Genomic DNA, 56,467 nt, shown 5'->3' with positions numbered 1-56,467 from the left:
TCAGAGGATTTCGGCCTCAAGTCCGGCGACGCCGCGCCCCAGCCGCCTCGCTACTGAGGCGCCGCTCGCTCGATCGAGACACGCCGACGCCGCCCGCAGCCAAGCAGGCCACGGGCGGCGTCGGCGTATACGCCCCCGAATCCGTCAGGCGGGGTTGTCGATATCCACGAAGCGATGCTCGACCCCGAATTCATCGGCCAGCCGTGCGCCCAGCGCCTGAACCCCGTAGCGCTCGGTGGCATGGTGACCCGCCGCCAGGTAATGGATCCCCAGCTCGCGGGCCAGATGCGTGGTGCGCTCCGAGATCTCCCCCGAGATGAAGGCGTCGGCGCCGGCCGCCGCGGCCTGGGCGATCATGTCCTGGGCGCCACCGGTGCACCAGGCCAGGCGGCGAATCTCGCCACCCTCCGGCGCCTCGACCAGCAACGGCGCCCGCCCCAGGCGCTCGCCGACATGCTCGGCCAGCGCCGCGGCCGGCATCGGGGCGGGTGGCGCACCGAGCCAGATCAACCCCTCGCCGAGCGCGCCGTCGGCGCAGCCGTCGGGGCTGAACCCCAGTCGCGCGCCGAGAGTGGCGTTGTTGCCCAGCTCGGCGTGGGCGTCCAGCGGCAGGTGATAGGCCAGCAGGCCGATATCGTGGCCCAGCAGGGTCGCCAGCCGGCGGCGCTTCATGCCGGTGATGGCGACCGGCTCGTTCTTCCAGAAGTAGCCATGATGCACCAGCAGCAGATCGGCGCCCCAGGCCACCGCCTCGTCGAGCAGCGCCTGACAGGCGGTGACGCCGCTCATCACCCGCGTCACGCGCTCGCGGCCGGCGACCTGCAGGCCATTGAGGGTGTAGTCCTTGAAACGCTCGGGTGACAGCAGCCGATCACAGGCCGCCACCAGTTCCGCGGATGTCGTCATGAAGCCTCCGGACGGTTGACGCATGCAATGTTACAATCTGGCCCGCCCAGGGCATCGACTGGCGCGGGATCACGGCCGCGCTGCCATGGGCGGACCGCCATTCTACTCCGGCGCCCCGTCACCCCGCGACCACGCACCAGAAGGAAGCCCGCCGCATGCGACGCGCCCTCCCCTACCTCTGGCCCATCCTGATCGGCCTGCTGCTGGCCATCGCGCTGCTCAATGCCTTCCCGCAGCTGCTGGGGCGCCAGGCCGCCCCGCCCGTCGCCCCCACGCCGGCGCCGCAGGCCACCCCGACGGCCCAGAGCGTCGAGCGCCCGGCCCCGAGCCTGCGCGAGGCGCCGCCCCTGGAGCGCGGCCAGGGCAAGGTCAGCTATGCCCAGGCCGTGGAGCAGGCCGCCCCGGCGGTGGTCAACGTCTATTCCTCGCGGGTGGTGGAACGCGACAGCCATCCGCTGATGTCCGACCCCTTCTTCCGCCAGTTCTTCGGCGACGACGCGCCCAGCCGTCAGCGCATGCTGTCCAGCCTGGGCTCCGGGGTGATCGTCAGCGAGGATGGCTACGTGCTGACCAATCAGCACGTGATCCGCGGCGCCGACCAGATCCAGGTGGCCCTACGCGATGGTCGTGAGACCCTGGCCGAGGTGATCGGCACCGATCCGGAGAGCGACCTGGCGGTGTTGCGCATCGACCTCGACGAGCTACCGGTGATCGAGCTCTCCGACTCCGACCAGGCGGCGATCGGCGACGTCTCGCTGGCCATCGGCAACCCCTTCGGGGTCGGCCAGACCGTGACCATGGGCATCATCAGCGCCACCGGCCGCAGCCACCTGGGGCTCAACGCCTACGAGGACTTCATCCAGACCGATGCCGCCATCAACCCGGGCAATTCCGGCGGCGCCCTGGTCAATCCCCAGGGCGCGCTGGTGGGCATCAACACGGCCATCTTCTCGCGCTCCGGCGGCTCCCAGGGCATCGGCTTCGCCATTCCGGCCAACCTGGCCCGCAACATCCTCGAGGAGATCGTCACCCAGGGCAGGGTGGTGCGCGGCTGGCTGGGCGTCGAGGCCCAGGAGCTCAACCCCGAGCTGGCCGCCTCCTTCGGCCTCGAAGCCCCCACCGGGGTCATCATCGCCGGCGTGGTGCCGGGCGGCCCGGCGGATACCGCCGGCCTGCAGCCCGGCGACGTGCTGCTGGAGGTCGACGGCCGCCCGATCCTCGACCCCCGCCAGACCATGAGCGACATCGCCGAGGTGAGTCCGGGCACCGACCTGCCGGTGACGGTGGTGCGCGGCGGCGAGACCACTCAGTTCACGCTGAGGGTCGCCGAGCGCCCCACCCCGTCGCGCCCCCTGTCCACCGAGCGCGCCGAGGGCAATGAGACGCCATCGCCGTAGCGCGCCTGCGCGTCAAGGCACCAACGACAACGGCCCCGTCGAAACGGGGCCGTTGTCGTGACGAGGGGCGAGAGACGCTCAGTCGCGGATGCGGTACTCCGCGCTGCGGGCATGGGCGGTCAACGACTCGCCGCGGGCCAGCACCGAGGCCGTGCGGCCCAGTGCCGAGGCGCCCTCGGCGGAGCAGCCGATCAGCGACGAGCGCTTCTGGAAGTCGTAGACGCCCAGCGGTGACGAGAAGCGCGCCGTGCCCGAGGTCGGCAGCACGTGATTGGGGCCGGCGCAGTAGTCGCCCAGCGCCTCGGCGGTGTGACGCCCCATGAAGATGGCGCCGGCGTGGCGCACCTCGGGCAGCCAGGCGTCGGGATCGGCCACCGACAGCTCCAGGTGCTCAGGCGCGATGCGATTGATCAGCGCCACCGCCTCGTCGCGGTCACGGCAATGGATCAGCGCGCCGCGCTCGGAAAGCGAGGTGCGAATGATCGCCTCGCGCTCCATGGTCGGCAGCAGGCGCGTCATCGACTCGGCGACCGCCTCCAGGTGGTCGCCGTCCCAGCTGACCAGGATCGACTGGGCGTCCTCGTCGTGCTCGGCCTGGGAGAACAGGTCCATGGCCAGCCAGTCCGCATCGGTGCCACCGTCGGAGATCGCCAGGATCTCCGAGGGGCCGGCGATCATGTCGATGCCGACCTGACCGAACACCGCCCGCTTGGCGGTGGCCACATAGATATTGCCGGGACCGACGATCTTGTCCACCCGCGGTACCGTCTCGGTGCCGTAGGCCAGCGCGGCCACGGCCTGGGCCCCGCCGATGGTGAAGACGTGATCGACGCCGGCCAGGTGGGCGGCGGCCAGCACCAGCTCGTTGAGCACCCCGTCCGGGGTCGGCACCACCATGACGATCTCGCCGACGCCGGCCACGTGGGCCGGCAGCGCGTTCATCAGCACCGAGGAGGGATAGGCGGCCTTGCCGCCGGGCACGTAGATGCCGGCACGGTCCAGCGGCATGACCTGCTGGCCGAGCACGGTGCCATCGGCCTCGGTGTAGGACCAGGACTCGGGCTTCTGGTGCTCGTGATAGCGGCGCACCCGCTCGGCGGCGGTGGCCAGCGCCTCGCGCTGGGCCTCGGGCAGCCCCTCGAAGGCCTGGCGCAGCCGATCGGGGCCCAGGGTCAGCTCGGCCATGCTCGATGCCGAGAGACGGTCGAAGCGGTTGCTGGTCTCGACCAGGGCGGCATCGCCGCGGGTCTTCACGGCCTCGAGGATGTCGGCGACGCGGCGCTGGACCTCGTCGTCGGACACGCCCTCCCAGGCCAGCAGGGCGTCGAGGCGCGCCTCGAAGTCCGCGTCCGCGGTGGACAGACGCGCGATCTCGAGACGGCCGGCGGAAGCTTCACTCATCACAGGTTTCCTCTCGGGGTCACGTCGCTCAGGCCGTCGCTTCGCCGGCGCGCCGCGCCACCGCCTCGCGCAGGCGGGCGATCAACGGCTTGAGGCGCTCGTGCTTCATGGTCATGGCCGCCTTGTTGACCACCAGTCGGGTGGTGATCGGGGCGATCAGCTCGCGGGGCTCCATGCCGTTGGCGCGCAGGGTGTTGCCGGTATCGACGATGTCGACGATCTCGTCGGCCAGGTTCATCAGCGGGGCCAGTTCCATGGCGCCGTAGAGCTTGATCACCTCGGCCTGGATGCCCTGTTCGGCATAGTAGCGCTTGGCCACGTTGACGAACTTGGTGGCCACGCGCCGCCGAGCATGGGCCGGCTCGGCACCGCTGACCCCCGCCGTCATCAGCTTGCAGCCGGCGATCTCCAGGTCCAGCGGCTCGTAGAGCCCCTCGGCGCCGTGCTCGAGCAGCACGTCCTTGCCCGCCACGCCCACGTCGGCGGCGCCGAGCTGCACGTAGGTGGGCACATCGGTGGCGCGGATCACCACCAGCTTGACGTCCGGCAGGTTGGTGTCGAACAACAGCTTGCGGCTGGCCCCCAGGTCTTCGGCGGGGGTAATGCCGGCCTCGGCCAGCAGCGGCAAGGTCTCGTCGAGAATGCGGCCCTTGGAGAGGGCCAGAATCAGTTGCTTGCTCATGGTCTCGCCTGTCGTCGGCTCAGCCCGGAATGCGCCGTATCTTGGCCCCCAGCAGCTGCAGTTTTTCCTCGATGCACTCGTAGCCACGGTCGATATGGTAGATACGGTCGACCAGGGTCTCGCCCTCGGCCATCATCGCCGCGATCACCAGCGACGCCGAGGCGCGCAGGTCGGTGGCCATGACCGGCGCCCCGGACAGGCTCTCGACCCCGGTGATCACCGCGGTGTTGCCCTCCAGCGCGATGCGCGCGCCCATGCGATTGAGCTCCTGGACGTGCATGAAGCGATTCTCGAAGATCGTCTCGACCACCCGGGCGGTGCCCTCGGCCACCGCGTTCAGGGCCACGAACTGGGCCTGCATGTCGGTCGGGAAGGCCGGATAGGGCGCGGTGCGCACGTTGACCGCCTGCGGACGCTGGCCGTGCATGTCCAGCGCGATCCAGCCCTCGCCGGTGGTGACCGTGGCCCCGGCCTCCTCGAGCTTGGCCAGCACCGCCTCGAGGATGTCGGCGCGGGTGTTGCGCACCTTCACCTTGCCCCGTGACAACGCGGCGGCCACCAGGAAGGTGCCGGTCTCGATGCGATCGGGCATCACGTCGTGCTCGGCACCATGCAGGCGCTCGACGCCCTCGATGACGATGGTGTCGCTGCCGTGGCCGCGAATGTTGGCGCCCATCTTGATCAGGCACTCGGCCAGGTCGACCACCTCCGGCTCGCGGGCGGCGTTCTCCAGCACGGTGGTGCCATCGGCCAGCGCCGCGGCCATCAGCAGGTTCTCGGTACCGGTCACGGTGACGGTATCGAAGAAGATGGTCGCGCCCTTGAGGCGGCCGTCGACGCGGGCACGGATGTAGCCGCCCTCGACGCGGATGTCGGCGCCCATGGCCTCGAGGCCGCGAATGTGCAGGTCGACCGGCCGCGAGCCGATGGCGCAGCCGCCGGGCAGCGACACGTCAGCGCGGCCGAAGTGCGCCAGCAGGGGGCCGAGCACCAGGATCGAGGCCCGCATTTTCTTGACCAGCTCGTAGGGGGCATGACAGTCGGTCACCTGGGCGCCGTTGAGCTGGATGCTCATGCGCTCGCCCATCACCGGCTGCACGCCCATGTGGCCGAGCAGCTCCAGGGTAGTGGTGATGTCCTGCAGGTGCGGCAGGTTCCCGATGGTCACCGGCTCGTCGGCCAACAGGGTGGCGCAGAGGATCGGCAGGGCGGCGTTCTTGGCGCCGCTGGCCCAGACCTCGCCATCGACGGGGCCGTTGCCGGTAATGATCAGCTTGTCCATGTCGCCTCGGGCCTCAGGCCCCCTGGTTCTCGGGAGCGGTCTGCCACTGCTCGGGGGTATAGGTCTTGATGGTCACGGCATGCAGGGCGCCGGAGGCGATTTCATCGGACAGCGCGCCGTAGATCAACTGCTGACGCTTGACCCGGGACAGTTCCCCGAAGACCTCGCCGACGGCGACCACCTGGAAGTCGCAGCCCTCACCCTGGATATGGAATTCGCAGCCATCGAGACGGCTCTCGAGCAGCGCCTTGACCTCAGTGGGAAGCATCGAACCCTCGCTTGAAGTTGGTTGATCCGTAAAAGCGCCGGCGCGCTGCGCCGGCGGGACGAACAGGCCGACCATGGTAATGAAAAGCGACGCCGTTGGCGACGTGCGCGTTGGCGACGTGCGCGGAGGTCAGGGCAAGGAGAAAAGGTGCGAGGGACGAGGAACCCCGTCTCGCACCTTGACACTACGCCTCGGCAGACTCTACCGGCGCCTCCACCGGCAGCAGGGTATCGAGCCCGGCCACCCGGGTCAGCCGGGCCAGCGGGGGGGAGAGGCGCACCGTCTCGAGCTCGAGGCGGCTGGCCCGGCTCTGGCGCGTCCACTCCAGCAGCACGCTGATCGCCGCGCTGCTGACGCGCCCCACGCCGGCGAGGTCGAAGCTCACGCGGCTGCCCGCCGGGCACTCGGCCAGCCAGCGCCGGCCGGCGGCGGCCATGTCCGCCGCGCCATCGAAATCGACCTCGCCGGAGACCGACAGCACGGCCCCTTCGGCCTGCAGGCGATTGACGCCGTTCTCGAGCAGCACGCTCATCCCTCGCCGCCCTGCTCCAGCTCCTCGACCGCCAGCTCCGGGGCCCAGCCGTCGATGACGGCGTCGTAGTCGCGATTCTGGTTGCGCATGGCCTGGTCGAACTGGTTGCGGAAGGTCAGCCCCAGGTTGATGCCGTTGACGATGACATTGACCACTCGCCACTGACCGTCGTCCAGGCGCAGGGTATAGCTCACCGGGTAGACGGTGCCGTCGTTGGCCACTACCTCCATGGCCACGCTGGCCTGGTCCTCGTAGCGCGAGGCCTCCTGGTTGTCGAGGACCCGCACCTCCCGATAATCGAAGGTCACCAGCCCCTTGGCGTAGGTGTCGATCAGCGTCTGGCGGAAGGTGTCGACGAATCGCGAACGCTGCGAGGGCGAGGCATTGCGGAAGTAACGGCCCATGACGCTGGCGCCGATGTAACGGAAGTCGGCCACCTGCTCGAGGCTGTCGTCGACGATCGCCTCGAGCTCGTCGGGGTGCTCGCTGAAATAGCCTTCGCGCCCCTCGATGCGCCCCATCAGCTGGTTGACGCTGCCGCGGATCAGCTGCTCGGGGGACTCGCTCTGGGCCAGCGCCGGAACGGACGTCAGCGCCATCGTCCACAGGGCCAGGACCGTCAGGACCCCGGCCAGTCGGGTAGATAGTGTCATCGGCCTCATCGTCTTCACTCCTTGACCATGTTGGACACGAATTGCTGGATCAGCTCCTCCAGCACCAGGGCGGACTGGGTATCGCGAATGCGATCGCCGTCGGCCAGCGTGTCGGGCGCGCCGCCCACCGACAGCCCCACGTACTGTTCGCCGAGCAGCCCGGAGGTCAGGATCGACGCGGTGCTGTCCTCGGGCAAGGCGCCCTCCAGCCCCTCGTCGAGGGTCAGGACCACCCGGGCATCGTACCATTCCGGGTCCAGCGCAATGCTCTCGACCCGCCCCACGGTGACCCCGGCCATGGTGACCCGGGCCCGGGGCTTGAGCCCGCCCACGTTGGCGAAGTTGGCCTCCAGGCGGAAGTCGTCGCCGGGCGGCTCGAGGCTCAGGCCGCTGACCCTCAGGGCGAGGAACAGCAGCCCCAGGATGCCGACCAGCATGAACAGGCCGACGCCCAGCTCCATCGTCTTGCTGCGCTTCATTCCATGTCTCCACAAGTCCGCGGCGGCGCGGGGCCGCCGTCATTGCCGTCTGCCCCGTTCAGGAGAGTCCGCCGAACATCAGGGCGGTCAGCACGAAATCCAGGCCCAGCACCGCCAGCGACGCGTACACCACGGTGCGCGTGGTGGCCCGGGCGATGCCCTCCGAGGTCGGTACCAGGGCATAGCCCTGATAGACCGCGATCCAGGTCACCACCAGGGCGAACACCAGGCTCTTGATCAGGCCGTTGAGCACGTCGTCGACGAAGGCGACGCTGGCCTGCATGTTGCCCCAGTAGGAGCCCTCGAAGACGCCCAGCCACTTCACGCCGACCAGTTCGCCGCCCCAGATGCCGATCACGCCGAAGCCGATGGTCAGCAGCGGCAGGGCGACGAAGCCCGCCCACAGTCGTGGCGCGACCACCCGGCGCAGCGGATCGACGCCGATCATCTCCATGCTGGTGAGCTGCTCGGTGGCCTTCATCAGGCCGATCTCGGCGGTCAGCGCCGAGCCGGCCCGGCCGGCGAACAGCAGGGCCGCCACCACCGGCGCCAGCTCGCGCAGCAGCGACAGCGCCACCATCTGGCCCAGCGCATCCTCGGCGCCGAAATCGACCAGGATGGTGTAGCCCTGCAGGCCCAGCACCATGCCGATGAACAGCCCCGAGACCAGCACGATGGCCAGCGACATCACGCCGACGAAATGCATCTGACGCAGCCACAGCCTGAACCCCTCGGCGGAGGGCACGCCGACCGCCGACTGGACGAGCAGGATGGCCGCCTGGCCGAGGCCCTCGGTGACGTCGCATCCCTGGCGCCCCAGGCGCTGGAGCAGAGCGATCATCGCGGCCCTCCCGTGCCCAGCAGGTCGTCGTGGAAGTCCATGGCAGGATAGTGGAAGGGCACCGGACCATCCGGTTCGCCGTGGATGAACTGGCTGACTCTCGGGTCGCGGTCCACGTCGAGGCCCTGCGGGGTGCCCTGGGCCATCACACGGCCGTCGGCGATCACATAGACATAGTCGGCGATGGACAGGGTCTCCTTGATGTCGTGGGACACCACCACGGCGGTCAGCCCCAGCGCCTCGTTGAGGCGACGAATCAGCTGCACCAGCACGCCCATGGAAATGGGGTCCTGGCCGACGAAGGGCTCGTCGTAGAGAATCAGCTCGGGGTCCAGGGCGATGGCCCGGGCCAGGGCCACGCGCCGGGCCATGCCCCCGGAGAGCTCCGAGGGCATCAAGGTTCGGGCGCCGCGCAGGCCCACCGCCTGGAGCTTCATCAACACCAGGTCGCGGATCATCGACTCGGGCAGGTCGGTATGCACGCGCAGCGGAAACGCCACGTTCTCGAAGACGTCGAGGTCCGAAAACAGCGCCCCGCTCTGGAACAGCATGCCCATGCGCCGACGCAGCCGGAACAGCGCCTTGCGCGACAGCGCATGCACTTCCTGCCCGGCGATCCACACCCGCCCCGCATCGGGGGTGAGCTGACCGCCGATCAGCTTGAGCAGCGTCGTCTTGCCGGTACCGCTGGGGCCCATGATGGCGGTGATCTTGCCCCGCGGCACCACCATGTCGAGGCCGCGGAAGATCTCCGTCTCACCGCGGGCGAAGCGCAGGCCCGACACTTCGACGAGGGGGGAGTCACTCATCCGTTGGCATCCTTCGAGATTATCGAACATCGTATCCTAACCGGGTCCCGCGGCGCCAGCGCCGCGCCGCCACGGCTTGCGTCGGGGGCACGCAAGGGGTTCAATGGGCGCCTTTCTCGCCGGACGCGCCTCGCGACACCCGCCGGCGGCACCCGGGAGCCACGCCCAGGCCTCCCGCCCCTTGAGCCCAACCCCGCGACAGGCAACAATCATCGCCATGACTGACGAATCCTCCTCCTCCCGCGACCTGCTGGCCAGCGCCGAGCGCACCCTGCGGCTGGAGCAACAAGCCATCGGCGCGCTGATCGAACGCCTGGACGGCGACTTCGAGCGCGCCTGCGCGCTGATCCTGGCCTGTCGCGGCCGGGTGGTGGTCACCGGCATGGGCAAGTCCGGCCATGTCGGCGGCAAGATCGCCGCCACCCTGGCCAGCACCGGCACCCCGGCCTTCTTCGTGCACCCCGGGGAGGCCAGCCACGGCGACCTGGGCATGATCACCCCGGGCGACGTGGTCCTGGCGCTGTCCAACTCCGGCGAGACCGCCGAGGTGACCGCCTTGCTGCCGCTGCTCAAACGCCTGGGCACGCCGCTGATCAGCATGACCGGCCGCCCCGGCTCGACCCTGGCCCGCCATGCCGACGCCCACCTGGATGCCGGCGTGGAGCGCGAGGCCTGCCCGCTGGACCTCGCCCCCACTTCGTCCACCACCGCCTCCCTGGCGCTGGGCGACGCCCTGGCCGTGGCGCTGCTCGAGACCCGTGGCTTCACCGCCGAGGACTTCGCCCTCTCGCATCCCGGCGGCAGCCTCGGCAAGCGCCTGCTGCTCAAGGTCTCGGACCTGATGCACCAGGGCGACCGCCTGCCCCGGGTGGCGCTGGGCAGCCCGCTGCGCGACGCCCTGCTAGAGATCACCCGCCAGGGCCTGGGCTTCACCTGCGTGATCGACCCGGCGGGCCGGCTGGCCGGCGTCTATACCGACGGCGACCTGCGTCGCACCCTGGACCAGCACGGTGACCTCTCGGCGCTGACGGTGGATCAGGTGATGACCGTGCCCGGCAAGCGCATCTCGCCCGACACCCTCGCCGCCGAGGCGGTGCGCCTCATGGAGGACAGCCGCATCACCGCCCTGGCCGTGGTGGGCGACGACGGCCGCCCGGTGGGCGCCCTGCACATGCACGACCTGCTGGCCAGCGGCGTGATCTGACCCAAGGAGACCCCATGACCCTCGACGCCCCCCTGATGGACCCGCAGCTGGTCGACCGCCTGCGCCGCGTGCGCCTGCTGGCCATGGACGTGGACGGCGTGCTCACCGACGGCCGCCTCTATTTCCAGTCCGACGGCGGTGAGGTCAAGGCCTTTCACACCCTCGACGGCCACGGCATCAAGCTGGTGCAGCGCGCCGGCATCCAAGTTGCGCTGATCACCGGTCGCGACTCACCGATGGTCAGCCGGCGGGCCGCCGCGCTCGGCATCCAGCACCTCCATCAGGGCGTCGAACACAAGCTGCCGGTGCTGCGCCAGCTGTGCCAACGCCTCGACCTCGGCCTCGAGCAGGCCGCCTACTGCGGCGACGACATGCCCGACGTGGCGCCCATCCGCCAGGCCGGGGTCGGCATCAGCGTGCCCGGCGCGCCCAGCTACATCCGCCAGCACGCCGACTGGGTCACCGAACGCGAGGGCGGCTTCGGCGCGGTGCGCGAGATCTGCGACACCCTGCTCCAGGCCCAGGGCCACTGGGACGCCGTGCTCGACACCTACCTCCACGGCAAGGCCTGACGGGATGCGACTGCCCCGCCCCGGTTTCCGCACCTGGCTGTTCCTGCTGCTGCTCGTGCTGGGCGGCGGCCTGGCGCTGCTCGACCAGCGCTCCGAGGCACCGCCCGGCCCGGTGCCCCAGGACGAGGCCGGCGAGCCCGACTATTACCTGGAGGACGTCAAGCTGACGCGCTTCGACGCCCAGGGCCGCCCCCACCAGCGGCTGACCACCCCGCGACTGGTCCACACCCCGGTCGACGACGTCACCCGCCTGACCGCTCCCGACGCCCGACTGCGCGACGACGAGGGCCGCCTGTGGCTGGCCGTCGCCGAGCAGGGGCGACTGGGGGCCGGCGGCAACCCGCTGGTCCTCGAGGGCCAGGCGCGCCTCACCGCGCCCGCAGAGCGCTGGCGGCTCGAGACCGAGCGCCTCCACTACGATGCCGACGCCGGCCACGCCTGGAGCGACACGCCGGCGCGGCTGAGCCAGCCGCCGCAATCGATGCGCGGCGAGCGCTTCGACGCCTGGCTCGATGACAACCGCGCCCGACTGACCGACAATGTGCGCGGCCACCACCCGCCGAATTCCCAGGAGACCCCCGAGCCATGACGCGACCTCCCCTCGCCTCGTTGCTGGCCCTGACGCTGTTGGCCACGGCACTGGCCACCCCCGCGGCACTGGCCCTGGAGGGCGACGCCAGCGCGCCCATCCAGGTGGAGGCCGACCGCCTGGACCTCGACGACCGGGCCGGCACCGCCGTCTACCAGGGCGACGTGCACATCCAGCAGGGCAGCATGCAGCTGAGCGGCGCGCGCGTGGAGATCCAGCGCAACGATGCCGGCCAGCTGACCCGCGCCACCGCCACCGGCCAGCGTGCCTACATGGAACAGCAGCCCGCCCCCGATGAGCCGCTGGTCCGCGCCTGGGGGCGCACCGTGGTCTACCACGTGGCCGAGCGGCGCATCGAGCTGATCGACCAGGCCGAACTCCACCAGGGCGGCGACACCTTCGACGGCGGCTACCTGGAATACTTCCTCGACCGCCGGGTCGTCCAGGCCCGCTCCGACGCCCAGGGCGTCGACGAGCGCCAGCGGGTGCGCATGACCCTGGAGCCGGAACGGCAGGACGCCCCATGAAGACCCTGAGCGCCCAGCATCTGGCCAAGAGCTACAAGCGCCGCCGCGTGGTCCACGACATCAGCCTGGAGATCCGCCAGGGCCGTATCGTCGGCCTGCTGGGGCCCAACGGCGCCGGCAAGACCACCTCCTTCTACATGATCGTCGGCCTGGTGCGGGCCGATGCCGGCCGGGTCGCCATCGACGACCGCGACCTTTCGGGCAGCGCCATGCACGAGCGCGCCCGGGCCGGCATCGGCTACCTGCCCCAGGAGGCCTCGATCTTCCGCAAGCTGTCGGTGGCCGACAACATCATGGCCATCCTCGAGACCCGCGGCGATCTCGACCGGGCCGGACGACGGGATCGCCTGGAGCGCCTGCTCGAGGACTTCCACGTCACCCATATCCGCGACAACCTGGGCATGAGCCTGTCCGGCGGCGAACGCCGACGGGTCGAGATCGCCCGGGCGCTGGCCACCGAGCCCGACTTCATCCTGCTCGACGAGCCCTTCGCCGGGGTCGACCCCATCTCGGTGGGCGAGATCAAGGGCATCATCCGCCAGCTCAAGTCCCGCGAGATCGGCGTACTGATCACCGATCACAACGTCCGCGAGACCCTCGACATCTGCGATGGCGCCTACATCGTCGGCGACGGCCAGATCATCGCCGAGGGCGACGCCGAGCAGATCCTGGCCAACCAGCGCGTGCGCGACGTCTACCTGGGCCAGGACTTCCGCCTCTAAGGGCTGCGGCTTCGCAAGTCACTGATATAGCGTCGCCAACCGACGACGGGCACGCCGATTGCCATTGGCACGCTAATTGCTTAATCAGCACTTGCATGGCGCCATCCGGGCCACTAGGGTAGGAGCCTCTTCGCCGGAGGAGCGGAACCATCCATGGCCATGAAGGCATCCCTGCAACTGCGCGTCGGCACCCAGCTGACCATGACGCCCCAGCTGCAGCAGGCGATCGGCCTGCTGCAGCTCTCGACCCTCGACCTCCGCCAGGAAATCCAGCAGGCGCTGGAAGCCAACCCCATGCTGGAACTCGAGGACGATTTCGGCGAGCAGGCGGTCGGCGAGACCCCGGAAGACGACTGGTCCGACGAGATTCCCGCGGAACTCTCCGTGGACAGCGACTGGTCGGACACCTTCCAGGACGCCGGCGGCAGCGGCGAGGCCCCCGACTTCGAGCGCCAGGCCGCCGGCCAGAGCCTGCAAGGCCACCTCGGCTGGCAGCTGGCCATGAGCGGCCTCGAGGAGCGCGAAACGCGCATCGCCGAGAGCCTGGTCGATGCCGTGACGCCGGACGGCTACCTGGACCAACCGCTGGACGAGCTACGCGACGGCCTGCGCGCCCAGGGCCTTGAGGGCCTGACCACCCGGGAGATCGAGGCCGTCCTGCTGCGCCTGCAACAGTTCGAGCCCACCGGCGTCTTCGCCCGCGACCTGCGCGAATGCCTGCTGCTGCAGCTGGCCACCCTGCCCGACGACACCCCGCTGCTGCCCCAGGCCAGGCGCTTGGTGCGCCAGTTCCTGGAGGCGCTGGCCGCCAGCGACCGCCGCCTGCTGAAGCGTCGCCTGGGGCTGGACGACGAAGCCCTCGAGCGGGTCATCGCCCTGATCCGCGGCCTCGACCCGCGCCCCGGCAGCACCTACGCCGGCGACGACAACGACTACGTGATCCCCGACCTGATCGCCCGCCACACCCCCCAGGGCTGGCGGATCGAGCTCAATCCCGAGGCCATGCCGCGGCTGCGCATCCAGCCCGACTACGCGGCGCTGATCCGCCGCGCCGACAAGAGCGACGACAACCAGTTCCTCAAGGACCACCTCCAGGAGGCCCGCTGGCTGATCAAGAGCCTGACCAGCCGCAACGACACCCTGCTGCGGGTCGGCCGCGAGGTGATGACCCGCCAGATCGACTTCCTCGAGCAGGGCGAGGAAGCCATGAAGCCGCTGATCCTGGCCGACATCGCCCAGGCGGTGGAGATGCACGAATCGACCATCTCGCGGGTCACCACCCAGAAGTTCATCCACACCCCGCGCGGCGTCTTCGAGCTCAAGTACTTCTTCTCGAGCCAGGTCGGGGGCGGCGAGGACGCCCACTCGAGCACCGCGATCCGCGCCCGCATCCGCAAGCTGATCGAGGGCGAGCCCCCGCGCAAGCCGCTCTCCGACAGCAAGCTGGTGGAGCTGCTCGGCGAGGAAGGCATCGAGGTGGCCCGGCGCACCGTGGCCAAGTACCGCGAGGCGATGCAGATCCCCTCCTCCAGCCGCCGCAAGCGTCTCGGTTAGGGCCGTCGCCAGCCGCGCCGCATGGCGTGGAAAACCGCCTGGCGCGGGGGGTTTGCAAGGCACCAAAAAGGGTTACAATCGGATCACCACCCAAGGAGCAAGGAGCGTGTCATGCAAGTCAACCTCACCGGCCACCACGTGGAATTGACCGATCCCCTGCGTGACTACGTGCAGGAGAAGCTCACGCGACTCGAGCGCCACTACGACAACATCACCACCGTGCAGGTCACGCTCTCCGTGGAGAAGGAACGCCAGCAGGCCGCCTGCACCCTGCATGCCGCCGGTGCCGATCTACACGCCGAGGCGATGGACGGCGACATGTACGCCGCCATCGACGCCCTTGCCGACAAGCTGGACCGCCAGCTGGTCAAGCACAAGGAAAAGACCCAGGCCCGCGCCCAGGGCGCCGCAAGCGTCCGCTGAGCCGCCAATGTCACTCGAAGCCATCCTGCCCCCCGAGCGCGCCCTGTTCGGCGTGCCCGGGGGGAGCAAGAAGCGGGTGCTGGAATTCTTCAGCACCTTCATTGCCCAGAACACCCCGAGCCTCGACAGCCAGGAGGTCTTCAGCCGGCTGATCGGGCGTGAGCGCCTGGGCAGCACCGGCATCGGGCACGGGGTCGCCATCCCCCACTCCCGCAACCCGCATTGCAAGGCGCCCATCGCCGGCTTCCTCAAGCTCGCCGAACCGGTCGACTTCGATGCCATCGACGGCGAGCCCGTCGATCTGGTGTTCGTGCTGCTGGTCCCCGAGGAGGCCGACGACGCTCATCTCGCCCTGCTCGGCCAGGTGGCCAGCGTGATGAACGACGCCGAGACCCGCAGCGCCCTGCGCCGCGCCGATAGCCAGCGCGAGCTCCACGACTGCCTCCTCGAGGCCATCCGACGACAGGCCCCGGCCGCCAAGGGACGCGACTGAGCCCCGCGTCCGCCCCGACCAGGAGACCCGTCATGCAACTCGTCATCATCAGCGGACGCTCCGGCTCCGGCAAGTCGATCGCCCTGCAGGCCCTGGAGGATCTCGGCTTCTACGCCATCGACAACCTGCCGGCCATGCTGCTCGGCCCGCTGGTGGACGAGCTGAGCGGCGGCCAGTCGCTGCGCAGCGCCATCGCGGTGAGCATCGACGCCCGCAACCTGCCCCACGCCCTTGAGCGCTTCCCCGCGCTGCTCGAAGACGTCCGGGCCCGCAACATCCACTGCCAGGTGGTCTACCTGACCACCGACGCCCGGATCCTGCTGGAGCGCTATTCCGCGACCCGGCGTCGCCACCCGCTGACCCGGGACAGCGAGATGACGCTGGCCGAGGCAATCGACCGCGAGGAGGAGGCGCTGGCCGAGATCCGCGATCTCGCCGACCTCTTGATCGACACCTCGCGGCTCTCGGTCCACGACCTGCGCGGGCGCATCACCGACCAGGTCGCCGGCCATCGCCGCGAGGGCCTGACGCTGACCGTGGAATCGTTCGGCTTCAAGCGCGGCGTGCCCCTGGACGCCGACATCGTGTTCGATGCCCGCTGCCTGCCCAACCCCTACTGGGATCCCCGGCTGCGCGACGCCACCGGGCGCGACGCCAGCGTGATCGCCTTCCTCGAAGGCTATCCCGTCGTCGACGAGATGGCCGACGACATCCTGGCCTGGGTCGAGCGCTGGCTGCCGCATTACCGGGCCAGCCAGCGCAGCTACCTGACCGTGGCGATCGGCTGCACCGGCGGTCAGCACCGCTCCACCTACCTCGCCGAACGCCTGTCCCGCCGCCTGGCCGAGCGCCATGCCGGGGTGCGCCTGCGTCACCGCGAACTCGGCCTGCAACTCACCCTCCCCGCCCCGAACGCCGACGAGGACCGCTAGCCACGTGCCCAGCCGCAAGCTTACCCTGACCAACAAGCGCGGCCTGCACGCCCGCGCCGCCACCCGCCTGGTAAAGTGCTGCCAACCCTTCGCGTCGCGGGTCACCGTCTATCACGGCGAACAGCGGGCCGACGCCGCCAACATCATGTCGCTGCTGATGCTCGCCGCGCCCTGCGGCACCGAGCTGACCCTGGAGGCCGACGGCGACGACGGCGAGGCGGTACTCGATGCGCTGGAGGCGCTGTTCGAGGCCAGGTTCGACGAGGAAGCCTGACAGCTGGAAGCTGGAGGCTGGAAGCTGGAAGCTGGAAGCTGGAAGCTGGAAGCTGGAAGCTGGAAGCTGGAAGCTGGAAGCTGGAAGCTGGAAGCTGGAAGCTGGAAGCTGGAAGCTGGAAGCTGGAAGCTGGAAGCTGGAAGCTGGAAGCTGGAAGGCAGCGTATAACGAACCGCCCCTATGGCAAGTGCCTAGGGGCGGTTTTTCTTCAAGCTTCCAGCTTACGCCCGCGGAGCGGGCGGTTCCGGCTTATAGCGGGCGAAGCCCGGCTCAGCTGCCGGCGACCATCATCTCGTCGATCAGCCAGCTGCCGGTATGGATGCTGCCGCGGGTATCGATGTCGTCGCCGACGCCGACCAGGCCCTGGAACATGGCCGCCAGGTTGCCGGCGACGGTGAACTCCTCGACCGGATGCTGGATGCGGCCGTTCTCCACCCAGAAGCCCGCCGCCCCGCGCGAATAGTCGCCGGTGACGCCGTTGACGCCCTGGCCCATCAGTTCGGTGACCAGCACCCCGCGATCCATGCGCGCGAGCAGCGCCTCTTGGGATTCGAGCGGCGCATCGAGGCGCAGGTTGCGGGCGCCGCCGGCGTTGCCGGTGGTTTCCATGCCCAGACGCCGCGCGCTGTAGGCGGACAGCATGTAACTGGCCAGCCGCCCCTGGTCGATGAAGACGTTGTCGCGGGTCGCCACGCCGTCACCGTCGAAGGCGCTGCTGGCCATGCCGCGCACCAGCCGCGGCTTCTCCTGCAGCGAGAACCATTCGGGGAACAGGGTGTCGCCGAGGCGATCGCAGAGGAAGGAGGCCTGCCGATAGAGGGCGCCGCCGGCGATGGCGCCGAGGAAACTGCCGACCAGCCCCGAGGCCAGGCCGGGATCGAACAGCACCGGCATCCGCCCGGTGGCCGGGCGCTGGGCACCGAGGCGGCGCAGGGTACGCCGGGCGGCGCTCTCGCCCACCGCCTCGGGGGCCAGCAGCTCGCGGGGATCCCGGGCGCTGGTGTAGTCGTAGTCGCGCTGCATGCCGTGCTCGTCCTCGGCGATCAGCATGCAGGAGAGCGAGTGGCGGCTGCCGCGCTGGCTGCCCAGGAAACCGTGGCTGTTGGCATAGACGCGCACGCCCTCGCCGCTGGACAGTCCGGCACCGTCGGAGCTCTTGATGCCCGCCTGGCCGCGGCCGGCCGCTTCGCAGGCCAGGGCCAGGTCGATCGCCTGCTCGGTGGACAGCGCCCAGGGGTGGTGGACGTCGAGGTCCGGAAGCTCGCGGGCCATCAGTTCCGCCGGGGCGAGCCCCGAGGCCGGGTCCTCGCCGGTATAGCGCGCGATGGCCATGGCCTTCTCGACCACGTCCTTGATCGACGCCTCCGAGGCATCGGTGGACGAGGCACTGCCCTTGCGGCTACCCACGTAGACGGTCACCGCGATGCCCTGATCGCGGGACAGCTCGACGGTCTCGACCTCGCCCTCGCGAACGTTGACGCCCACGCCCTGGTCGACGCTGGCGCCCACCTCGCAGGCATCGGCGCCGAGCCGGCGGGCCAAGCCCAGGGCCGCCTCGGCGCGGGTTTCCAGCAGTGACTGCTGGGCGACGGCATCGAAAGCCTGTGTCATCGTCTTGACTCCTCACTCACCGACCCAGGGGCCGATACACAATATGGTCGTTTGGCCAGCCCGGCGCGGCGGGCTGGTATACTGGGCCGATACCCCACGCCCCGACTGTCACGAACCAGGACGCCGCATGACCCAGGATGATTTCTCTCCGGCCGACGAACGGCCCAGCAAGTCGCAGCTCAAGCGCGAGATGCATGCCCTCCAGGCGCTCGGCGAGCGGCTGATCGCCATGCGCGAGGCCGAACGCGCCCGCTTCCCGCTCTCCGACGACCTGCTGGCGGCGATCGAGGAGACCGGCCGCATCCGCGCCCGGGAGGCTCGCCGCCGCCACATGCAGTACGTCGGCAAGCTGATGCGCCGCGAGGACCTCGAGGGCATCCAGGCGGTGTTCGACGAGATGGACCGCGAGCAACTGCGCCGGGACCACGCCTTCCACCGCCTGGAGCAGTGGCGCGACCGCCTCATCGAGGAAGACGACGCCCTCGAGGCCTTCATCGCCGAGTACCCCGACGTCGACCGCCAGGCCCTGCGTCAGCTGATCCGCAACGCCCGCCGCGAGCGCGCCCAGGACAAGTCGCCGACCAACGCCCGCCGGCTCTTCAAGCTGATCCGCGACACCGCCGGGCTCTGACGCTCGCCCCGCAGCATCTCCCGACCCGCGAAGCCAGCGAGCGACGACGAGGCCAGGCGGCGGCGAACGAGACAGCGGAGTTTAGGTTCGCCTAAATGAGCATGGCGAGTTCGCCGCCAACACCGCCTCGTCGAGCGCAGCGGCTTCCTTGCTACGACTGGGTGCCGCCGACGGTCAGCTCGTCCAACTTCAGCGTCGGCTGACCGACGCCCACCGGCACGCCCTGCCCCTCCTTGCCGCACACGCCGATGCCGGTATCCAGCGCCAGGTCGTGGCCGATCATCGATACATGGCCCATGGCCTCGGGGCCGTTGCCGATCAGGGTCGCGCCCTTGACCGGCGCGGTGATCCGCCCGTCCTCGATCAGGTAGGCCTCGCTTGCCGAGAACACGAACTTGCCCGAGGTGATGTCCACCTGGCCGCCGCCGAAGCTCACCGCGTAGAGCCCGCGGGAGACGCTCTTGATGATGTCGGCGGGATCGTCCTGGCCGGCGCGCATGTAGGTGTTGGTCATGCGCGGCATCGGCAGGTGGGCGAAGGATTCGCGACGCGCGTTGCCGGTGGGCGCCATGCCCATCAGCCGGGCGTTGAGCTTGTCCTGCATGTAGCCGGTGAGCACGCCATCCTCGATCAGGGTGGTGCACTGGGTGGCCGTGCCCTCGTCGTCGACGGACAGCGACCCGCGGCGGTCGGCCAGGGTGCCGTCGTCGACCACGGTCACGCCCGGCGCGGCCACGCGCTCGCCCATGCGGCCGGCGAAGGCCGAGCTGCCCTTGCGGTTGAAGTCGCCCTCCAGGCCGTGGCCCACCGCCTCGTGGAGCAGGATGCCCGGCCAGCCGGCGCCCAGCACCACCGGCATCTGGCCGGCCGGGGCGTCCACGGCATCGAGGTTGACCAGCGCCTGGCGCACCGCCTCCTTGGCGAAGCGCTCGGCGACCTGCTCGTCGCGCAGCCGGGACATCGGATAGCGGCCGCCGCCGCCGGCGCTGCCGCGCTCGCGACGGCCGTCGCGCACCGCGATGACGCTGACGTTGAAGCGCACCAGCGGGCGCACGTCGGCGGCCAGGGTACCGTCGCTGGCACGCACCAGCACCACCTCGTAGACGCCGGTCAGTGAGGCGCTGACCTGGCTCACCGAGGGATCGGCGGCTCGGGCCACGCGGTCGGCCTCCTTGAGCATGGCGACCTTCTCGTCGGCGGAGAGCCCGGCCAGCGGGTCGATGCCCGCATAGCGGGCGGCCGGCGCGGCCACCACCCGCGGCGCGACGTCCCGGCGCTGGCCGCTGCGCACGATGCCGGCGGCGGTACGGCCGGTCTCGGCCAGGGCGTCCATGGTGATCTGGTTGGAGTAGGCGAAGCCGGTCTTCTCGCCGGCCAGGGAGCGCACGCCGACGCCGCCGTCGATGTTGTAGCTGGCTTCCTTGACCTCACCGTCCTCCAGCACCCAACCCTCGTGCCAGCTGCGCTGGAAGTACAGGTCGGCATAGTCGATGCCGGCGCCCATGGCGTGGCCGAGGCCGGCGTCCAGGGCATCGAGATCGAGCCCGCCGGGCGTCAGCAGCGCCTCGGCGGCCTGGTCGAGCAGGGGTTGCGTGTGTGATGTCATTCGGCACTTTCCAGAGCGATGCGCGGCGAGGTCCAGGGCCCCTCCACGCGATAGTGAATTCGGGTCACGCGGTCGAGGGCGTCGCCGAACAGCTTGTCGGCGATGAACAGCGCCCCTCCGACCACCGGCGCCCCGGCGATCACCGCCGCCAGGGGCAGGTTGTTGCTCACCGGCAGTGTGACGCCCAGGCGCTGGTCGAGTTCCCGCCGCGCCAGGTCGACGCTGCCGTCGAGGGTGAAGCGGGTGGCCGGGCCATCGATCTCGACCGGTCCACGGGTCTCCAGCACCCCACCATACAGGGTCGCATCGCCGCTGACACGATCGAAGGCGGTGCCCTGCCCGGTAACGTCGGAGAAGTCCAGGGTCAGGCGGCGCAGCAGGTTGTCCACGTTGAGCAGTCCGACCACCCGCGCCGAGGGCGACTCCAGGTTGACGAAGCGCCCGTCCCGCAGCTCGACCGCCAGGTTGCCCCGCGAGCGCGCCAGGGCGAACTGCCAGGGCGCGCCGGGCCAGGCCAGCTGGCCGTCGACCCGGGTCTCGGCGTTGCGAATGGCCACCGGCTGGCCGAGCGCCTCCAGGGCGCTGCCCAGGTCGCGGCCGTCGACGTCCAGTCGCGCCCGGGTCAGGCTGGCCTCGGGTCCGGTGGCCTCCCACACCAGGTTGCCACTGGCCTCGATCTCGCCAAGGGTCAGCGCCAGCGGATCGATCACCAGGCGATCCGGCTCGGCTCGCCACTCGGCGTTCAGCGGGCCGAAGGGTCGCCCCTGATAGCGCAGTTCGTCGATGCTCAGCCGTCCCGCCGGCAACTCGCCGAGCGAGGCCGGCATGGCGGCCGGCGCCGGCGGCACCTCGAGCTCGTCGAGCAGCCGTCCGCCGCCCTCGGTGGCGTCGACATCGGTGGCGTCGACATCGGCCGGCAGCAGGCCATCGAGGCGCAGGCTGGACAGCGACAGGTCGAGGGGACGCGCCAGGTCCGGCCGATACTCGAGGCGGCCGGCCAGCAGGCTGCCGTCCAGCGCCAGCTCCCAGCCGCCGGACAGCGGCTGGCCCTCGACGATCATCGAGCCGAGGCAGCGCTGCTCGACGCTCAGGCAATCGGTATCCAGCATCAGATGGGTGATGGGGCTGCGGCCCGAGCCGCCGGCGGAACCGCCGAGCGCCCCGCCGGACAGCGGCCTCAGGGCGCTGCCCCAGGCCCGGGCATCGAAACGCGGCAGATAGGCCTGCAGCGTCCAGCCGGACTCGCCGGGCCAGGTCGCGGGCGCCTCTCGCCCGAGCCAGGCCTGGCCCTGACCGCCGCGCCCGGGGCGCCAGCGCCAGCCTAGGCTCGCGCCCAGGCGGCCCGACCAGGGCCCGGACTCGGCCAGGGCGAAGGTCAGGCGCAGGTCCCGCGGCGTGTCGGCCGCCTTGCCCAGCGGCGCCGGCAGGTCGATGGACAGACCACGCAGCTCGCTCGACAGGTTCAGGGTCGGCGTGTCGGCATCGAGATCGACGCTGCCGCGCCAGGCCAGCGGGCCGGCGAGCACCTCGCCGATGCCGGCCGGCGCTCCCAGCTCGGTGAGTGCCTCGGGCCGGGCGGTGCCCGACAGCACGACACGCCCCTCGCCGGTAGCCAGTTCGGCGCCGACCGGTCCGCCCAGCAGCCGCCCGCTCAGGCGGCCATCGAGAGACCCCGACTCAGCGCGCTGATGCCAGGCCAGCGGTCCCGTGATGTTCTGGAAGACCAGCCCGCTGGCCGAATGGGTCAGGCGCGGCAGGTCGGCGTCGCCGGCGATGTCGAGACGCAGCGAGTCGGCATCGTCGAGCGCCATCTCGAGGTCGAGATCGGCCTCGACGCTTCCCTCGCCTTGCCAGTCGGCAACCGCCCCGATGCCGTCCACGGGCATCGCGGCGAGGTAACGCGTCAGCGCCGGCGCGTCGGCGACGAGCGGCCCGCTGACCGACAGTCGATCGTCTTCGAGGCGCACCTCGGCATCGCGGGTGCGGATGCCCAGGCTCTGGGCGATGTCCACCTCGGCCTCGAGCGTCTCGTCGCGCAGCCGCAGGCGACCGGCCACGTCGTCCAGCGCCGGCCAGTCGTCGGCGAAGGGCAGCCGCCCCTCCTCCACCGTCAGGTCGAGGTTCAGCGACGGCTCGACGGCCGGCAGCCCGGTCTCGGACCGGCGCAGCGGTGCGTGGAGACGCAGCGAGCCCTCCGGCACCCGGCCGGCCAGGCCGCCGGCCAGCCACTCGGCGAGCTCGGGCGTTTCCTCGCGCAGCAGCACCATGGGCAGCCAGTCGGTCAACGGTCGCGAGCGGGCGTCCACGTCGCGGAAATCCAGCGTCAGGCCGAAGCCACCGCGTTGCGGGCCGCCCACCGAGAGGCCGAAACCGCCCGTCACCTCGGCGCCACGCCAGCCGACCTCGAGCCCTCGGCCGCTGACGAAGCTGCGCGGGCCGTCGTAGGTCCAGCTCACCTCGCCGCCGGCATGCGCCAGCGACATCGGCGCCTCGAAGACCTCCGGGAAGGCCAGCTCGGTGCCTTCGCCCCCGACGAAGCGCACCCGGCCCCGCTCGCCGTCGGCGGTCAGCCACAGGTCCAGCGGCCCGCCGCCCGGCGCCTGCTGCCAGGGGTCGACGACCACTTCGCTGGCGCTGACCCGCGCCCGCCAGTCGCCTTCCCGATAGCCGACACCCAAGGCGTTCACCCGCCCCCGCGGGGCGAGCGCCGAGACGCTGCGGGCCAGCGCCTCGGGCAACGGTAGACGCTCCCGCCAGGCCGCCAGGGCGGCGAGATCGAAGGCACCGGTGGTGAGCCACCAGTCCCGGCCATCGCCGTTCAGGTACCAGTCCCGCGGCAGCGGGCGACCGCTGCCCGGGGCCTCGGGGCCGGACAGCTGGCGGGCATCGGTCTGCCACCAGGCCTGCCAGTCGTCGCCCTGGGCCGCGCGGCGCCACTGGCCGCGCAGGCTGACGTCCTCGAGCACGATGCCCGGCGCCGCGCCGGCGTCCTGGGGCTGGCGCAGGGCCAGCCGCGGGGCCGCGACGTCGAGCCGGGCGTCGGCCAGGCGACCGCGGGTCCAGCGGCCCCACAGCCGCGCCTCGCCCGCCAGTTCCGAGACCCGCGGCAAGGCCTCGATGCCGAACAGCGACGATAGCCCCGTCAGGCTGTCGAGGCTCATGTCCGCCTGCAGGGCGGCGCCGAAGTCGTCGAGGCCGCCCTCCCCGGGCACCAGCTCCATGACCACCGTGGCGGCCTCGCCGGGGCGACCGCGCAGGCGCACCTGGCCCTCCAGGTGGGTGCGGCGGTCATCGCCCACCATCAGCAGCCGCGATGCCTCCAGCACCGCCTCGCGTTCGCGGCCATGCAGCACCAGCTCGATGTCCTCGGCCCAGGCACGCTGGCGCAGCAGCACGCCGACCCAGAAGTCCAGGCGCGCGAGATCGAACTCGCTCTCGGGAATCAGCTCGGGGGGCACGTCGGCGGGCTCCGGCCAGCGCCAGCGCCCGTCCTCGGCCTGGTAGAGGTGCAGGGTGAGGCCGGAGAGCCGCGCATCGGCCACCACCGGCATGCCGTCACGCAGGCTGGCGGCGGCATCGAGCCTCAGCCGGGCGGCGTCCAGCTCGAGCAGCGGCCGCTCGCCGCCGTCGGGCCCCGCCCGCAGCGACAGGCCACGCAGCGCGAGGGCCGGGTCGAGGCCGGCCAGCTCGCCGTCGATACCCTGCAGAGTCACCGCGGCATCGAAGCGCGCCGACAGCAGCCCCTCGAGGCGCGGCGTGAGCTGGTCGACCTGGCCGAGCAGCAGGCGCAGCACCAGCGTCAGCAGCGCCACCAGGGTGAGCGCCGCCGCCAGTAGCGTCAGGGACCAGCGAATGACCAGGCGAGTCCTCGACATGGGCTCACATCAGCACGATGTCGTACTGCTCCTGGGAGTAGTGGGACTCGACCTGGAAGCGGATGGTCTTGGCGATGAACTCCTCCAGGTCGGCCACCGCCGCGGACTCCTCGTCCAGCAGCCGGTCGACCACCGACTGGGCGGCCAGCACCGTGTAGGTCTCGGCGTTGTAGGCCCGCTCCTCGCGCAGGATCTCGCGGAAGATCTCGTAGCACACCGACTCGGGGGTCTTGAGGGTGCCGCGGCCCTGGCAGGAGGGACAGGCCTCGCACAGCGTCTGCTCCAGGCTCTCCCGGGTGCGCTTGCGGGTCACCTGCACCAGGCCGAGCTCGGTGACCCCGGTGCACTTGGTCTTGGCGTGATCGCGCTCCAGCGACTTCTCGAGCATCCGCAGCACCTGGCGCTGGTGCTCGGTGTCCTCCATGTCGATGAAGTCGATGATGATGATGCCGCCAAGATTGCGCAGGCGAAGCTGGCGGGCGATGGCGGTGGCGGCCTCGAGGTTGGTCTTGAAGATGGTCTCCTCGAGGTTGCGGTGCCCCACATAGCCGCCGGTGTTGACGTCGATGGTGGTCATCGCCTCGGTGGGGTCGATGACCAGGTAGCCGCCGGACTTGAGCTGGACCTTGCGGCCCAGGGCCTTCTGGATCTCGTCCTCGACGCTGAACAAATCGAAGATCGGCCGCTCGCCGGCGTAGTGCTCGATGCGCTCCACCGCCGCGGGCATGAACTCCTCGGCGAACTCCACCAGCTTGACGTGGTTTTCCCGGGAGTCGATGCGCACCTTCTCGATGTCGTCGCGCATCACGTCGCGCAGGGTACGCATGAACAGCGGCAGGTCGTCGTAGATGACGCTGGGCGCCGAGGCGGTGACCTTGCGCTCGCTGACCTTGCGCCACAGCCGCAGCAGGAAGTGCATGTCGCCGGCCAGCTCCTCCTGGGTGACGCCCTCGGCGGCGGTGCGCACGATGAAGCCGCCGGTCACTTCCAGCGTCTGCTGCTCCTGGGCCTCCTCGACCAGCTCGCGCAGCCGCTCGCGCTCGCGCTCGTCCTCGATGCGCTGGGACACGCCGTTGTGAGGCGAGTCGGGCATGTAGACCAGGTAGCGCGACGGCACCGAGAGATGGGTGGTCAGGCGCGCGCCCTTGGAGCCGATCGGGTCCTTGGTGACCTGCACCACCAGCGACTGCCCCTCGTGGAGCAGCGCCGCGATGGAGACCTGCTCGTCCGCCGGGGTGCCCGGCGGCATCACCTCGTGGGCATGGATGAAGGCGGCCCGTTCGAGGCCGATGTCGACGAAGGCGGCCTGCATGCCCGGCAGCACCCGGACCACCTTGCCCTTGTAGATGTTGCCGACGATACCGCGACGCCGGGCCCGCTCGATGAAGGCCTCCTGCAGCACGCCGTTCTCCACCACGGCGACACGGGTCTCCATCGGGGTCAGGTTGATGAGTACTTCACCGCTCATGCGGAAATCCTTGTCCAGAGGAAACTCGGGGCATTATGACATAGCCCTGACCTGGTGCGACTCGTTGCTCAGTGTCCGCCCCACAGCGGCACCCCCTGTCGGGCCAGCAGGTCGGCGGTCTCGAACAGCGGCAGGCCGACCACCGCCGAATGGCTGCCCTCGAGGCGTGACACGAAGATCGCCGCGAAGCCCTGGATGGCATAGCCGCCGGCCTTGTCGACGGGTTCGCCGGTGGCCCAGTAGGCGGCGATCTCGGTCTCCGTGATCTCGCGCATCACCACCCGGGTGGCCACGCCGAGGCTCGACATGCCGGACGGCCCGTCGAGCGCCACCGCGGTCAGCACCCGATGGGCACGCCCGGACAGCGAGCGCAGCATGGCGGCGGCGTGCTCGCGGTCGCGAGGCTTGCCGAGGATGGCGTCGTCGCACACCACGGCGGTGTCCGAGCCGAGCGTCGGCAAGGCGCTGCCCACCGCGCCGGCCCGGGCCTTCGCCTCGGCCAGGCGCCGCACATAGGCTTCGGGCGCCTCACCGGGGCCGGGCGTCTCGTCGATATCCACCGGGTGCACCTCGACCGGCACCCCGATGGACGCCAGCAGGTCGCGGCGGCGCGGCGAGGCGGAGGCCAGACGGATCAGCGGCGCGCTCGACTCATTCGGCATGGATGTCTCCGGGCTCAGTTGTCGGCGGGACGGCGACGGAAGGCGCGAAACAGCGTGGTCAGCCAGGGCCACAGCAGCGCTCCGATCACCGAGGGCAGCAGGAAAGAAAGATGGATCGAGAACGGCCCCAGCAGGGTCCTGAGCCACTGCTCGACCAGCTGCACCGTGCCCAGCAGCACCAGGATCAGCACCGCCTGCTGGAACAGCGAATAGGCCCGGAAGCGGGGGTAGACCAGTGCGCACAGGAAGGCCAGCAACGACAGCAGCAGAGCATTCTGTCCGAGCGGTGCGCCCTGGAGGAGATCCAGCAGGATGCCCAGCACGAAGCCGTGGAAAACCCCGACGCGCTGGGGCGCCTTCATGCACCAGTAGATCAGCATCAGGCCCAGCCAGTCAGGCCGCCAGATCTGCCAGCCGTCGGCCAGCGGCATCACCTGCAGGCACAGCGCCAGCAGCAGGGTCAGCCAGATCCAGGGCAGGCTCGCCACGGGACGCGTCGCCATCACTCTTCCTCCTCGAGGGGACCGATCATCTGCAGCGCGGCCTCCACGGCGGTCCGGTCGAGGCTGGCCGTCCATCCCCCCCGACCCGGGGCCTCGGGCGGCTCGGGCGGAAACAGCAGCAGGAAATGGCGGGCGCGCTGCAGCTGGGCCACGGGACGAGCGTCGACCCGCGCGAAGGGCTCGCCCGGGTCGTGGACCACGGCGGTGACCCGCGCCACCGGGTAGCCCGGCGGGAAGCGCCCGGCGAGCCCCGAGGTCATCAGCAGGTCGCCCTCGCGGATATCGGCGGTATCCGGCACGTGCAGCACGCTCAGGGTCTCGTACTGGCCGGTGCCCTGGATGACGAAGCGCAGGCCGTTGCGGTTGACCTGGACCGGCAGCGCATGGCTGGCGTCGGCCACCAGCAGCACCCGGCTGGCATAGGCCGACACCGAGGTCACCTGCCCCACCAGCCCGGCGGCGTCCATCACCGGCTGGCCGACGAACACGCCGTCGCGGCGGCCGCGATCGATGACCATGCGGTGGCTGAAGGGGTCCGGGTCCAGCGACAGCAGCTCGGCGGTGATGAAGGGGATGTCGCGCTCGCGGGTGGCATCGAGCAGCTCGCGCAGCCGCACGTTCTCGGCGGTCAGGCTGGCCATGCGCTGGACGCGATGCGAGAGGGTCAGGATCTGCTCGCGCAGCTGGCGATTCTCGTCGAGCAGCTCGCGCTGGTCGGAAAACGCCAGCGACGCCCAGTTGAGGGCGTCGCTGGGCAGGCTGACCAGCCGCTGGATGGGCGCCACCAGGGTCGACAGCTGGGCCCGCACGGGCTCCATGCGCGAGAAACGCAGGTCGGCGAACATCAGGGCAACGGCGAGAAACGCACACAGCAGCATGCGATAGCCCGGCACCGATCCATGCGAGAACAGCGGCTTGATAGCGTTCTCCCTCTCTCCTTGCGGCCCCGGCCTATGGCCGGATCGCCTGACAGCATCTCGCCTGGCGGGGCGTCGCCCGCCATCACAGGGTTCCGTGGTCTCCGGGGGAGCGCCGATTCATGTCGCGTGCGACGAGAGGCGGGAACGCCCAGGGTCGCCAGGCGCACCCCCGACGAACCTGCGCGCGTCCCCGCGCCCCAGGGGGCATCGAGCGCAGCAACGAATCAGGGGGGCTTCCCCTAGTCGCTGGAGAGCAGCTCGAAGGTGTGCTGGTCGATCATCTCCAGCGCCTTGCCGCCGCCGCGGGCCACGCAGGTCAGCGGATCTTCGGCGACCACCACCGGCAGCCCGGTCTCCTCGGCGATCAGTTTGTCGAGATCGCGCAGCAGCGCGCCGCCGCCGGTCAACACCAGGCCGCGCTCGGCGATATCGGAGGCCAGCTCGGGGGGCGACTGCTCCAGGGCGCTCTTCACCGCGGCGACGATGGACCCCAGGGTCTCCTGGAGGGCGTCGAGGATCTCGTGGGAGTTCAGGGTGAAGCTGCGCGGGATGCCCTCGGCCAGGTTGCGGCCGCGCACGTCGATCTCGCGCAGCTCGCCGCCGGGGTAGGCGCAACCGATCTCTTCCTTGATGCGCTCGGCGGTGGACTCGCCGATCAGGCTGCCGTAGTGGCGACGCACGTAGGCGATGATCGCCTCATCGAAGCGGTCGCCGCCGACGCGGATGGACTCGGAGTAGACCACGCCATTGAGCGAGATGATGGCGATCTCGCTGGTGCCGCCGCCGATGTCGACGACCATGGAGCCCTGGGCCTCCTCGACCGGCAGGCCGGCGCCGATGGCCGCCGCCATGGGCTCTTCGATCAGGAACACCTCGCGCGCCCCGGCGCCCTCGGCGGACTCCTTGATGGCCCGTCGCTCCACCTGGGTCGACATGCAGGGCACGCAGACCAGCACCCTGGGGCTGGGCGTCAGGAAGGTGCTCTGATGCACCTTGCGGATGAAGTACTGCAGCATCTGCTCGGTCACGGTGAAGTCGGCGATGACGCCGTCCTTCATCGGCCGGATGGCGGTGATGTTGCCGGGGGTGCGGCCCAGCATGCGCTTGGCGTCGGCACCCACCGCGGCCACGCTGCGCATGTTGCCGGACTGGCGGATGGCCACCACCGACGGCTCATCGAGCACGATGCCGCGCCCGCGGACATAGATCAGCGTATTGGCCGTCCCCAGGTCGATCGACAGATCGCTGGAAAACAGCCCCCTCAAACGTTTGAACATGAAGTCGTTACTCTAGTGCAGACCGGGAACCCTGTGCGGGGGCAAACCGTATCACTGCACCCCCCGGGCGGCAAGCGCCAGGCCGCCGGCCCCTGCCCGCCGGGTCGCGAATGTGGTACCTTCTGCGGTCTTTTCTCCACCCTTTCGAGGACACCCGATCATGGCGCTTGAACACGCAGACGTTCTCAGGGCCGCCCACCTCGCCCGACTCGGCCTGGATGAAGGCGAGGCCGACCGCTATCTCGACGACCTGGGCCGCATCCTGGAGATGGTCGATCAACTGCAGTCCCTCGACACCGAGGGCGTCGCGCCCCTGGCCCACCCGCTGGACGCCACCCAGCGCCTGCGCGCCGACGAGGTCACCGAGGCCGACCAGCGCGAGACCTTCCAGCGCTGCGCGCCGGCGGTGGAGAACGGCCTCTACCTGGTGCCGCGGGTCGTCGAATGACCGCGTCCTCCTTCGTCAATGGCATGTCATCACGGAGCCCTGGGCCCATGCACGACCAGACACTGACCGAACTCGCTGCCGCCCTGGCCGCCGGCGAGTTCTCCAGTCGCGAGCTCACCCAGCACCTGCTCGCGCGCATCGAACGCCACGACGGCGCCCTCAACAGCTTCATCACCGTCACGGGCGATGCCGCCCTGGAAGCGGCGGATCGCGCCGACGCCGCCCGTGCCCGCGGCGAGGCCGGCCCGCTGAGCGGCCTGCCGCTGGCGCTGAAGGACATCTTCTGCACCCAGGGCGTCAAGACCAGCTGCGGTTCGCGGATGCTCGACAACTTCGCCGCCCCCTTTGATGCCACCGTGGTCGAGAGGCTCAAGGCCGCCGGCACCCTGAGCCTCGGCAAGACCAACATGGACGAGTTCGCCATGGGCTCGTCCAACGAGAACAGCCACTACGGGCCGGTGAAGAACCCCTGGGACCTCGCCGCCGTGCCCGGCGGCAGCTCCGGCGGCAGCGCCGCCGCGGTGGCCGCGGGCCTGGTGCCGGCCGCGCTGGGCACCGACACCGGCGGCTCGATCCGCCAGCCGGCGTCCTTCTGCGGCATCACCGGCCTGAAGCCCACCTACGGCCGCGTCTCCCGCTACGGCATGGTGGCCTACGCCTCAAGCCTCGACCAGGCCGGCCCCATGGCACGCACCGCCGAGGACTGCGCGCTGCTGCTCGGCGCCATCGCCGGCCACGACCTGCGCGACTCCACCAGCGTGGCGCGCGGCGTGCCGGACTACGCCGAGGGTCTCGCGGCCCCGCTGTCCGGCCTCAAGATCGGCCTGCCCAGGGAGTACTTCGGCGACGGCCTGTCCGCCGAGGTCGAAGGCGCGGTGCGCGAGGCGATCAAGGTCTACGAATCCCTGGGTGCCACGGTGCGCGAGGTCAGCCTGCCGCACACCCACTACGCGATTCCGGCCTATTACGTCATCGCCCCGGCCGAGGCCTCCTCCAACCTGTCACGCTATGACGGCGTGCGCTTCGGCCACCGCTGCGAGAACCCGAGCGACCTCATCGACCTCTACAAGCGCTCGCGGGGCGAGGGCTTCGGCGAGGAGGTCAAGCGGCGCATCCTGATCGGGACCCATACCCTCTCCGAGGGCTTCTTCGATGCCTACTACAAGCAGGCACAGAAGGTCCGCCGGCTGATCCGCCAGGACTTCCTCGACGCCTTCGAGGAGGTCGACGTGCTGATGGGCCCGGCCTCGCCGACCCCGGCCTTCGACCTGGGCGCCAACAAGGACCCGGTGTCGATGTACCTGCAGGACATCTACACCATCGCCGTCAACCTGGCGGGCATCCCCGGTATCAGCGTGCCGGCCGGCTTCGCCGGCGGCCGCCCGGTGGGCCTGCAGATCCTGGGCACCCACTTCGCCGAGGCCCAGCTGCTCAACGTCGCCCACCAGTTCCAGCAGGCCACCGACTGGCACCTGCGCCGTCCTGACCTTGCCGAGGAGACCGCCTGATGCAATGGGAAACCGTGATCGGGCTGGAGGTCCACGTCCAGCTCGCCACCCGCTCCAAGATCTTCTCCGGCGCCTCCACGGCCTTCGGCGCCGAGCCCAACACCCAGGCCTGCGCCGTGGACCTGGGCCTGCCGGGCGTGCTGCCGGTGCTCAACGAGCAGGCGGTGGCCATGGCCGTGGAATTCGGACTCGGCATCCACGCCGAGATCCCCGAGGTCTCGGTGTTCGACCGCAAGAACTACTTCTACCCGGACCTGCCCAAGGGCTACCAGACCAGCCAGATGTACGATCCCATCGTCGGCCCGGGCGAAGTCGAGATCCTGCTCGACGACGGCGAACGCAAGACCATCCGCGTGCACCACGCCCACCTCGAGGAGGACGCCGGCAAGTCGCTCCATGAAGACTTCCACGGCATGACCGGCATCGACCTCAACCGCGCCGGCACGCCGCTGCTGGAGATCGTCTCCGAGCCCGACATGCGCAGCGCCAAGGAGGCCGCGGCCTACCTCAAGGCGATCCACTCCATCGTGACCTACCTGGGGATTTCCGACGGCAACATGGCCGAGGGCTCGATGCGCTGCGACGTCAACGTCTCGGTGCGCCCCAAGGGCCAGGAGGCCTTCGGCACCCGCGCCGAGATCAAGAACGTCAACTCCTTCCGCTTCGTCGAGCGCGCCATCGAGTTCGAGGTGGAGCGCCAGATCGAGCTGATCGAGGACGGCGGCGAGGTGGCCCAGGAGACCCGCCTCTTCGACCCCGAGGCCGACGAGACTCGCAGCATGCGCACCAAGGAGGAGGCCAACGACTACCGTTACTTCCCCTGCCCCGACCTGCTGCCGGTGGTGCTCGACCAGGCCTACGTCGACCACCTGCGCGACAACCTGCCGGAACTGCCCGCCGCCAAGCGCGAGCGCTTCCAGGACGCCCTCGGCCTGTCGGCCTACGACGCCGGCGTGCTCTCGGCGAGCCGCCCCATGGCGGAGTACTTCGAGCGCGTCCACCAGGTCTGCGGTGACGCCAAGCTGGCCGCCAACTGGGTCCAGGGCGAGCTGTCCGGCGCCCTGAATCGCGAGGGCCTGGCCATCGCCGACAGCCCGGTCTCGGCCGACCAGCTCGGCGGCCTGATCATCCGAGTGATAGACGACACCATCAACGGCAAGGCCGCCAAGCAGGTGTTCCAGGCGCTGTGGCACGGCGAGGGCGGGGGCGAAAGCAATAGCGCCGATGCCATCATCGACGCCAAGGGCCTGAAGCAGGTTACCGACACCGGCGCCATCGAGGCCATGATCGATCAGGTCATCGCCGACAGCCCGGCCCAGGTGGCCCAGTATCGCGACGCCGAGCCCGACAAGCGCGGCAAGATGATCGGCTACTTCGTCGGCCAGGTGATGAAGGCCTCCCGCGGCACCGCCAACCCCCAGCAGGTCAATGCATTGCTCAAGGAAAAGCTCGACGCCCTGTGCTGAGCACATCGGTCGGGCCTCACCGGCCCACCCCGTCGACTTCAGAGGACGACCCATGGCAGAAGATGTCGGCGCGCGACTGCGCGCCCTGCGTAACCTGAGGGGCATCTCCCAGCGCGAGCTGGCCAAGCGCTGCGGCGTCACCCACTCCAGCCTGTCGCTGATCGAGCAGGGCAAGGTCAGCCCCTCGGTGAGCTCGCTGAAGAAGATCCTCGACGCCATTCCCATGAGCGTCGGCGACTTCTTCACCATGGATCTGGAGAGCCGCGACCAGGTGTTCTATTCGGCCGACGAGCTGGCCGACGTAGGCACCGGCGACGTCATCTACAAGCTGGTGGGCGGCAATCGCGCCGCCCGGGCACTCAACTTCATGGTCGAGACCTATCCCTCCGGCGCCGACACCGGCCGCGAGATGATCGCCCACCAGGGCGAGGAAGCCGGCGTGGTGCTGGAAGGCGAGATCGAGATCACCATCGGCGCCGAGACCCGCGTGCTCGGCGCCGGCGAGGCCTACTACTTCGACACCAACGTCCCCCACCGCTTCCGCAACGTCGGCGAGGCCGCCTGCCGGCTGGTCAGCTGCGCCACACCGGCCCGCAGCTTCTGACAACACACCCGGGCCGCGCCGAGCCAGTGCCACGGGCCGGCCCAACCCCGCCTCGCCAACGCGCCTCGTTGACGACATCTCGCTTTGACAGCCCTCGTCGCCAATGGGAATATCTGGAAACATTTTCCACATGTTCGAGGAGACCCCATGCCGATCGTCAACATCCAGCTGATCGAAGGCCGCAGCGACGAGCAGAAGGAAGCGCTGATCGAGAAGGTCACCGCCGCCTGCGTCGAGTCCATCGACTGCACGCCGGAGAGCGTGCGTATCCTGCTCTCCGACGTGGCGATCCAGGACTTCGGCGTCGCCGGCGAGTCGGTCGCCAAACGCCGCGCCGCCAAGGAAACCGTGTCCTGACCGCCCCCAGGCGCGAGAAAAAGCCGGCCGCGGTTAACCGCGGCCGGCCTCTGGCTATCGCGCGCGAGCGGCTCAGTTCAAGCCTAACTCCTCGCATCTTGCTCCTTGCCCCTTACACCTGAAGCGTCATCCATACGCTCTTCAGATCGGAGTACTCCTCCAGCGAATGATGCGACTTGTCGCGGCCGTTGCCCGACTGCTTGACGCCGCCGAAGGGCACCGTCTGATCCATGTCCGCCCAGTTGTTGACGAACACCTGCCCCGAGCGCAGCCGGCGCGTGACGCGCATGATGCGGTCGATGTCCTGGCTCCACAGCCCGGCCGCCAGGCCGTAGTCGCTGTCGTTGGCCAGCCGCACCGCCTCGTCCTCGCCGTCGAAGCCGAACACCGACAGCACCGGGCCGAAGATCTCCTCGCGGCCGATGGCCATGGCGTCGGTGACGCCGTCGAACACCGTCGGCGGGATGAACAGCCCCTTGCCCTCGATGGCGGTGGCCTCGCCGCCGGCGCGCAGGGTCGCGCCCTCCTCCACGCCGCGGCGAATATAGTCGAGCACCCGCTCGTGCTGGGCCTGGTCGACCATGGCGCCCATGAAGCTGTCCGGGTCCAGCGGGTCGCCGGGCTGCATGCGCTCGGCGGCGGCCAGCACCTTCTCCACGAAGGCCTCGCGGATCGAGTTCTCGACCAGCAGCCGCGAGCCGGCGATGCACACCTCGCCCTGGTTGTGGAAGATCGCCCCGGCGGCGTGCTCGGCCACCCGGTCGAGGTCCTTGCAGTCGGCGAACACCAGGTTCGGGCTCTTGCCGCCGCACTCCAGGAACACCTTCTTGAGGTTCGACTGGCCGGCGTACTGCATCAGCTGCTTGCCGACCCCGGTGGAGCCGGTGAAGGCCAGGCAGTCGACGTCCATCGACAGCGCCAGGGCCTTGCCCACGGTGTGGCCGAAGCCCGGCAGCACCTGGAACACGCCCCGCGGCAGGCCGGCCTCGCGGGCCAGGCTGGCCAGGCGCAGCGCCGACAGCGGCGACTTCTCCGAGGGCTTCAAGATCACGCTGTTGCCGGCGGCGAGCGCCGGGGCGATCTTCCAGGCGGTCATCATCAGCGGGAAGTTCCACGGCACGATGGAGGCCACCACCCCCAGCGGCTCGCGCAGCACCAGACCCAGCGCATCGTCGCCGGTGGGCGCCACCTCGCCGTAGAGCTTGTCGATGGACTCGGCATGGTGGCGCAGGCAGCCGATGGCGCCGGCCATGTCGCCCAGCGAGCTGGAGACGGGCTTGCCCATGTCCAGGGTGTCGAGCAGCGCCAGCTCGTGCTTGTGGGCCTCCATCAGCGCGGCGAGCCGCAGCAGCACGGCCTTGCGCTGACCCGGGGCCAGGCGCGACCAGTCGCCGCCCTCGAACGCGGCCCGGGCCACGGTCACCGCGCGCTCGGCGTCGGCGGCGTCGCAGCTCGCCACCTCGGCGAGTGCCTCGCCGGTGGCCGGATTGATCGTGGTCAGGGTCGCACCGTCGGCGGCGTCGACGAAGGCGTCGTCGATATAGGCGCGGGTCTCGAGGCCTCGCTCGACCAGCGAGGCGGCCAGCGCCTGCCAGTCGTCGCGAGTGGTCGGGGTGGGGCTCATGCGCGAATCTCCTCTCGTGGGGCGGCGTCGGTCACCACATGCTCGGCCAGGCGCCGCGCGGTCTCGTCGAGTGCCTGGCGGGCCAGGCGAACCAGCTCGTCGATCTCGTCACGGGTGATCACAAGGGGCGGCGAGATGATCATGGTATCGCCCACCGAGCGCATCACCAATCCGGCCTCGAAGCACAGGTCGCGACACAGGTTGCCGGCGGACAGCGACTTGTCAAAACGCGTGCCGGAGGCCTTGTCGGCGACCAGTTCCAGGGCCCCCATCAGGCCCAGCGAGCGCGCCTCGCCGACGATGGGATGCTCGGCCAGTTCGGCCCAGCGTCGGGCCAGGTAGGGACCGACGTCATCGCGCACGCGATCCACCACGCCCTCGGCCTCGAGCAGCTCCAGGTTCCTGAGCGCCACGGCGGCGCAGGTGGGATGCCCCGAGTAGGTGAAACCGTGGAAGAACTCGCCGCCCTCCTCAATCAGGGTGTCGGCCACTCGATCGCCGACCAGCACACCGCCGATCGGCAGGTAGCCGGACGACAGCCCCTTGGCGATCGGCATCAGGTCCGGCTCGAGGCCGAAATGCTGGCTACCGAACCATTCGCCGAGGCGGCCGAAGCCGCAGATCACCTCGTCGGCGACCAGCAGGATGTCATACTTGGCCAGCACTTCCTTGACCGCCGGCCAATAGCTCTCCGGCGGCATGATGGCGCCACCGGCCCCCTGCACCGGCTCGGCGATGAAGGCGGCGACGTTCTCCTCGCCGAGCTCGAGGATCTTGTCCTCCAGCGCCGCGGCGCACCGGCGGCCGAAGGCCTCCGGCGACAGGTCGCGCCCCCGCCCTTCACCAAACCAATAGGGCTGCGCCACGTGGGCGATCTCGGGCACGCAGGGCCCGCCCTGGCCGTGCATGGGCGCCATGCCGCCGAGACTCATGCCGGCCACGGTGGAACCGTGATAGCCGTTCTCGCGACCGATGATCCAGCGCTTGCCGGACTGGCCCTTCAGCGCCCAGTAGCGGCGCACCATGCGCAGCACCGTATCGTTGGCCTCGGAGCCCGAGCCGGTGAAGAAGACCCGATTGAGGTGCGCCGGGGCGAGCTCGCTGAGTTTCTCGGCCAGGCGCAGCGCCGGCGGATGAGTGGTCTTGAAGAAGGTGTTGTAGTAGGGCAGCTGCTCGAGCTGGGTGGTCGCCGCCTCCACCAGCTCCCGGCGGCCGTAACCCAGATTCACACACCACAGCCCGGCCATGCCATCGAGGATCCGGTGCCCCTCGCTGTCATGGATGTAGACGCCCTCGGCGTGGGTGACAACGCGGCTGCCCTCCTCGCCCAGCGCCTTGAAATCGGTGAAGGGGTGAAGATGGTGATCGCGATCGCACTCCTGGTACCGCGCGGAGACTGACTGAGTCATGGCCGTTTCCTCCCATTAGAACGCCAAACCAGAGTGTTATTGTTTACTCAACATATCGATTCTGCCTCGCCCTGCCAACCCCTTTCGAAAATCCGCACCCGGATTTTCCATAACCCATTGATTTTAAAAATTACCGCCACATAAAAATATCTACATTATTATATAAAAACTACAAAAACATTGACACACCCAACACCGCTGACCCACTTTCATTGACGTGAGGGCCAGCCTCCGCGGCGCCCGACACCACCCTGTCACCAACAACAACCCAGGGACATCGCCATGACCTTCCCACTCCACCGCCTGTGCCGGGCCCTGCTGCTCCCGCTGCTGCTGTGGCTATTCGCCTCGACCGCCCAAGCCGCCCCGACGCTGTCGGTGCCGGACGTGATCCTCGAGGGCGTCGACACCGAGATCACCGTCGTCGGCCTCGAGCGGCCGCACCGCGTTCGGGCCGAGCTCGACGGACGCCCCATCGCCCTGCGCCCAACGGACGCGGACACCGCCACCCTGACCCTGGCCCTCCCCGAGGGGACGGCCAACCTCCGCCTGCTGGATGACACCGGCCGAGTGCTGGACGAACAGAGCCTCGACGCCCTCCCCGCCTGGCTATCGCTGCTGCCGGCGCTGACCGCCATCACCCTGGCGCTGGCCTTTCGCCAGGTCATCATCGCGCTGTTCGCCGGCCTGCTGCTCGGCGGCTGGGTTCTGCACGGCATGAACGCCGGCGCCCTGCTCGGCGCCTTCGGCGATTCGGTCAATGTCCATGTGCTCGAGGCCGCCAGCGACAGCGACCACATGTCCATCGTGCTGTTCTGCCTGCTGATCGGCGGCATGGTGGGGATCATCTCGCGCAACGGCGGCACCCGCGGCATCGCCGAACGCATCGCCCGCCTCATCCGCGGGCGGCGCCAGGCCCAGAACTCCACCGCCCTGCTGGGCCTGGCGATCTTCTTCGATGATTACGCCAACGCCCTGATCGTCGGCAACACCATGCGCCACATCACCGACCGACTGAGGATCTCGCGCGCCAAGCTCGCCTATCTGGTGGACAGCACCGCCGCTCCGGTGTCGGCGATCATGCTCGTCACCACCTGGATCGGCTTCCAGGTCGGCCTGATCGGCGAGGCCATGTCCGGTATCGAGGGCTGGTCGGAGTCCGCTTATTCGGTCTTCGTGAACGCCATCCCCTACAACGCCTATCCGCTGCTGGCACTCGCCTTCGTATTTCTGGTGGCCTGGACCGGACGCGATTTCGGCCCGATGCTCCATGCCGAGCGACGCGCCCTCTCCGAACCGGGAGCGCGGGCCGGCCTGACCAGCCGCGAGGCCATCGTCGAGGAGGCCGACATCCCCACCAAGGAAGGCATCCCCACCCGGGCCCTGAACGCCATCGTGCCGATGCTGGTGCTGGTGGCCATCACCCTGGGCGGCATCTATGCCACCGGCCTCGCGGCGCTGGGTGGCGGCGAACACGACCTGCGCGACATCTTCGGCGAGGGAGATTCCTTCGGCGCCATGATGTGGGGGTCGCTATCCGCCTGCGTGGTGGCGGTGATCATGACCCAGGCCCAGCGACTGATGAGCATGACCGAGACCGCTCACTACTGGTTCGAGGGGGTCAAGTCGATGCTGCTGCCGATCACCATCCTGATGATGGCCTGGGCGCTGGCCAACGTGAACGAGGCCCTGCATACCAGCGACTTCCTGGTCACCGCGCTCGGCGACAGCCTGTCGCCCCAGTGGCTGCCGGCGGTGATCTTCGTGCTGGCCGGCTTCACCGCCTTCGCCACCGGCTCCTCCTGGGGCGTGATGGGTATCATGATGCCGCTGGTGGTGCCTCTGGCCTGGGCGGTACTCGGCCATCACGGGCTCGCCGGCACCGCCGAGGGCATGCCGCTGCTCTATGCCTCGGTGGCCGGGGTGCTGGCCGGTGCCGTGTGGGGCGACCACTGCTCGCCGCTGGCCGAGACGACCCTGCTCGCCGCCATGGCCAGCGGCTGCGACCTGATCGACCATGTGCGCACCCAGCTTCCCTACGCCATGCTGGTGGGCGCGGTGGCCCTGGTCTTCGGCAGCATCGCCGTGGGCCATGGCATCAGCTGGTGGATCGGCCTGGCCGGGGGCGCCGCGGTACTCGCCGCCACCCTGTTCGCCCTCGGTCGACGGGCCACCGCGGGGGCTCCCGAGATGCCGCGTCGCGAGGCGGAACAGCGCGCCTGAGCCCGGCGATCGTCGTGCAAGCCACGACACCCGCCCAACGACAAGGGCCCGCCTGATGGCGGGCCCTTGTCGTACACGGCATCATCATGGCGAGGCCCGATGATCCGGCAAGCGCCTCAGCCGCGACAGGCCTCGGCGAAGCCGCGGAAGATGGCGTCATAGAGCGGGTGTTCGCGGGGCTGCCACTCGGGGTGCCACTGCACGGCCAGGGTGAAGCCCGGGGCGTCGGTCACCGAGATGGCCTCGACCAGCCCGTCCGGCGCCACGGCCTCGGCGGTGAGCCCCTCGCCGAGACGGTCGATGCCCTGCTGGTGCAGGGAATTGACCCGCGACACGGACTCGGGATACAGCGCCGCCAGGCGACCGCCGGGGCGGATCGACAGCTCATGCGCCGGGGCGTACTGCGCCGATCGCTCGCCCGCCGGCTCGCGATGGTCGAGCATGCCGGGCACGGCCTGCACCGCCTGGTGGAGGCTGCCGCCGAAGGCCACGTTGAGCTCCTGAAAGCCCCGGCAGATCCCCAGCAGCGGCAGGCCGAGGTCCAGCGCCGCCGGCACCCAGGCCATGGCCGCGGCATCGCGGTGACGGTCATCGCGGGTGTTCTCGGGGGCGCGCTCGGCGCCATAGCGGCTCGGTTCGACATTGGTATAGCTGCCGGTCAGCACCAGGCCATCGAGCCGCGACAGCAACGGCGTCACGCCGGCGGCATCGAGATCCTCCCAGACCGGCAGGACCACCGGCTCCAGCCCATAGTCGCGCAGGGCACTCAGGTACTTGTCGGTGACCATGTGGGCGGGATGGCCCTCCACCTCGCGGCGACAGGCGATCACTCCCACCAGGGGTCGGCTCTGCATGGCAGTCTCCTCGAACGGCATGACGGGTAAGCTGTTATGGTTTGCTCAACATAGCGTGGTTCGTTTATCTTGCCAACCCACCAAAGTCGAAGCCTCTAAAAATTCCATATCAACTATATGTTTTATATGGACTTTGCAGGAAGATCACCCTCCTCTTTCCGGCATCCTTCTCTCGCCACTTCGTAAAAAATTTGACAACAAAGACGAACACCCTCAATGATGTCAGCCATGCCAACGTCCGAAGGAAACAGGTGTCATCATGCCCTCTCACCCCGTCGACGAAGCCCGTGATTTCCTGGCGCGTCATCCCGATGTCGCCAGCATCGACCTGCTGATCAGCGACCTCAATGGTGTGATGCGCGGCAAGCGCATCCCCCGCAACAACTTGGAAAAGGCCTACGAGAACGGCGTCAACCTGCCGGCCTCGGTGTTCGCCCTGGATATCCTCGGCAACACGGTGGAAGCGACCGGCCTGGGACTGGACACCGGCGACGGCGACCGGGTCTGCCGTCCCGTGCCGGGCACCCTGATGGCGACACCCTGGCTGCGCAATGGCCGCCAGGCCCAGCTGCTGATGACCATGGAAGACAGCGACGGAGGCCCCTACCCCGTCGATCCGCGCCAGCTACTCGGCGGGGTGCTCGAACGCCTGCGGCGCGGCGGCCACAATCCGGTGATCGCGGTGGAACTGGAGTTCTACCTGGTCGACCGTGCGCGGGACGCCCTGGGCATGGCGCAGCCGCCCTGCTCACCGGCCAGCGGCGAGCGCGCCACCCACAGCCAGCTCTATTCGATCAGCGAGCTCGACGAGTACGCGGACTTCCTCGAGGACATCCACGCCGCCGCCGAGGCCCAGGCCCTGCCGCTGGACACCGCCCTCAAGGAGTGCGCCCCGGGACAGTTCGAGATCAACCTGATCCACTGCGACGACGCCCTGAAGGCCTGTGACAGCGCCGTACTGCTCAAGCGCCTGATCAAGGGCGTCGCCCTGCAGCACGGCTTCGAGGCCACCTTCATGGCCAAGCCCTACGGCGACGAGGCCGGCAACGGCACCCATGTGCATATCAGCCTGCTCGACGAGAGCGGCCGCAACGTCTTCGCCGCCGAGGACGGCGACCCGCTGGGCACCCCGGCGCTCAAGCACGCGGTGGCCGGGCTGCTGGACACGATGCCCGCCTCCATGGCGCTGTTCGCCCCCAACCTCAACTCCTTCCGCCGCTTCCAGCCGGGACTCTACGTGCCCATGGCGCCGACCTGGGGCTTCGACAACCGTTCTGTGGCGGTGCGCATCCCCTCCGGCCCCAACATCGCGCGGCGCCTGGAGCATCGGGTCGCCGGCGCCGACGCCAACCCCTACCTGCTGGTGGCGACCCTGCTGGCGGCCATCGACCACGGGCTGCGCCAGCAGTTGACGCCCCCGGAGGCGATCACCGGCAACGCCTACGACCAGGTCGCTCCCAGCCTGACCAACAGCTGGAGCCAGGCGCTGACCCTGCTGGAAGACAGCGAGGCCCTCACCGAGGCCCTGGGGACCGAGTTCCTGCGCGTCTTCCTCGCCAACCGCCGCGCCGAGCGCGACCAAGCCATGCAGGCGGTGAGCAAGCTGGAGTACGACTGGTACCTGCGCCAGGTCTAGACGCTCGACCCAAGCGCTCGGCGCTCGCCGACGCTTGCGTACCGGACCACGGACGGCCGGGACCCGGCGACCCCGGCACAGCCGACTGAATCACATTGACCGCGGGCGGCCCTTGGGCCGCCCCAGGGCCCCGTCGTGCCCCGCCGGGGCCGCCAACAACAAGCCATGCCCCAAGGCCCCCGGGCCGGCCGCACCTCACAACACCACCAACGGAGGTCGCCATGAGTGCTCCCCAATCCTCGCCCCACCCCTTCTCGCCCTCGCTGCCGGCCCGCGACGGCACCGGCCGCACCCTGCTGCTGGTGCTCGCCGTGCTGGCCACGGTCGGCGTCCTGACGCTGACCCACGAGCCGGGCAGCGACTTCGGCTGGGCCAGCCTGGTGCCCTCGCTGATCGTGCTGGTAGTGGCCATCGCCACCCATCGCACCCTGGAGGCACTGGCCATCGGCGCGCTGTCCGGGCTGGTCATGCTGCAGCCGGAAGACTTCGTCGGCGAGCTGGCCGACATCTCGCTTGCGGTGATGATGAACGAGACCATCGCCTGGCTGATCCTGGTCTGCGGCCTGATGGGCGGCTTCATCGCCATGCTCGAGAAGTCCGGCTGTACCCTGAGCTTCAGCCACTTCATGACCCGGCTGGTCAAGACCCGTCGCCAGTCGATGCTCAGCACCGTGGCGCTGGGCGTGCTGATCTTCATCGACGACTACCTCAACGCCCTGGCCACCTCGGCGGCCATGAAGCGCCTCACCGACCGCTTCGGCGTGTCCCGCGAGAAGCTGGCCTACATCGTCGACTCGACCGCGGCACCGATCTGCATCCTGGTGCCGATCTCCACCTGGGCGGTGTACTTCGCCGAGCTGCTGGAGACCAACGGCGCCACCGAGGGCCCGGGCATGGGCCTCTACATCGCCTCGATCCCCTTCATGCTCTACGGCTGGGTGGCCATGGGCCTGGTGCTGCTGGTGGCCAGCGGCAAGCTGCCCGACCTGGGCCCGATGAAGGCCGCCGAAGCTCGCGCCCGAGCCGGCCAGCCGATCCCCGACGGCGCCCCGGATGCGGCGCTGGACGACACGACGCCCACCCAGTCGCCGTGGCGCGGCGTGTTCAACTTCGTAGCGCCCATGGCGGTGCTGATCGGCGCCAGCGCCTACTTCGAGATCGACCTGCTCAAGGGCGTGATGGTCGCCACCCTGTTCACCCTGGTGCTCTATCTCGTCCAGCGCCTGGCGACCTTCGCCAGCCTGATGGACGGCATCATGGACGGCTTTCGCACCATGATGCTGCCGCTGGCCATCGTCGCCGTGGGCTTCGTGCTGCGCGAGGTCAACGACCAGCTCGGCATGACCCCGTTCATGATCGATGCCCTCGGCCCCTACCTGACGCCGGCGCTGCTGCCCGCCCTGGTGTTCGTCTCCATGGCCGTGGTGGTGTTCGCCACCGGTTCCTCCTGGGGCGTGTTCGTGATCTCGATCCCCATCGTGGTGCCCATGGCCCAGCACATGGACGCGCCGATGCCGCTGGTGGTGGGCGCCCTGCTGTCGGCCTCGAGCTTCGGCAGCCACGCCTGCTTCTTCTCCGACTCCTCGGTGCTGTCCTCCCAGGGCAGCGGCTGTTTGCCGATGCAGCACGGCCTGACCCAGTTCCCCTACGCGCTGCTGGGCGCCCTGGTCACCGCCGCCGGTTTCCTGGCGCTGGGCTATGCCCTGACCTGAGCCAGCAGCAGAGCCTCGTCTCTCCCGTTGCGCGGCGCCCCGGCGCCGCGCTTTTTTATTGCCCCGGCAAGCCGTTATTCCGAATCAATCGCGGCACGGGGAAGTAAGGAAATCAGGATAAGCGCCTTGATTGCCAGGTTAAGAAAGCGCTGATTTATGAAGCGAGCGGCGATAGGCTGATCGCCGCCGAAGCGCAGAACCGAGCGAAGCGACAAACATCCGAAGGATGGCCCCGAAGGGGTGAGGAACCGGAGGTTCCGAGTCATCCGGAGTGTAATGAGGATTCCGATCGGACCGGCGCCCCGGCATCGCAGGCGGCCAGGATATCGAGCGCAGCAATAAATCAGTGTTTTCTTACGAGTCGGGCAGCAGCGTCTCGACCCCCTCCACCTCGCCGCAGCGATCCGGCGTATAGCCCGGCAGCTCGGCCACCGCCGCCTGGAAGGCCTCGCCGGCCAGCACCCGGCACAGCGACTTGAGCTTCGGCTCGGCCAGGCTGCGCCGGTGGCAGACCAGCAGATAGTCCTCCAGCGCCAGCGGCACGAAGTCGAGGCCGAAGCGCCGCGCCGCCGCCTCCACGCCGAAGCCCGCATCCGCCATCCCCGCGGCGACATAGGCCGCCACCGCCGAATGGGTGTATTCCTCCAGCTCGTAGCCACGAATCCGCTTCGTCGAGAGCCCGGCACCGGCGAGCAACCCGTCCAGCAGCGCCCGGGTCCCCGACGCCGCCTGGCGGTTGATAAAGCGCGCCTCCCCCTGGGCGAGATCGGCGAGCCCCGAGATTCCCAGCGGATTGCCCGGCGCCACCATCAACCCCTGGCGACGGGTGATGAAACGCAACACGCGATAGCTCCGGGGCTTGAGCAGATCCCGGTACGCCCGGCTCACCCGCCGGCCGACCTCGCCGTGGGGCAGGTGGAAGCCGGCCAGGTCACAGGCGCCGCGATGCAGCGTCGCCAGGGCCTCGCGCGGGCTGCAGTACTGCAGGTCGAGGCGCAGCTCGTCGAGGTGTTCCGGCAGCCGCTCGACGGCGTAGCCATGGCTGGCATGCAGCCTCAGCACCGGCCGCACGCCTTCCAGGGTCTGCTGGATGGCCAGGTTGAGCTCGGAGCCCAGGCTCTCCAACTGGGGGCCGAGCCGGGCGATCACCCGCTGTTCGGCCCACAGCAGCTTCTCGCCCAGCGGCGAGAGCCGCGCCCCGCGGCCCCGCTCCAGCTCGACCAGCGCGATGCCGAAGAATTCCCCCCACTTGTTGAGCAGGTTCCAGGCATGGCGATAGGAGATGCCGACGGTCTCGGCGGCCCGGGTGAGCTTGCCGTGCCGGTGCACCGCCTCGAGCAGGCCGAACAGCTTGGGGTCGAGCTGGTTGCCGGCCTCGTCGCTGAAGTACCAGGCCGGCGTGATGCGGATACGCTTCATGTGAAGAAAGTTTCATATTTTGCCATCGGGGCACCAATGCTAGCTTTATTCAGACCGTGACGCACGCCCTCTTCAACATATGAACAAGCGTGCATAACCAGCCAGAACGATAACGAACCAGGGGGACTCGATGAGCGATTCCCGTGAGTGGACGCCCCAGGCGATCCAGGCCGAGATCGACGCCCTGAAGCACAAGCCCGGCGCCCTGCTGCCGATCCTGCACGCCGTCCAGGACCGGCTCGGCTTCGTGCCCGAGGGAGCGGTGCCGATCATCGCCGAGTCGCTGGGCCAGACCCGCGCCGAAGTGCACGGCGTGATCGGCTTCTACCACCACTTCCGGACCTCACCGCCGGGTCGCCACCTGGTGCAGGTGTGCCGCGCCGAGGCCTGCCAGTCGGTGGGCGCGCGCGCCCTGGAAGCCCACGCCAAGGCCAGCCTCGGCGTCGACTTTCACCAGACCACCGTGGATCACGACATCACCCTGGAGGCGGTCTACTGCCTGGGCAACTGCGCCTGCGGCCCCTCGATTCGCGTCGATGACGAGGTCCGGGGCCGGATCACCCCCGAGGCCTTCGATGCCCTGGTCGACGAGCTGCGCACCCAGCCCCTGGAGGTGATCGGATGAGCGTCCGCGTCTTCGTCCCCCGCGACACCACCGCCCTCTCGCTGGGCGCCGACGCCGTGGCCGGGCGCCTGGAGCGCGAGGCCGCGAGCCGAGGCCTCGATCTGACGATCGTGCGCAACGGCTCCCGCGGCCTGGCCTGGCTGGAGCCGCTGGTCGAGGTCGAGACCCCGACCGGCCGCGTCGCCTACGGCCCCGTGACGCCCGGCGACGTGCCGGCACTGCTCGATGCCGGCCTGCTCGAAGGCCGCGACACCCACCCGCTGGCCCTGGGCCTCACCGAGGCGATTCCGTATCTCGCCCGCCAGCAGCGCCTGACCTTCGCCCGCATCGGCGTCACCGACCCGCTGTCGATCGCCGACTACCTGGCCCTCGACGGCTTCCGCGGCCTGGAGGCGGCGCTCGTCCGCGAGCCCCAGGACATCGTCGAGGAGGTCAAGGCCTCCGGCCTGCGCGGCCGCGGCGGGGCGGCCTTCCCCACCGGCATCAAGTGGCAGACGGTGCTCGATACCGAGGCGGACCAGAAGTACATCGTCTGCAACGCCGACGAGGGCGACTCCGGCACCTTCGCCGATCGCCTGGCGATGGAGTGCGATCCCTACATGCTGATCGAGGGCATGACCATCGCCGGGCTCGCGGTGGGCGCCACCCAGGGCTACATCTACCTGCGCTCCGAGTACCCGCTGGCCAAGCAGATCCTCGACGCCGCCATCGCCCGCGCCGAAGCCGCCGGCTATCTGGGCGACGATCTCCGCGGCAGCGGCCGCGCCTTCCACCTGGAGGTGCGCCTGGGCGCCGGCGCCTATATCTGCGGCGAGGAGACCTCGCTGCTGGAGAGCCTCGAGGGCAAGCGCGGCCTGGTGCGCTTCAAGCCGCCGCTGCCGGCCATCGAGGGGCTGTTCGGCCGCCCCACCGTGGTCAACAACGTGCTGTCGCTGGCCGCCGTGCCCTTCATCCTCGCCGAGGGCGCCGAGGCCTACGCCAACCACGGCATGGGCCGCTCCCGCGGCACCCTGGCGCTGCAGCTGGCCGGCAACGTCAAGCGCGGCGGCCTGGTGGAGCTTTCCTTCGGCACCACCCTGCGCACCCTGATGGAAGACTTCGGTGGCGGTACCGCCAGCGGCCGTCCGCTGCGCGCGGTGCAGGTCGGCGGCCCGCTGTGTGCCTACCTGCCCGAGAGCCAGTGGGACCTGCCGCTGGACTACGAGACCTTCGCCGAGGTCGGCGCCGGCGTCGGCCACGGCGGCGTGGTGATGTTCGACGAAGCCGTCGACATGGCCGAGCAGGCGCGCTTCTCGATGGAGTTCTGCAAGGTGGAGTCCTGCGGCAAGTGCACGCCCTGCCGCATCGGCTCGACCCGCGGCGTGGAGGTCATCGACCGCATACGGGCAGGCCGTGACCGCGAGGCCAACCTCGCGCTGCTCGGCGAGCTGTGCGAGACCATGGAAGACGGTTCGCTGTGCGCCATGGGCGGCATGACGCCCTTCCCGGTGCGAAGCGCCCTGAAACACTTCCCCGACGACTTCCAGCGCGCGCCGGAAGGAGACCGCTCATGATTCAGCACTTCGATCCCCGCCAGCACGACAGGGACCTCGCCAAGGACCTGGGAACGCCGCCGCCCTCCCCGGCCGCAGGCGCCACCCCAGTAAGAGTCGAGATCGACGGCGTCGAGATCACCGTGCCGGCGGGCACCTCAGTGCTGCGCGCCGCGGCCCTCGCCGACATCAACATCCCCAAGCTGTGCGCCACCGACAGCCTAGAAGCCTTCGGCTCCTGCCGACTGTGCGCCGTCCAGGTCGAGGGCAAACGCGGCACGCCGGCGGCCTGCACCACCCCGGTGGCCGAGGGCATGAAGGTCACCACCCAGAACGAGCGCCTGGCCCGGCTGCGCCGCAACATCATGGAGCTGTACATCTCCGACCACCCGCTGGACTGCCTGACCTGTCCGGCCAACGGCGACTGCGAGCTGCAGGACATGGCCGGCGCGGTGGGCCTGCGCGAGGTGCGTTACGGCTTCGAGGGCGAGAACCACCTGGCCGCCGAGACCGACCACTCCAACCCCTACTTCAGCTTCGACCCCAGCAAGTGCATCGTCTGCTCACGCTGCGTGCGGGCCTGCGAGGAGGTGCAGGGCACCTTCGCGCTGACCATCGACGGTAGAGGGTTCGATTCGAAAGTCGCGGCGGGACAAGCGGAGGCCTTCATGGACTCCGAGTGCGTGTCCTGCGGCGCCTGCGTCCAGGCCTGTCCGACCTCGACGCTGATGGAGAAGAGCGTCATCGACGCCGGCCAGCCCGAGCACAGCGTGGTCACTACCTGCGCCTACTGCGGCGTGGGCTGCTCCTTCGAGGCCCAGATGAAGGGCGACCTGCTGGTGCGCATGGTGCCCTACAAGGGCGGCGACGCGAACCACGGCCACTCCTGCGTCAAGGGCCGCTTCGCCTTCGGCTACGCGACCCATCCCGACCGCATCACCACGCCGAAGATCCGCGATTCTATCGATCAGCCCTGGCGCCCGGTCGGCTGGGAGGAGGCGATCGCCTTCGCCGCCGAGCGCCTCACGACGATCCAGGCCGAGCACGGCCGCGAGAGCATCGGCGGCATCACCTCCTCGCGCTGCACCAACGAGGAGACCTACTTGGTGCAGAAGCTGATCCGCGCCGCCTTCGGCAACAACAACACCGACACCTGCGCCCGGGTCTGCCACTCGCCTACCGGCTACGGACTGAAGACCACCCTGGGCGAGTCCGCCGGCACCCAGACCTTCGACTCGGTGATGCAGGCCGACGCCATCATCGTGATCGGCGCCAACCCCACCGACGCCCACCCAGTGTTCGGTTCGCTGATGCGCAGGCGTCTGCGCCAGGGCGCCTCGCTGATCGTCGCCGACCCGCGGCGCATCGACCTGCTCAAGACGCCGCACCTCGAGGACGCCCAGCACCTGCCGCTGCGCCCGGGCACCAACGTGGCGCTGGTCAACGCCCTGGCCCACGTGGTGGTCACCGAAGGCCTCGAGGACCACGACTTCATCGCCAAGCGCTGCGACACCGAGGCGTATCGCGCCTGGCGTGACTTCATTGCCGAGCAGCGCCACTCCCCGGAGGCCAGCGAGGCGATCACCGGCGTGGCCGCCGAGGCCGTGCGCCGCGCCGCGCGCACCTACGCCACCGCCGGCAACGGCGCCATCTACTATGGCCTGGGCGTCACCGAGCACAGCCAGGGCTCGACCATGGTGATGGGCATCGCCAACCTGGCGCTGGCCACCGGCAACATCGGCCGCGAGGGCGTGGGCGTGAACCCGCTGCGCGGCCAGAACAACGTACAGGGCTCCTGCGACATGGGCTCCTTCCCCCATGAGCTGCCGGGCTACCAGCACGTCGCCGACGTCGCGGCCCGCGGCCGCTTCGAGGATGCCTGGGGGGTCAAGCTCGACGACGAGCCGGGGCTGCGCATCCCCAACATGTTCGACGCCGCCATCGAGGGCACCTTCAAGGCGCTCTACGTGCAGGGCGAGGACATCGCCCAGTCCGATCCCAACACCCAGCACGTGGAAGCGGCGCTGTCCTCGCTGGAGTGCCTGATCGTCCAGGACATCTTCCTCAACGAGACCGCCAAGTATGCCCACGTGCTGCTGCCGGGCTCGAGCTTCCTGGAGAAGGACGGCACCTTCACCAACGCCGAGCGGCGCATCAACCGCGTGCGCAAGGTGATGCCGCCGCTGGCCGGCAAGGCCGACTGGGAAGTCACCATCGACCTGGCCCGCGCGCTGGGCTATCCGATGGACTACACGCATCCGTCCGAGATCATGGACGAGATCGCCCGGCTGACGCCGACCTTCGCCGGCGTCAGCTACGCCAGGCTCGACGAGCGCGGCAGTCTCCAATGGCCCTGCAATGCCGAGCATCCCGACGGCACCCCGACCATGCACGAGGTCGACTTCCCGATCGGCCGCGGCCGCTTCGCGATCACCGAGTACGTGGCCACCGAGGAGCGTGCCAACCGTCGCTTCCCGCTGCTGCTGACCACCGGGCGGATCCTCTCCCAGTACAACGTCGGCGCCCAGACCCGACGCACCGACAACCAGGTGTGGCACGACGAGGACGTGATCGAGCTGCATCCCTCCGACGCCGAGGTACGCGGCATCACCGACGGCGACTGGCTGGGCATCACCAGCCGGGCGGGCCAGACGGTACTGCGCGCGCGGCTCAGCGAGCGCATGCAGCCCGGCGTGGTCTACACCACCTTCCACCACCCGGGTAGCGGCGCCAACGTGATCACCACCGACAGCTCCGACTGGGCCACCAACTGCCCCGAGTACAAGGTGACCGCGGTGCAGGTGGAGAAGGTCAGCCGGCCCTCCGAATGGCAGCGCCGCTTCGACGAAGTCGACCGCCAGCAGCGCGAATACCTGGCCACGGCCCGGGAGGCGGCATCATGAACCGTCGCCCGGCAGCAAGCGCGGCTCTCCCCGTGGCGCATCATCGCGTCGAGGAGCACCGTGGCGCGTCGGGCTGGTATCGCGACGACGCCGAGGACGCCCTGGCCCTCGAAGTACCGGTGGCGCTGGTCTACAACGGCATCTCCCACGCGGTGATGATGGCCAGCCCCACCGATCTCGAGGACTTCGCCCTGGGCTTCAGCCTCACCGAGGGCATCCTCGCGCACCCCCACGAGTGCTACGACCTGGAGGTGCAGGAAGATACTCGGGGGCTCGCGGTGCAGCTGACGATCGCCAGCCAGCGCCAGGCGGAGCTCAAGGAACGCCGCCGCAGCCTCGCCGGACGCACCGGCTGCGGGCTGTGCGGCACCGAATCCCTGGACCAGGCGATCCGCCCCATCCCACAGGTGCGGGCGCCGGCGCTGACCGACACCGCCATTCAGCGCGCCCTCGGGGAGCTGGCCGAGCATCAGGCGCTGCAGGCGGCCACCGGGGCCAGTCACGCCGCGGCCTGGTGCGATGCCGAGGGCCGCATCCAAGGGGTGCGCGAGGACGTGGGCCGCCACAACGCCCTGGACAAGCTGATCGGCGCCCTGGCCCGCGAGGGCGGGCCAGGCGAGGACGGGTTCGCCCTGGTGTCGAGCCGGGCCAGCTACGAGATGGTGCACAAGAGCGCCAGCGCGGGCATCGGCGCCCTGGTGGCCGTCTCGGCGGCCACCGCGCTGGCGGTGGAGCAGGCCCGCGAGGCCGGCCTGCTGCTGGTGGGCTTCGCCCGCCCCGGCCGTCACCTGGTCTATCATCGCCCCACCGACACGGCGCCGGTGCGGGCTCACGGTTGAGGAGTCGCGTATGTCGCACGATCAAGGCCAGACGCTGGTGCACATGGTCAACCAGATCGCCGCCAACCTGAGCGGCGGCCGCGAGACCGCCGACACCGTGGAAGGCGTCTGCACCCACCTGGAGAAGTTCTGGGCCAGGCCGATGAAGCAGCGCATCGTCGCCAGCCTCGACGGGCCCGACAGCGGCCTGACGCCGCTGGCTCGCCAGGCCGTGGCGCGGCTGGCAGAACGGCAAGCGACCGAGGCCGGCTGAAGCGCGTCGCGCCGCCGGCACCCGCCCATGACACGCAGAAGGGCCGACCCGCGAGGGTCGGCCCTTCTGACGTACGACGCTACTGAGCCTCGCCCCTGCCTCGGCAACGTCGAGGATGCCAAGGCGCACCTGTGGGACACACCTGCATCGGCCGAGGCCCCGCCCGTCTGGCATGGCCCCTTCACCCGGCTTGCATTACGCTACTGGTCACTTCCCAGAATACAAAGAATACTGATGGACAACTCGACACCAGGGACTGGCGACACCGACCTTCTTGCGCAGTGGGACTTTATCGGGCAAGAGTTCCCCCTCCCCCAGGGGGCCGGCTCGGGATGCATGCTGATCGCCCCGCTCGCACAAGGTATCACCGTATACTATTCGGAATATCGGGTACTGAAGGATTGCGTCGTCGAGACGTTCTCAGACTTGGACAAACTCGATAACCTCCTTTGCAGCCAGGTACTGCTCTCCGGGAGAGCAGCCCTCAGCATGCCTTCCGGCGACTTTCAAATGCATAGTACAGAGCACTCACTCCTGTATCGCATCGGTGAGAAAGGGACGCGCATCCACTTCCCGGGCAACCAGATCGTCAGGCATGTTGGCGTCTCCATTTCCTTTGATAGCCCTTTGCTGACAGCCGATGATATTCGTACATTGCTCGCCCCTTTCCTGAAGACGAAGGGGAGAAACCTGATCACCCTCCTTCCCCTTGGAAAGGCCACGAGACGATGGGCAGCGGATCTCTTCCTCCTCGCATCTGAGGAACCTCACCCCACGATGGACCTGCATCGGGAAGGCCTTGCCAGATGCTACCTCTCAAGCCTTATGAGTGACTACGCCGATACCGTGGGCGACATCTCAATGGGTATCGAAACGCCTTCAGAGTGGGAGAAAAAGATATGTGAATCGGCTTGCGAACACATCAACAACAATCTGACAAAAGGGCTTAATGCAGCCAGCATTTCCAAAAAATTCGGAATCAGCAAACATCGAATAAATGAGTTATTCACCTTGCTGCTCAACCGCTCCATCAGCGATTACATAAGACACCAAAGACTTACCGAAGCAAAACGGCTCATCGAGCATGAAGGGGTACCTGTCAAGGTGGCTTCCCATGCCGTTGGATACCGGCACGTCAGCAACTTCACCCGAGCCTATCGGCAATACTTCGGTTGGACGCCTGCCACCAGCAGCTATGGAAAGATCGATGACTAGCCGGCACCACGAAACAAAACCGCCCACAATCGACATATCTTACACTTGAAAAAACCGAACACCCAACAAAGACTCTTGTTAGCGCGACTCAACATACAAAATAAATGATAACCCCTGAAAGAAATGATAAAACGCCAGTGTGGCTATAGACCATTCGACGTGACTACCCTTGTGAGATTAAAAAAACCGACCGTCCGCAGGGGTTCGAAGAGTCGCCATGAACCACACATACCGTACCGTCTGGAAGGCCGCCAAGGGCAGCTGGCATGCCGTGGGCGAAAACGTCAAGGGCAAAGGAAAAAGTTCTGCCAGCCGCCGCTCATCCCGTCCCATCGGTGGGCCCGTTGGCGGCTTGATGCTGGCAACCCTCCCCGCGCTCGGCTCGGAGTTACCTAGCGGCGAACAGATCGTGGGAGGCACCGGCAGCCTCGATCGCCAGGAAAACCAGCTGACCATCCGGCAAGACAGCCAGAACCTGGCCATCGAGTGGGAAGACTTTTCCATCTCGGAACGTCACCGAGTGGAATTCGTACAACCCAACGCCGATGCAGCCGCGCTTAACCGCGTAACCGGAGATAACGTTTCCGAGATCCGCGGCGCTCTCTCCGCCAACGGCCGAGTGTTCCTGATCAACCCCAACGGCATCTCGTTCTCCTCCACCGCCCGAGTGGATGTGGGCGCACTGGTGGCCTCCACGCTGGATATCTCCACCGAAGACTTCATGGCCGGCCGCTACACCTTCGAAGGCGGTAGCGGCAATGCGGTCATCAACCAGGGGCAAATCACCGCCGCTGAGGGCGGCCATGTAGCGATGATCGCCGCCGAGATCATCAACAACGGCAGCATCGACACCCCGCGAGGCAGCACCCTGATGGGCGCCGGCAGTCGCGTGACCCTCGATCTCGGCGGGCCAGTCAAGATCGAGGTCGAGGCCGCCGCGCTGGAGACCCACATCGAGCAGGGCGGAGCCATCCGCGCCGATGGCGGACTGATCTACCTCACCGCCGCGGCCGCCAACGACCTGACCAGTAGCGTCATCAACCATACCGGCATCAGCGAGGCTCGCACTCTCGCCAGTGGCGAAAATGGCGACATCGTGTTGATGGGTGATATGGACTCCGGCACGCTGCGCGTCTCCGGCGCCCTGGATGCCTCGGCCCCCGCAGGCGGCGATGGCGGCTTTATCGAGACCTCGGCGGCGCGGGTCAGCCTGGCCGATGAAGTTCGGGTCACCACCCTCGCCGAGACGGGAGATACCGGCGAATGGCTGATCGACCCCAGTGATTTCCACGTACGCGACGGAAGTGACCCGCAAACCGACAGCGGCATCGGCGCCGATACCCTGAGCGACAACCTCGCCTCCACCGACATTACCCTGCAGACCGTGGCCACTGGCAGCGAAGCCGGCGATATCCATGTGGACGCCCCTGTCAGCTGGAACGCCGCCACCCACCTCACCCTGGACGCCCACAACGACATCCTGATCAATGCCCCCATCACCGTGCAGCACAGTGGCGGCGGCCTGGCGCTGGAATATGATGGCGGCGGCTACCAGGTCAACGCCCCGGTCAGTTTCACCGCTGGCAGCGGCGGAACCTTCAGTGCCAATGGCTCCGCCTTCACCCTCATCCACGATGTGGATCAACTTCAAGCGATAAACACCGACCTGGCCGGGAGGTACGCCCTGGCCACGGATATCGATGCCGGTGCCACGGCAGGCTGGGCGGGCGGCTTTTCTCCATTGGGAAGAGTGCCCTACGGCAATGCCTTTACCGGGCACTTCGAGGGGTTGGGGCATACCATCGACGGCTTGGTGTCTACGCCATCGGGCGGCTTCTTCGGCGCGGATAATACCGCACTCTTCGGTGCGACAAACGGCGGCGCAGTGATTCGTAATGTCGGTTTGGTTGATGTGGTGATCACGGGGCAGAACCAGGTCGGCGCGCTGGTAGGTGATGCCTATAACACCACCATTGATAACAGCTACGCGACGGGACGGGTCAATGGTGAGCAGAATGTTGGCGGCTTGGCGGGCTACACCACGGGTGTCGAGATCAGCAACAGCTTCTCGGATATTGACGTTGACTTAACCGGTCGTTTTGGCGGTGGCCTCATCGGCTATGCATGGAACAGTGACGTCAACCATAGCTATGCCTCTGGAAGCGTAACGGGTGACACTCAACTCGGCGGGCTAATTGGAAAATCAAACGGCACCCAAGTGGAAAACGCCTATGCCGTGGCAAACATTAGTGGCAGTAATGATCTAGGTGGCTTGGTTGGTGAGCTGGACGGTGGGTCTGTCACTCAGAGCTACGCCGCTGGACGAGTATCGGGCACGGGTGGTGGCTTGGTCGGTTACGATTGGGATGACGGCGCCAATGTGCAAGGCAGCTTTTACAGCATTGACGGCACCGGTAAAACCGCATCCGACGCGGGTACCGGCTTAACGACGGCCGAGATGCAACAGCTCGATGAATTTGTTGCCGCCAGTTGGGACATCGACGCCCAGGGCGGCACCGGCAGCGTCTGGCGCATCTACGAAGACCACACCACCCCGCTGCTGCGCAACTTCCTCACACCGCTGATGGTGCTGCCCGAATACGACGGCAGTGGTGCTCACCTGATGGATATCGGCGCCGCCACGGGCGACGCGCTGAACGATCCACGGATCTCAGGCGGCCAAACCAACACCGCACTGACCCTCACCGGCAGCGCCAACAGCGGCGAATACCTGGCCAGCCTGGACCTCGATGGCCTCTATTCCGGCCAGCGTGGATACGACCTGATAGCCGGGAAGCGAACCATCGGTGACAGCAACGTCACCGCCGCCGGCGATATCGCCCTCACCAATGGGGCAAGCTGGGACAATGGCACCCTGTACATCGATGCCAGCGGCGATATTACCAACATTGGCGCCATCAGCGGCGGCGATAACAGTGTCCTTGATTTGGTGAACGGCCGTTGGCAACAAAACGCGACTGCCTTGTCGGCCTTTACGGTCAACGACTTCCGCCTCAAGGAAGACACCGCCAGCTTCCTGCGCGCCTCTGGTGGCAACGGTACCGCAACCGCCCCCTACCAGATCGGCGATGTGTATGGCCTGCAGGGCCTGGAGTCCCACACGCTGCTGGGCAGCGCTTTCACTCTGGCCAACGATATCGACGCCAACGGCACCGCCAACTGGCATGCCGGCAACGGCTTTGATCCCATTGGCGATTCCGCAAACCGCTTTACCGGCAGCCTCAATGGCCAGGGCCATATCATCGAGGGCCTGGCCATTCAACGTCCCACCGAACGCTATGTTGGGCTGTTTGGAGGCACCGAAGACGCCGCGTTGGGGAACGTCGGGTTATCGGATGTCAGTCTGGCAGGAGAACTCGCTGTTGGCGCTCTGGTCGGGCACGCTCTCAATACATCCATCGACAACGGCTTTGCGAGCCGTGGTCAGGTAACGGCATCGATTCAGGCCGTTGGCGGACTAATTGGGGGCGGCTCAGGGGGCGCTATTCGAAACAGCTACGCGGATGTGGCAGTGTTGGCGGAGGCAAGAGGAACCGCCTCCGGCGTGGCCGGTGGGCTACTCGGCGCCGGCTCCATGGATATCAGCAACAGCTATGCCCGCGGCGATGTCAGTAGCCCAGCATCGCAAGTGGGAGGCCTGGTGGGCCAGTATAATGGCGGCACCATCACTAACGGCTATGCCACGGGCAAGGCGAGTGGTGCCTCTTCGGTCGGCGGGGTTGTCGGCAACCTCTTGTTCGGTGCGTCTCTCAGTAATGCCTTTTGGAATCGGGATGCCAGCCCGGGCCTGAACGGCGTGGGCACCACTCCGGCGGCAGCCGGCGTAACCGGCAAGAGCCTGACCGAACTGCAAACCCTGTCCACCTTCACCGACGCGGGCTGGGACATCGACGCCCAGGGCGGTACCGGCAGCGTCTGGCGCCTCTACGAGGGCCACACCACGCCGCTGCTGCGCGGCTTTCTCACACCGCTGACGGTGGCCGCCGATGATGCCAGCACCACCTACGACGGCAACGTGCAGACCGGTCCGGGCACCTGGAGCGCCAGCGGCCCCCACGACGCCAGCCTGATCCTCGGTACCGCCAGCATCACCGGTGGCGGCAAGGATGCCGGCCGCTACGGGATTGCTCTCGATGGCCTGTACTCCGGCCAACACGGGTACGACCTGACCTTCAACGACGGCACCCTGACCATCGACAAGGCGAACGCCTCCGTCACCGCCAACAGCGATACCGTGACCTATAACGGCGTCACGCAGAACGTGAACGGCTTTACCGCCACCGGCCTGGTCGGCGGCGAAGACGCAAGCGTCCTCACCGGTGTCACCACCTCGGGCGGCGGCGGCAAAGACGCGGGCACTTACACGCACACCGCCAGCGGCAGCGACGGTAACTACCTGCTGACCTTCGTCGACGGCGAACTGACTATCAACAAGGCGAACGCCACCGTCACCGCCAACAGCGATAGCGTGACCTATAACGGCGTCACGCAGAACGTGAACGGCTTCACCGCCACCGGCCTGGTCGGCGGCGAAGACGAAAGCGTCCTCACCGGTGTCACCACCTCGGGCGGCAGCGGCAAAGAAGCGGACACTTACACGCACACCGCCAGCGGCAGCGACGGCAACTACGAGCTGAGCTTCGTGGCGGGAGAGCTGACGGTCACCCCCCGCCCAGTCACCTTAACCGCGGATGACCAACACAAACACCAGGGCCAGGCCGACCCA

The 56,467-nt window shown here is 68.9% G+C and carries 50 protein-coding genes (2 of these 50 only partly in view); 28 read left to right on the top strand and 22 right to left on the bottom strand.

Going from position 1 to position 56,467, the window contains the following annotated elements; genetic code table 11:
* Positions 1-57, top strand: partial view of a Z-ring associated ZapG family protein gene (locus ACXAFN_RS13900; protein WP_474989460.1) — the 3' portion only. Its footprint begins 363 nt before the window's first position; the window shows 57 of its 420 coding nt (coding positions 364-420); its start codon lies beyond the left edge, outside the window; it ends in the stop codon at positions 55-57.
* A gap of 87 nt (positions 58-144) precedes the next feature.
* On the opposite strand, the gene ACXAFN_RS13895 is transcribed toward ACXAFN_RS13900, so the two are convergent.
* Positions 145-906, bottom strand: a complete 762-nt coding sequence (locus tag ACXAFN_RS13895; RefSeq protein ID WP_474989458.1) for a Nif3-like dinuclear metal center hexameric protein — start codon at positions 904-906, stop codon at positions 145-147.
* Between the two features lie 155 nt (positions 907-1,061).
* Here ACXAFN_RS13895 and ACXAFN_RS13890 point away from each other — a divergent pair, with 155 nt between their 5' ends.
* Positions 1,062-2,303 carry a Do family serine endopeptidase gene (locus tag ACXAFN_RS13890; RefSeq protein ID WP_474989456.1) on the top strand — a complete coding sequence of 414 codons (1,242 nt, stop codon included), beginning with the start codon at positions 1,062-1,064 and terminating at the stop codon, positions 2,301-2,303.
* Between the two features lie 78 nt (positions 2,304-2,381).
* Here the strand turns inward: ACXAFN_RS13890 and hisD are convergent, their stop codons facing one another.
* The 9 genes from hisD to ACXAFN_RS13845 all read right to left on the bottom strand — a co-directional run bounded on the left by hisD (position 2,382) and on the right by ACXAFN_RS13845 (position 9,250).
* Positions 2,382-3,704, bottom strand: coding sequence for a histidinol dehydrogenase (gene hisD, locus ACXAFN_RS13885; protein WP_474989454.1), 1,323 nt, complete (start codon positions 3,702-3,704; stop codon positions 2,382-2,384).
* A 28-nt stretch (positions 3,705-3,732) separates the two neighbouring features.
* Entirely contained in the window at positions 3,733-4,386 is a 654-nt protein-coding gene (hisG, locus tag ACXAFN_RS13880) for an ATP phosphoribosyltransferase (RefSeq protein ID WP_474989452.1), read from the bottom strand.
* 19 nt (positions 4,387-4,405) lie between these two features.
* Complete coding sequence (gene murA / locus ACXAFN_RS13875) at positions 4,406-5,668, bottom strand: UDP-N-acetylglucosamine 1-carboxyvinyltransferase (RefSeq protein WP_474989450.1); 1,263 nt, start codon at positions 5,666-5,668, stop codon at positions 4,406-4,408.
* A gap of 13 nt (positions 5,669-5,681) precedes the next feature.
* A complete protein-coding gene (locus ACXAFN_RS13870) occupies positions 5,682-5,936 on the bottom strand; it encodes a BolA family protein (RefSeq protein ID WP_474989448.1) in 255 nt (84 codons plus the stop codon).
* Positions 5,937-6,120: 184 nt separating this feature from the next.
* Complete coding sequence (locus ACXAFN_RS13865; RefSeq protein ID WP_474989446.1) at positions 6,121-6,468, bottom strand: STAS domain-containing protein; 348 nt, start codon at positions 6,466-6,468, stop codon at positions 6,121-6,123.
* Positions 6,465-7,121 carry an MlaC/ttg2D family ABC transporter substrate-binding protein gene (locus tag ACXAFN_RS13860; RefSeq protein WP_474989444.1) on the bottom strand — a complete coding sequence of 219 codons (657 nt, stop codon included), beginning with the start codon at positions 7,119-7,121 and terminating at the stop codon, positions 6,465-6,467. Before ACXAFN_RS13860 ends, ACXAFN_RS13865 begins: the two co-directional genes overlap by 4 nt.
* A gap of 14 nt (positions 7,122-7,135) precedes the next feature.
* Positions 7,136-7,600, bottom strand: coding sequence for an outer membrane lipid asymmetry maintenance protein MlaD (gene mlaD, locus ACXAFN_RS13855; RefSeq protein WP_474989442.1), 465 nt, complete (start codon positions 7,598-7,600; stop codon positions 7,136-7,138).
* Between the two features lie 58 nt (positions 7,601-7,658).
* Positions 7,659-8,441 carry a lipid asymmetry maintenance ABC transporter permease subunit MlaE gene (mlaE, locus tag ACXAFN_RS13850; RefSeq protein ID WP_474989440.1) on the bottom strand — a complete coding sequence of 261 codons (783 nt, stop codon included), beginning with the start codon at positions 8,439-8,441 and terminating at the stop codon, positions 7,659-7,661.
* Positions 8,438-9,250, bottom strand: coding sequence for an ATP-binding cassette domain-containing protein (locus ACXAFN_RS13845; protein ID WP_474989438.1), 813 nt, complete (start codon positions 9,248-9,250; stop codon positions 8,438-8,440). Before ACXAFN_RS13845 ends, mlaE begins: the two co-directional genes overlap by 4 nt.
* Before the next feature lie 217 nt (positions 9,251-9,467).
* Here ACXAFN_RS13845 and ACXAFN_RS13840 point away from each other — a divergent pair, with 217 nt between their 5' ends.
* From ACXAFN_RS13840 to ACXAFN_RS13795, 10 genes are all read left to right on the top strand, one after another.
* Positions 9,468-10,454: a KpsF/GutQ family sugar-phosphate isomerase gene (locus ACXAFN_RS13840; RefSeq protein ID WP_474989436.1), complete on the top strand. Its 987-nt coding sequence runs from the start codon at positions 9,468-9,470 to the stop codon at positions 10,452-10,454.
* A gap of 14 nt (positions 10,455-10,468) precedes the next feature.
* A complete protein-coding gene (locus ACXAFN_RS13835; RefSeq protein ID WP_474989434.1) occupies positions 10,469-11,026 on the top strand; it encodes a KdsC family phosphatase in 558 nt (185 codons plus the stop codon).
* Between the two features lie 4 nt (positions 11,027-11,030).
* A complete protein-coding gene (gene lptC / locus ACXAFN_RS13830) occupies positions 11,031-11,615 on the top strand; it encodes an LPS export ABC transporter periplasmic protein LptC (RefSeq protein WP_474989432.1) in 585 nt (194 codons plus the stop codon).
* Positions 11,612-12,142 (top strand): lipopolysaccharide transport periplasmic protein LptA, encoded by a 531-nt coding sequence (gene lptA, locus ACXAFN_RS13825; protein WP_474989430.1) that lies wholly within the window; start codon positions 11,612-11,614, stop codon positions 12,140-12,142. The genes lptC and lptA overlap by 4 nt, the downstream gene beginning before the upstream one ends.
* Entirely contained in the window at positions 12,139-12,864 is a 726-nt protein-coding gene (gene lptB, locus ACXAFN_RS13820; RefSeq protein ID WP_474989428.1) for an LPS export ABC transporter ATP-binding protein, read from the top strand. Before lptA ends, lptB begins: the two co-directional genes overlap by 4 nt.
* A 153-nt stretch (positions 12,865-13,017) precedes the next feature.
* Positions 13,018-14,418 carry an RNA polymerase factor sigma-54 gene (locus ACXAFN_RS13815; protein ID WP_474989426.1) on the top strand — a complete coding sequence of 467 codons (1,401 nt, stop codon included), beginning with the start codon at positions 13,018-13,020 and terminating at the stop codon, positions 14,416-14,418.
* 111 nt (positions 14,419-14,529) lie between these two features.
* On the top strand, positions 14,530-14,841 hold the full coding sequence (hpf, locus tag ACXAFN_RS13810; RefSeq protein ID WP_183389724.1) for a ribosome hibernation-promoting factor, HPF/YfiA family: 312 nt from the start codon (positions 14,530-14,532) through the stop codon (positions 14,839-14,841).
* Between the two features lie 7 nt (positions 14,842-14,848).
* Positions 14,849-15,334 (top strand): PTS sugar transporter subunit IIA, encoded by a 486-nt coding sequence (locus ACXAFN_RS13805; RefSeq protein WP_474989424.1) that lies wholly within the window; start codon positions 14,849-14,851, stop codon positions 15,332-15,334.
* Positions 15,335-15,366: 32 nt separating this feature from the next.
* Positions 15,367-16,266, top strand: a complete 900-nt coding sequence (gene rapZ / locus ACXAFN_RS13800; protein WP_474989422.1) for an RNase adapter RapZ — start codon at positions 15,367-15,369, stop codon at positions 16,264-16,266.
* Between the two features lie 4 nt (positions 16,267-16,270).
* On the top strand, positions 16,271-16,540 hold the full coding sequence (locus ACXAFN_RS13795) for an HPr family phosphocarrier protein (RefSeq protein WP_474989420.1): 270 nt from the start codon (positions 16,271-16,273) through the stop codon (positions 16,538-16,540).
* Between the two features lie 270 nt (positions 16,541-16,810).
* On the opposite strand, the gene pmbA is transcribed toward ACXAFN_RS13795, so the two are convergent.
* Positions 16,811-18,151 carry a metalloprotease PmbA gene (pmbA, locus tag ACXAFN_RS13790; protein WP_474989418.1) on the bottom strand — a complete coding sequence of 447 codons (1,341 nt, stop codon included), beginning with the start codon at positions 18,149-18,151 and terminating at the stop codon, positions 16,811-16,813.
* A gap of 127 nt (positions 18,152-18,278) precedes the next feature.
* On the opposite strand from pmbA, the gene yjgA reads away from it, so the two are divergent.
* On the top strand, positions 18,279-18,782 hold the full coding sequence (gene yjgA / locus ACXAFN_RS13785; protein ID WP_474989416.1) for a ribosome biogenesis factor YjgA: 504 nt from the start codon (positions 18,279-18,281) through the stop codon (positions 18,780-18,782).
* 151 nt (positions 18,783-18,933) lie between these two features.
* Here yjgA and tldD read toward each other — a convergent pair whose 3' ends face one another.
* From tldD to ACXAFN_RS13750, 7 genes are all read right to left on the bottom strand, one after another.
* Positions 18,934-20,388, bottom strand: a complete 1,455-nt coding sequence (gene tldD, locus ACXAFN_RS13780; RefSeq protein ID WP_474989414.1) for a metalloprotease TldD — start codon at positions 20,386-20,388, stop codon at positions 18,934-18,936.
* Positions 20,385-24,263 (bottom strand): YhdP family phospholipid transporter, encoded by a 3,879-nt coding sequence (locus tag ACXAFN_RS13775; protein WP_474989412.1) that lies wholly within the window; start codon positions 24,261-24,263, stop codon positions 20,385-20,387. Before ACXAFN_RS13775 ends, tldD begins: the two co-directional genes overlap by 4 nt.
* A gap of 4 nt (positions 24,264-24,267) precedes the next feature.
* The gene (rng, locus tag ACXAFN_RS13770; RefSeq protein WP_474989410.1) at positions 24,268-25,731 is read right to left on the bottom strand and encodes a ribonuclease G; all 1,464 of its coding nucleotides are present in this window, start codon (positions 25,729-25,731) and stop codon (positions 24,268-24,270) included.
* A 68-nt stretch (positions 25,732-25,799) separates the two neighbouring features.
* Positions 25,800-26,393: a Maf family protein gene (locus tag ACXAFN_RS13765; protein ID WP_474989408.1), complete on the bottom strand. Its 594-nt coding sequence runs from the start codon at positions 26,391-26,393 to the stop codon at positions 25,800-25,802.
* Between the two features lie 14 nt (positions 26,394-26,407).
* On the bottom strand, positions 26,408-26,896 hold the full coding sequence (gene mreD / locus ACXAFN_RS13760) for a rod shape-determining protein MreD (protein ID WP_474989406.1): 489 nt from the start codon (positions 26,894-26,896) through the stop codon (positions 26,408-26,410).
* Entirely contained in the window at positions 26,896-27,774 is an 879-nt protein-coding gene (gene mreC, locus ACXAFN_RS13755; protein WP_474989404.1) for a rod shape-determining protein MreC, read from the bottom strand. The genes mreD and mreC overlap by 1 nt, the downstream gene beginning before the upstream one ends.
* 281 nt (positions 27,775-28,055) lie before the next feature.
* Complete coding sequence (locus tag ACXAFN_RS13750) at positions 28,056-29,093, bottom strand: rod shape-determining protein (RefSeq protein WP_016854442.1); 1,038 nt, start codon at positions 29,091-29,093, stop codon at positions 28,056-28,058.
* Positions 29,094-29,253: 160 nt separating this feature from the next.
* On the opposite strand from ACXAFN_RS13750, the gene gatC reads away from it, so the two are divergent.
* From gatC to ACXAFN_RS13725, 5 genes are all read left to right on the top strand, one after another.
* Complete coding sequence (gatC, locus tag ACXAFN_RS13745; RefSeq protein ID WP_474989402.1) at positions 29,254-29,541, top strand: Asp-tRNA(Asn)/Glu-tRNA(Gln) amidotransferase subunit GatC; 288 nt, start codon at positions 29,254-29,256, stop codon at positions 29,539-29,541.
* 47 nt (positions 29,542-29,588) lie between these two features.
* The gene (gatA, locus tag ACXAFN_RS13740; RefSeq protein ID WP_474989400.1) at positions 29,589-31,049 is read left to right on the top strand and encodes an Asp-tRNA(Asn)/Glu-tRNA(Gln) amidotransferase subunit GatA; all 1,461 of its coding nucleotides are present in this window, start codon (positions 29,589-29,591) and stop codon (positions 31,047-31,049) included.
* Positions 31,049-32,515 carry an Asp-tRNA(Asn)/Glu-tRNA(Gln) amidotransferase subunit GatB gene (gene gatB / locus ACXAFN_RS13735; protein WP_474989398.1) on the top strand — a complete coding sequence of 489 codons (1,467 nt, stop codon included), beginning with the start codon at positions 31,049-31,051 and terminating at the stop codon, positions 32,513-32,515. The genes gatA and gatB overlap by 1 nt, the downstream gene beginning before the upstream one ends.
* A gap of 52 nt (positions 32,516-32,567) precedes the next feature.
* The gene (locus tag ACXAFN_RS13730) at positions 32,568-33,119 is read left to right on the top strand and encodes a cupin domain-containing protein (protein ID WP_474989396.1); all 552 of its coding nucleotides are present in this window, start codon (positions 32,568-32,570) and stop codon (positions 33,117-33,119) included.
* A 147-nt stretch (positions 33,120-33,266) separates the two neighbouring features.
* Positions 33,267-33,476: a 2-hydroxymuconate tautomerase gene (locus tag ACXAFN_RS13725; RefSeq protein ID WP_474989394.1), complete on the top strand. Its 210-nt coding sequence runs from the start codon at positions 33,267-33,269 to the stop codon at positions 33,474-33,476.
* Between the two features lie 112 nt (positions 33,477-33,588).
* Here the strand turns inward: ACXAFN_RS13725 and ACXAFN_RS13720 are convergent, their stop codons facing one another.
* Both ACXAFN_RS13720 and ACXAFN_RS13715 read right to left on the bottom strand, forming a co-directional pair.
* Complete coding sequence (locus ACXAFN_RS13720) at positions 33,589-35,100, bottom strand: aldehyde dehydrogenase (RefSeq protein ID WP_474989392.1); 1,512 nt, start codon at positions 35,098-35,100, stop codon at positions 33,589-33,591.
* Complete coding sequence (locus tag ACXAFN_RS13715) at positions 35,097-36,509, bottom strand: aspartate aminotransferase family protein (RefSeq protein WP_474989390.1); 1,413 nt, start codon at positions 36,507-36,509, stop codon at positions 35,097-35,099. Before ACXAFN_RS13715 ends, ACXAFN_RS13720 begins: the two co-directional genes overlap by 4 nt.
* A 282-nt stretch (positions 36,510-36,791) precedes the next feature.
* Between ACXAFN_RS13715 and ACXAFN_RS13710 the strand changes: the two genes are divergently transcribed.
* Positions 36,792-38,732, top strand: coding sequence for a Na+/H+ antiporter NhaC family protein (locus tag ACXAFN_RS13710; RefSeq protein WP_474989388.1), 1,941 nt, complete (start codon positions 36,792-36,794; stop codon positions 38,730-38,732).
* A gap of 116 nt (positions 38,733-38,848) precedes the next feature.
* On the opposite strand, the gene ACXAFN_RS13705 is transcribed toward ACXAFN_RS13710, so the two are convergent.
* A complete protein-coding gene (locus tag ACXAFN_RS13705) occupies positions 38,849-39,586 on the bottom strand; it encodes a gamma-glutamyl-gamma-aminobutyrate hydrolase family protein (protein WP_474989386.1) in 738 nt (245 codons plus the stop codon).
* Between the two features lie 259 nt (positions 39,587-39,845).
* Here ACXAFN_RS13705 and ACXAFN_RS13700 point away from each other — a divergent pair, with 259 nt between their 5' ends.
* Positions 39,846-41,222 (top strand): glutamine synthetase family protein, encoded by a 1,377-nt coding sequence (locus tag ACXAFN_RS13700; RefSeq protein ID WP_474989384.1) that lies wholly within the window; start codon positions 39,846-39,848, stop codon positions 41,220-41,222.
* A gap of 221 nt (positions 41,223-41,443) precedes the next feature.
* The gene (locus ACXAFN_RS13695; protein WP_474989382.1) at positions 41,444-42,934 is read left to right on the top strand and encodes a Na+/H+ antiporter NhaC family protein; all 1,491 of its coding nucleotides are present in this window, start codon (positions 41,444-41,446) and stop codon (positions 42,932-42,934) included.
* 354 nt (positions 42,935-43,288) lie between these two features.
* Here the strand turns inward: ACXAFN_RS13695 and ACXAFN_RS13690 are convergent, their stop codons facing one another.
* Complete coding sequence (locus ACXAFN_RS13690; protein WP_474989380.1) at positions 43,289-44,353, bottom strand: substrate-binding domain-containing protein; 1,065 nt, start codon at positions 44,351-44,353, stop codon at positions 43,289-43,291.
* Positions 44,354-44,483: 130 nt separating this feature from the next.
* Between ACXAFN_RS13690 and ACXAFN_RS13685 the strand changes: the two genes are divergently transcribed.
* The 7 genes from ACXAFN_RS13685 to ACXAFN_RS13655 form a co-directional block, all read left to right on the top strand.
* Positions 44,484-44,978, top strand: coding sequence for a formate dehydrogenase subunit gamma (locus tag ACXAFN_RS13685; RefSeq protein WP_474989378.1), 495 nt, complete (start codon positions 44,484-44,486; stop codon positions 44,976-44,978).
* Entirely contained in the window at positions 44,975-46,531 is a 1,557-nt protein-coding gene (locus ACXAFN_RS13680) for a formate dehydrogenase beta subunit (RefSeq protein ID WP_474989376.1), read from the top strand. The genes ACXAFN_RS13685 and ACXAFN_RS13680 overlap by 4 nt, the downstream gene beginning before the upstream one ends.
* Positions 46,528-49,413, top strand: coding sequence for a formate dehydrogenase subunit alpha (fdhF, locus tag ACXAFN_RS13675; protein WP_474989374.1), 2,886 nt, complete (start codon positions 46,528-46,530; stop codon positions 49,411-49,413). Before ACXAFN_RS13680 ends, fdhF begins: the two co-directional genes overlap by 4 nt.
* Positions 49,410-50,252: a formate dehydrogenase accessory sulfurtransferase FdhD gene (fdhD, locus tag ACXAFN_RS13670; protein ID WP_474989372.1), complete on the top strand. Its 843-nt coding sequence runs from the start codon at positions 49,410-49,412 to the stop codon at positions 50,250-50,252. The genes fdhF and fdhD overlap by 4 nt, the downstream gene beginning before the upstream one ends.
* A gap of 10 nt (positions 50,253-50,262) precedes the next feature.
* On the top strand, positions 50,263-50,505 hold the full coding sequence (locus ACXAFN_RS13665) for a formate dehydrogenase subunit delta (RefSeq protein WP_474989370.1): 243 nt from the start codon (positions 50,263-50,265) through the stop codon (positions 50,503-50,505).
* A 234-nt stretch (positions 50,506-50,739) separates the two neighbouring features.
* Positions 50,740-51,720 carry a helix-turn-helix transcriptional regulator gene (locus ACXAFN_RS13660; protein WP_474989368.1) on the top strand — a complete coding sequence of 327 codons (981 nt, stop codon included), beginning with the start codon at positions 50,740-50,742 and terminating at the stop codon, positions 51,718-51,720.
* A gap of 217 nt (positions 51,721-51,937) precedes the next feature.
* Positions 51,938-56,467, top strand: partial view of a two-partner secretion domain-containing protein gene (locus ACXAFN_RS13655; protein WP_474989366.1) — the 5' portion only. 468 nt of this gene lie beyond the right edge of the window; only the first 4,530 of its 4,998 coding nucleotides appear in the window; its start codon is at positions 51,938-51,940; the stop codon falls past the right edge of the window.

The organism is Halomonas sp. ABH4_019, assembly GCF_056159885.1.
Note: the sequence above shows the minus strand (reverse complement) of the source record. Positions and strands in the feature narration are given on the sequence as shown.

Excerpts from the sequence above, each read along its gene's own strand:
- ACXAFN_RS13895 (WP_474989458.1), bottom strand. The coding sequence starts at position 906 with ATGACGACATCCGCGGAACTGGTGGCGGCCTGTGATCGGCTGCTGTCA.
- ACXAFN_RS13890 (WP_474989456.1), top strand. The coding sequence starts at position 1,062 with ATGCGACGCGCCCTCCCCTACCTCTGGCCCATCCTGATCGGCCTGCTG.
- hisD (WP_474989454.1), bottom strand. The coding sequence starts at position 3,704 with ATGAGTGAAGCTTCCGCCGGCCGTCTCGAGATCGCGCGTCTGTCCACC.
- hisG (WP_474989452.1), bottom strand. The coding sequence starts at position 4,386 with ATGAGCAAGCAACTGATTCTGGCCCTCTCCAAGGGCCGCATTCTCGAC.
- murA (WP_474989450.1), bottom strand. The coding sequence starts at position 5,668 with ATGGACAAGCTGATCATTACCGGCAACGGCCCCGTCGATGGCGAGGTC.
- ACXAFN_RS13870 (WP_474989448.1), bottom strand. The coding sequence starts at position 5,936 with ATGCTTCCCACTGAGGTCAAGGCGCTGCTCGAGAGCCGTCTCGATGGC.
- ACXAFN_RS13865 (WP_474989446.1), bottom strand. The coding sequence starts at position 6,468 with ATGAGCGTGCTGCTCGAGAACGGCGTCAATCGCCTGCAGGCCGAAGGG.
- ACXAFN_RS13860 (WP_474989444.1), bottom strand. The coding sequence starts at position 7,121 with ATGACACTATCTACCCGACTGGCCGGGGTCCTGACGGTCCTGGCCCTG.
- mlaD (WP_474989442.1), bottom strand. The coding sequence starts at position 7,600 with ATGAAGCGCAGCAAGACGATGGAGCTGGGCGTCGGCCTGTTCATGCTG.
- mlaE (WP_474989440.1), bottom strand. The coding sequence starts at position 8,441 with ATGATCGCTCTGCTCCAGCGCCTGGGGCGCCAGGGATGCGACGTCACC.
- ACXAFN_RS13845 (WP_474989438.1), bottom strand. The coding sequence starts at position 9,250 with ATGAGTGACTCCCCCCTCGTCGAAGTGTCGGGCCTGCGCTTCGCCCGC.
- ACXAFN_RS13840 (WP_474989436.1), top strand. The coding sequence starts at position 9,468 with ATGACTGACGAATCCTCCTCCTCCCGCGACCTGCTGGCCAGCGCCGAG.
- ACXAFN_RS13835 (WP_474989434.1), top strand. The coding sequence starts at position 10,469 with ATGACCCTCGACGCCCCCCTGATGGACCCGCAGCTGGTCGACCGCCTG.
- lptC (WP_474989432.1), top strand. The coding sequence starts at position 11,031 with ATGCGACTGCCCCGCCCCGGTTTCCGCACCTGGCTGTTCCTGCTGCTG.
- lptA (WP_474989430.1), top strand. The coding sequence starts at position 11,612 with ATGACGCGACCTCCCCTCGCCTCGTTGCTGGCCCTGACGCTGTTGGCC.
- lptB (WP_474989428.1), top strand. The coding sequence starts at position 12,139 with ATGAAGACCCTGAGCGCCCAGCATCTGGCCAAGAGCTACAAGCGCCGC.
- ACXAFN_RS13815 (WP_474989426.1), top strand. The coding sequence starts at position 13,018 with ATGGCCATGAAGGCATCCCTGCAACTGCGCGTCGGCACCCAGCTGACC.
- hpf (WP_183389724.1), top strand. The coding sequence starts at position 14,530 with ATGCAAGTCAACCTCACCGGCCACCACGTGGAATTGACCGATCCCCTG.
- ACXAFN_RS13805 (WP_474989424.1), top strand. The coding sequence starts at position 14,849 with ATGTCACTCGAAGCCATCCTGCCCCCCGAGCGCGCCCTGTTCGGCGTG.
- rapZ (WP_474989422.1), top strand. The coding sequence starts at position 15,367 with ATGCAACTCGTCATCATCAGCGGACGCTCCGGCTCCGGCAAGTCGATC.
- pmbA (WP_474989418.1), bottom strand. The coding sequence starts at position 18,151 with ATGACACAGGCTTTCGATGCCGTCGCCCAGCAGTCACTGCTGGAAACC.
- yjgA (WP_474989416.1), top strand. The coding sequence starts at position 18,279 with ATGACCCAGGATGATTTCTCTCCGGCCGACGAACGGCCCAGCAAGTCG.
- tldD (WP_474989414.1), bottom strand. The coding sequence starts at position 20,388 with ATGACATCACACACGCAACCCCTGCTCGACCAGGCCGCCGAGGCGCTG.
- ACXAFN_RS13775 (WP_474989412.1), bottom strand. The coding sequence starts at position 24,263 with ATGTCGAGGACTCGCCTGGTCATTCGCTGGTCCCTGACGCTACTGGCG.
- rng (WP_474989410.1), bottom strand. The coding sequence starts at position 25,731 with ATGAGCGGTGAAGTACTCATCAACCTGACCCCGATGGAGACCCGTGTC.
- ACXAFN_RS13765 (WP_474989408.1), bottom strand. The coding sequence starts at position 26,393 with ATGCCGAATGAGTCGAGCGCGCCGCTGATCCGTCTGGCCTCCGCCTCG.
- mreD (WP_474989406.1), bottom strand. The coding sequence starts at position 26,896 with ATGGCGACGCGTCCCGTGGCGAGCCTGCCCTGGATCTGGCTGACCCTG.
- mreC (WP_474989404.1), bottom strand. The coding sequence starts at position 27,774 with ATGCTGCTGTGTGCGTTTCTCGCCGTTGCCCTGATGTTCGCCGACCTG.
- ACXAFN_RS13750 (WP_016854442.1), bottom strand. The coding sequence starts at position 29,093 with ATGTTCAAACGTTTGAGGGGGCTGTTTTCCAGCGATCTGTCGATCGAC.
- gatC (WP_474989402.1), top strand. The coding sequence starts at position 29,254 with ATGGCGCTTGAACACGCAGACGTTCTCAGGGCCGCCCACCTCGCCCGA.
- gatA (WP_474989400.1), top strand. The coding sequence starts at position 29,589 with ATGCACGACCAGACACTGACCGAACTCGCTGCCGCCCTGGCCGCCGGC.
- gatB (WP_474989398.1), top strand. The coding sequence starts at position 31,049 with ATGCAATGGGAAACCGTGATCGGGCTGGAGGTCCACGTCCAGCTCGCC.
- ACXAFN_RS13730 (WP_474989396.1), top strand. The coding sequence starts at position 32,568 with ATGGCAGAAGATGTCGGCGCGCGACTGCGCGCCCTGCGTAACCTGAGG.
- ACXAFN_RS13725 (WP_474989394.1), top strand. The coding sequence starts at position 33,267 with ATGCCGATCGTCAACATCCAGCTGATCGAAGGCCGCAGCGACGAGCAG.
- ACXAFN_RS13720 (WP_474989392.1), bottom strand. The coding sequence starts at position 35,100 with ATGAGCCCCACCCCGACCACTCGCGACGACTGGCAGGCGCTGGCCGCC.
- ACXAFN_RS13715 (WP_474989390.1), bottom strand. The coding sequence starts at position 36,509 with ATGACTCAGTCAGTCTCCGCGCGGTACCAGGAGTGCGATCGCGATCAC.
- ACXAFN_RS13710 (WP_474989388.1), top strand. The coding sequence starts at position 36,792 with ATGACCTTCCCACTCCACCGCCTGTGCCGGGCCCTGCTGCTCCCGCTG.
- ACXAFN_RS13705 (WP_474989386.1), bottom strand. The coding sequence starts at position 39,586 with ATGCAGAGCCGACCCCTGGTGGGAGTGATCGCCTGTCGCCGCGAGGTG.
- ACXAFN_RS13700 (WP_474989384.1), top strand. The coding sequence starts at position 39,846 with ATGCCCTCTCACCCCGTCGACGAAGCCCGTGATTTCCTGGCGCGTCAT.
- ACXAFN_RS13695 (WP_474989382.1), top strand. The coding sequence starts at position 41,444 with ATGAGTGCTCCCCAATCCTCGCCCCACCCCTTCTCGCCCTCGCTGCCG.
- ACXAFN_RS13690 (WP_474989380.1), bottom strand. The coding sequence starts at position 44,353 with ATGAAGCGTATCCGCATCACGCCGGCCTGGTACTTCAGCGACGAGGCC.
- ACXAFN_RS13685 (WP_474989378.1), top strand. The coding sequence starts at position 44,484 with ATGAGCGATTCCCGTGAGTGGACGCCCCAGGCGATCCAGGCCGAGATC.
- ACXAFN_RS13680 (WP_474989376.1), top strand. The coding sequence starts at position 44,975 with ATGAGCGTCCGCGTCTTCGTCCCCCGCGACACCACCGCCCTCTCGCTG.
- fdhF (WP_474989374.1), top strand. The coding sequence starts at position 46,528 with ATGATTCAGCACTTCGATCCCCGCCAGCACGACAGGGACCTCGCCAAG.
- fdhD (WP_474989372.1), top strand. The coding sequence starts at position 49,410 with ATGAACCGTCGCCCGGCAGCAAGCGCGGCTCTCCCCGTGGCGCATCAT.
- ACXAFN_RS13665 (WP_474989370.1), top strand. The coding sequence starts at position 50,263 with ATGTCGCACGATCAAGGCCAGACGCTGGTGCACATGGTCAACCAGATC.
- ACXAFN_RS13660 (WP_474989368.1), top strand. The coding sequence starts at position 50,740 with ATGGACAACTCGACACCAGGGACTGGCGACACCGACCTTCTTGCGCAG.